This window comes from Clostridium sp. YIM B02569 (genome assembly GCF_022320765.1).
GTDB classification, from domain to species: Bacteria; Bacillota; Clostridia; order Clostridiales; family Clostridiaceae; genus Clostridium; species Clostridium beijerinckii.
This window is the reverse complement of sequence record NZ_JAKJJX010000003.1, coordinates 115,344-173,014: the sequence shown is the minus strand read 5'-3', so window position 1 is coordinate 173,014 and position 57,671 is coordinate 115,344. Positions and strand designations below refer to the sequence as shown.

The window sequence follows — 57,671 nt, the reverse complement described above, 5'->3', positions numbered from 1 at the left end:
GAAATGAGGAAAAAGATAAGGAAAGCAAATAATTATATGAAGGAAAATAACGAGCCCTATGCATTGGTAGTGAAAAAAGATACTTTTGATGAATATCAAATAAAGTATGATAAAACTTTGGAGTTAGAAATGACTAGGGAAGATGCTATAGAAATATTAATATCTAAAGCGAAAGAAAAATCAGTTGTAGTATCGACAACTGGAATGGCTTCTCGTGAGCTTTTTGAATTGAGAGAAAGATATAATGGAGATCATAGTAAGGATTTTTTAACAGTAGGATCTATGGGACATGCATCTCAAATAGCATTGGGGATTGCATTAAGCAGAAAAGACAGAGATGTCTATTGTATTGATGGGGATGGTGCTTTAATAATGCATCTTGGTGGTTTAGCTATAATAGGAAATCAAAATACAGATAATCTTAAGCATATTTTGATAAATAATGGAGCTCATGATTCAGTAGGAGGTCAAGAAACTGTAGGATTTAAAATAGATACTTTAGCAATTGCTAAAGCTTGTGGATATAAAAAATTCTATTCGTGTAGTTCAAGAGATGAATTAGTTAGGTTATCGGAAAAAATAAGCAATGAGAAAGGTTCTATATTTTTAGAGATAAAAGTAAAAAAAGGTTCAAGAAAAAATTTGGGGAGACCTACAACAACACCAATTGAAAATAAGGAAATGTTTATGAAATTTTTAGAGAATTAATATACAATGCAAGCGGGATACTTTGAATGAATTATATTATTTAGAATTTATGTATAAAAGAAAATAGACTGGCATGCTGATTTATTGTTTTTTGATAACACGGTATAGGAGGAAATTAATTTGGAAATCAGAAGAAATATATTATTAAACCCAGGACCAGCTACCACATCGGATACAGTAAAATTTGCTCAGATTGTACCAGATATTTGCCCGAGAGAAAAAGAATTTGGAAGCATTATGGAGTTTATATCAAGAGAACTTACTGAATTTGTAGGTTCAAGGGAAAAGTATACAACTATATTATTTGGAGGATCGGGAACTGCAGCAGTTGAGGCGATTTTAAGTTCGGTAGTTAATAATAAAACAATATTGATAATTAATAATGGGGCTTATGGCAAGAGAATGTGTGAAATTGCAGAAATATATAATTTGAATTATATAGAATTTAAAAGCTCTCAAATAGAAACAATAAACTTAAAAGAGTTGGAAGAAGTAATTAAAAAGAATAATGAAGAAAGCAAAATAAATAATTGTGGAGCTATAAGCCATTTAGCGGTAGTTCATCATGAGACTACAACGGGGATGTTAAATGACATAGAATTATTAGGTGAAATTTGTAAGAAATATAGTATTGAGATGATAGTAGATGCTATGAGTTCATTTGCAGGTATTCCTATAGATATGTATACGATGAATATAAAATATTTAGCATCGAGTTCAAATAAATGTATACAAGGTATGGCTGGAATAAGCTTTGTAGTAGCAGATAAGAAGGCTTTGAATAATACTCAAAATATAAAACCTAGAAACCTCTACCTTAATATATACAAACAATATTCATATTTTAAAGATAATTATCAAATGAGATTTACGCCGCCAGTTCAAATACTTTATGCATTAAAGCAGGCAATAATAGAGGCTAAGGGTGAGACAATAGAGAAGAGATATAAGAGATATAAAGAGTGTTGTGAAATTTTATGGGATGGACTAGATAAACTCAATTTAAATAGACTAATAGATAAAAACATATCATCAATGCTTTTGACTTCAGTAATTGAGCCACAGATAAAAAATTATAAATTCGATAGATTACATGATTACTTATATAGCAGGGGATTTACTATATATCCAGGAAAGATATCTTCAGAAAACACATTTAGAATAGCTAATATAGGTGATATATATCAAGATGATATGAGGAGATTTGTAAAAATATTAGAAGAGTATTTTACAGGTATTATATAATAATACCTGTATTAGCCTAATCTTCATAACTAAAAAATCTTTTAAATATTAGTGTTAATAGAAGAACTATAACCGATATTAAGGCAATAGTACCACCAGGTGCACTATTTATATAATAAGAAGATATAAGTCCTATCATAACATCCACAAAACCAAAAATAATAGCAAAAATTAGGGTCGTAGTGAACCCTTTTTTTAATTGCATAGCTGTTGCAACTGGAACCACTATGATTGATGAAACAACAAGGATACCCATAACTCTTATAGAAAGAGAAATTGTTGCACCAACAAGCAGCGTAAAAATATAATTAACGAGTTTAACGTTTATTCCAGATGTTTTTGCTCCATTTTCATCAAAAGTTACATATATCAATTTGTTGTATAGAAAAAGAAGACATATAAGGCATATTCCTCCAACAATGGCGATTAAGCAGATATCAGAATCTGTTACAGTTAAAATACTTCCAAATAAAAATGAATCTACTTTAGCTGAAGCTTTACCACTACTTATTAAAATAATAGCTATTCCTAAACTCAATGTCAAAACAATTGACATAACAAGTTCTGCATATTTTTTATAATACGTTCTTAGAAATTCTATTACAAGAGCGCAAATGCTAGTAAATGAAAATGCAGTTAAAAGTGGGTCAATCCCTAAAACAAGACCAATTGCTACGCCAGCAAAAGATGAATGAGATAATGTATCACCAATCATTGAATAACGTCTAAGAACAATAAAAAGTCCTATAAAAGGACACAGCATAGAAACAATAAAGCCAGCAATAAATGCATTTTGCATAAAACCTAATTGAAACATAAATTATTACCTTCCTAAATATAGTTTAACTACTTAAATTATGTTGTAAAATGAATCCTCAGATTCTAAATATCTTTTAAAATCTTCATTTGTATATAATTTCATAGAACAATTTTCTAATTTTAAAATGTGTGTTGAATACTTTAATGCAACCTTAGTGTTATGTTCAACAGAGATAATAGTTTTTCCTAAATCCTTATTTAAACTTTGGAGTAGAGGATAGATTTCATTTTGGCTCTTTTCATCTATTCCAGTTGATGGTTCATCTAATATTATTAAATCAGGATCGCCGATTAAGGCTCTGGCAATAAAAATTCTTTGCTGTTGTCCACCTGAAAGATTGCCTATTAATTTATTGCTGAATTCACTCATATTTACATTTTTTAGAGAACTTTGAATGGATTTTGAATTCTTAATTCCCACTGTCTTGGCATGGCAAGACAAAACTTCCTTAACTGTTATTGGAAATTCTGCATTAAAATTATCAAGTCTTTGCGAAACGTATGAAATTTTATTAGAATCTAAACTTATACAACCGCTATCAGGTTTTAGAAGACCTAATATAAGTTTTACTAGTGTACTCTTACAACTTCCGTTTTCACCAAGTATAGATAGATAAATTCCAGTAGGTATATTAAGATTAATATTTTTTAATAAATCTGTTCCTTTTGTATAGGAAAATGATAGATTTTTTATAGTAATCAAATAATCAACTCCTTAAAGCATTATTATATTATACACTCAAATGCAAATAATTTGCAATAGAATATATTTTTATATTATGATTAATATCCAATACAATAACTATTTTATACTACAATACTATAAAAATTTGTCATAGAAAGCTGCCTTTGATTATGAATATATATTCTCATCATATGATTTTATATACTATGATAGAAGGGACTTTTGCATTGAAATATGTCTTAAATTAGTATAGAATTAAATGGAAATCGTAGTAGAAAAACAAGAAATAGGAGGGACAAATGAAAAAAAAGCTTATATATATGTTATTCCCTATTATTACAGCTGTAGTAACCGTTATGTTACTTAATATTTTTTTAGATAAAGAAATAGGAGCTATGTTAAAAAGCAAGGATTTAACTGAAATAAATATAGAGTATGGGAGCAGCTATAAAGATAGAGGACTCGTATATAATGAATTTGTTACAAATAATAACTATCAATTATTAGAAGGGTCATCAGAGTTAGGGGCACCAGTCTCACAATTAGCTACAACCTTTTTCCCTGTAGAAGGAATGGATACAATCGTAACTAATGGTAGAGCATATTGCCAGGACTTGACTCAGATATCTAATTTAGGAAGCCAGAATACCCAGAGGAAACCAAATGTTGCATTTATAATTTCACTTCAGTGGTTTATGAGTGATCATGGTGTTGACGGGACAGACTTTCAAGCTAATTTTGCACCAGTGCAATTTTATAAATTTTTATCAAATAAGGAAATAAGTGAAGAACATAAAAAAACATATGCAGCTAGAGTGGATAAGCTTTTATCAGGAAGCTCACAATATATACCGGAAAAGCTTTATGCAAAACTTTATACAAACGATAATTTAATATCTAAAGTATCAAGTGTTATATTTAAGCCATATTTTGTTGCAAGGGAAAATATTGTTGAACTTAAAGACAAAGGTCTATTATATAGAAGGTTAAAGAAACTACCTGAAAAATCAGAAAAACAGCTAAAAACAGTTGATTGGAATGAAGAGCATAAGAAGGCCGAGGAAGAAGCAAAGAAACAAGTAACTAATAATGAGTTCTACGTATATGACACATATTATGACAAGAATTTAAAAAATAATTTACAATCTCAAAAAGATATAAATAAAAATGTTGATTTAATGAATTCAAAAGAATTTGATGACTATGAATTATATTTAGACACTTGTGTTGATCTTGGTATAAAGCCATATATAATTTTAGCACCAACTAATGGAAGATGGTATGATTACACTGGAATGACTAAGCAAAGTAGAGATGAGTTTTTCGATAAAGTGGAAGAAATGGCTAAAGAAAGAGGATTTGAAGTTTTGAACTTAAAAGATCAAGAATATACGCCTTATTTTATGTGTGATGTAATGCATCTAGGATGGAAAGGATGGCTTGAAATTGATGAGCAACTTTATAAACGAAATAAAGAAAAATAGAGCTTTAGGATTTGCATTAGTAAGTTCAATTGTAGTTATTTTAGCAATTCTAGTATTAACATTTGAACCATTTGCTGAAATACCATTTGTATATAATCAATTTTAAGGGAGATATAAATAATGAAGATTTTAGAAGGCATAAAAAAATACTCAAATAGTAATAGAATCGCACTAAAATGTGATGGAAATATTATGACATATGCAGAATTAGATACAATATCAGAATGCATAGCAGCTTTTTTATTAAGGGAATTTAAAGATGATAGAACGCCTATTATTATATATGGTAATAAGGAAAATTTAATGATGGCAGTTATGATGGCTGCTTTAAAGTCAGGAAGAGCTTATATACCAATAGATATTAGCTATCCAAAAGAGAGAGTGGAGGCAATTATCAGTGAGGTTCATCCAAAGGTTCTTATTGATTTTAGCAAAGAAAGCAATTTTGAAAGTATAAGGATCTTAAAAGATAAAGATATTGAAGAAATAGTAAAAGAATATAAAGATGTTAAAGTAGAAAAAGAAAATTGGGTAAAAGAAGATGAAAATGCATACATATTATTCACTTCTGGAAGCACTGGGAAGCCAAAAGGTGTTCAAATAAGCAGTAACAATTTAGATAATTTTGTTGAGTGGATTGCAGAATATTTAAATTTAGATGAAAAAGAAGAAGTATTTATGAATCAGGCTGCATACTCTTTTGATTTATCTGTAACATCAATTTACCCAGGATTATGTTATGGGAAAACATTACATGGTTTTTCAAAAGAAACACTTTCAAACTTAAAGAATATGTTTGATGACATGAGAAAATCTGATATTAATATATGGGTATCAACTCCTTCATTTGCAGGAATGTGTGTTGCAGAAAAAGATTTTAATTCTACAATGCTTCAGAATTTAAAAGCAATGATCTTTGTAGGGGAGGTATTACCAAAACCATTATGCGAGGAACTTATAAATAGATTCCCAGGAACAAGAGTGGTAAATGGATATGGTCCAACAGAGGCAACTGTAGCAGTTTCAGCTAATGATATGAGCAAAGAATTATTGTTGGAAGAAGGAAGCTTGCCTATTGGATATCCAATGAAAACATCAGTTGTAAAGATTGTTGATGATGAAGGCAACGTGTTAGGTGATGGAGAAAAAGGAGAAATAGTAATTGTAGGTCCTAGTGTAAGCAAAGGATACTTTAATAATAAACAAGTTACTGCAAAAGCGTTCTTCTATGATGATTATAATGGATCTAAATGTAGAGCATATAGAACAGGAGATTTAGGCTATTATGTAAATGGAAATTTATATTATTGTGGAAGAAAGGATTTCCAAATAAAGCTTAATGGTTTTAGAATAGAAATAGAAGATATAGAAAATAACTTAGTTAAAGTTAGTAATATAAAAAATGCAGCTGTTGTTCCAATAGAGAAAGATGGAAAAATTGCATATTTAACTGCGTTTATTGAGTTAAAAGAAGATAATGGCTTAAGTGGATTAAAAAATGGAATAATGATAAAGAAAGAGTTGGCAAATTTGATTCCTTCATACATGGTACCAAGAAATATAAAAATTGTTAAGCAATTTCCGACTAATGTAAATGGAAAGATTGATAGGAAAAAACTATTGGAGGAAGTATAATGAAGTTGACACAATACGGAGATTACTTTTACTTATATATCTTGCTACTAACATTTATTCCTGCCATAGTTTTAGGGCTAAATGGGATTAAATCAAAATATTATGGAATAATCGCTTCGGCTTTAATGATATATTTGATTATGGGAAAAAGTTTAGGATTAGCTTTATTTTCAATGTTTTTAGTTGGCGAAATTTTTGTTATATACTTATATTTGTTTGTTAGAAAAAAAACAGATAACAAATATTTATATTGGTTATTCTTATTTGCATCAATAATTCCGCTTATATTAACTAAAGTAGCAGGGGTTACACATTATGCTTCATACATTGGATTTATTGGCTTATCATATCTAAATTTTAAGGCAATACAAGTAGTAATAGAAATTTATGATGGTAGAATAACTCAAATAAATTTTATGACATTTATTCATTTCATAACATTTTTTCCGACCCTAAGTTCTGGACCTATAGACAGATGGAAAAGATTTGAGGATGATTTAAATAGAAAAGTTGAAAAGAATATATATTTAGAAGAATATTTAATTCCAGGTCTGAAAAAGATATTTATTGCAATTGCTTATAAATTTATACTAGCATATTTAATTGATACATATTGGTTGTTAAAAATACCTTCAGGTATTACAATATTAAATAGTGTAAATTATATGTATGCTTACACGATGTATTTATTCTTTGATTTTGCAGGATACAGCTTATTTGCGGTTGGATCAAGTTATATCTTTGGAATTAAAACACCAGATAACTTTAATAAACCTTTCTTGAGTAAGGATATGAAAGAATTTTGGACACGATGGCATATATCTTTATCAAGATGGTTTGGAGATTACATTTTCTCAAGATTTGTGCTAAATTCTATGAGAAAAAAGAGGTTTAAGAATAGGTTTATTGCTTCCCATGTGGCTCAAATTATCACTATGTTTATAATGGGATTATGGCATGGACTAACTGCATACTATATAATTTATGGATTATATCAAGGAATTGCATTAGTCTTAACTGATATTTATCAGAGGAAATCAAGTTTTTATAAGAAACATAAAAAAGAGAAATGGTTTAATTATGCTCAGGTTTTAATAACATTTCACATAGTATGTTTTGGTATGCTGATATTTTCAGGATATTTATTTAAATAGAAATAAGCAAGCTAAGTAACTAAAAAATAGTACTATAAGAAGGAGTATATTATTATGAAAGACAAAGTTTTAGAAATATTTACTGAAGTTACAGGAAATGATGAAATATCAGAAGATTTTGATTTAGATCTTTTTGAAGCTGGATTATTAGATTCTCTAGCAATAATTGAAGTTTTAATTCAAATAGAAGAAAAGCTAGGAATTAAATTACAGCCTACAGATTTAGAAAGAGAAGATATGTCAACTGTTAATAAGTTGACTGCGTTCTTAGAAACTAGATAAAATCTATAGTGTTCCGTAATGAGAATTCTTGCCGAAATTAGATACAAATTTGTTTCAGCGGACTAATGAAATTTTCGATGGATAGTTCTATTATAGATAACACAACTAAGACCTGAACTTAAGCATATAACTCGCCGAGGTGAATAACATACTTTTGTTCCAGTTTCTAGGTAATTCTGATGGGTGATTCTAAGGCTATAAAGTTGCACCCAAAGCGCTAGCCTCAAAGAACAAGCTTTGAACTAGCACATTTGGAACAACTTACAGCCAAAGAATCACATCCATCAAAATTACCAATGAAACATTCCACAAAAGTATATTACTCATTTTTGATTGGAAAATATTTAATAGTTTAAGTATAGTTTATGATTGTGTTATCTATATATAAAAAAGAATCAGACTTATGATATGAAATTCTAGATACTAGAAAAAGGGTTAATCTTTTGTGCAGTGTTGCATTGAGAATAAGGCTGTAGGATTTCTTCATTAGAAATTGTTCCACTTTTGCTTGTCATGTGCTTGCCACAGGAGCATGCAGAAATGGGTGCAACTTCTAATGTTAGAAATCCACAGCCCTATTCTCTAGCATACCGAAATAAAAGATTAACCCTTATTTCGGCTAGTTTATTGCATAAGTGTGAATTTATTCATTCGTCAAATATTTTTTCTAAGCACCAGCTTTTCTTATCATCCTTTTTAAAGCTTCCTTTAACTGAAATGGTTTTATGGGGAGCAGCCTTAGAAAGTCCAGATGCTTCAACAACAGCAGTTTCACCATCATTATATAGCAGTGACATTTTTTGAACTCTAAGGAGTTTGTTTTCTGATGAGAAGCCAGAAGTAAAGTTATGTTCTACAGAAAATCCGAGATCCTTGGAATTGTTTGATATATAAATATCACGAGTCATAAAGAATGAAGCTATAATTATTATTCCGAAAGAAATAGTTAAAGATAACATGAGTCTTCTTTTATTTTTTAGAGTAATATTTTTCTGGAGTCTTCGTCTTCTTCTTTTTTTATAAACAAAGTACTCTTCTTGAATCTGTGCGCTATTCAGCATACTGTATACCTCCTTTATTTTTGATGTACCTAAAGTATAGTTTGAAGAAATTAATAAATAAGATTAAATTCACAGTATATGAGTGAACATAAGAAAATATTACCATATAATTCCATATAATAAAAACAAAAGCGTATGACAAAGTTAAGGAAAAAATATTATTATCTGAGTGGATTCTGAATATAGTCTTATATTTGGAAAAAAGTTTACCAGGTTTTATTTTTATGGTTATAAAATGTCTTTTTTGATATAATTTTATATGAGAAATTAACTATATATGTTTTAAATTAAGTCTATACTTTATTGAACTATGGCTAAAAATAGTAATGTAGGAGATTTCATAAAACTTATATATGTTTTGATTTACTAATATAAAAATAATTATTATAAAAATAACAGGATGGTGGAACTATGGATTTTTCAAGTTTAGTATTAATAGAAAAAGATAAAGAAACAGGATTTATAAAGAAAGAACTAGGAAGTTTTGAAGTAAATGAAGGAGCATTGTTTGTAAAAAAACTTTATGTGTTGGACGATATTGTATATATGTATTTCGATACAAATAAAAATGTTGAAGAATGGGAATACTCAGCAATATATGATTTATTTAATAACGAAGCATTTTCTGAAAAAGGATTTGAAATTGAAGAGGATTTAGAAGAATACAATCCTACATATATAATAAAATTTAATTATGTAGATGACTATGATGTAATGAAAGGGAAGATACAAGAAGTGGTATCTATAATAGACAATGAGATGAATGCAGTATTTGAAGCTATTAAAGGAAAAGAATCTGAATATACTGAGTAGATAAAAGATATTTTATAGTCATTTGTGTACATTTCATAAGCATATTCTTAAGAATATATATGGTAATATTCTTGAGATAAATAAGGTTTAGAATTTTACTAAAATTTTTGTAAAGAAAGGTGTATTTATATGAGTGATTTAAAGAAAAGAGAAGAAATAGAAGATAAGTTTAAATGGAAGGTTGATAAGATTTATAAAAGCATAGAGGATTGGGAAAAGGACTTTGAAGATGTAAAAAATGAAGCGGTTAAATTAAAAGATTTTTCAGGAAAACTTGTGAATGGAGAAGCAATACTAGATTATTTAAAATTCAATGAAAAAGTATCTAGGAAGGCAGAAAACTTATTTATTTATGCTCATTTAAAGTGTGATGAAGATACTTCAAATACCACTTATCAAAGTTTAATGAGTAAAGTTGATATATATATGGCAGAGCTTGCAAGTTACACAGCATTCTTTGTACCGGAAATTTTAAGTTTAGATGATAGCTTTATTAAAAGTGAAATAAACAGATTAGATGAATTAAAACAATTTGAATTCTTAATCGAAGATATATTAAAAGAAAAGCCACACATATTATCTAAAGAGATGGAAGAATTGTTAGCAGCGGCATCAGATTGTTTGGATGCCCCTTCAGCAATACACAATATATTAACTAATGCAGATATGACATTTGGAAAAATAGAAGATGAAGATGGTAATGAAGTTGAATTAACAGAAGGAAACTATTCTTCATTCATAAGAGGTAAAAATAGAGAGGTAAGAAAAGCAGCATTTGAAAGATTATTTGGGGAATATGATAAGTTGAAAAATACTCTAGCAACGTCCCTAAGTGCATCAATAAAAACTTTCAATTTTAGCAGCAGAGTTAGAAAATATAATAATGCATTGGAAGCATCATTGAAACCTAATAATATTCCTTTAGAAGTTTACAAAAATGCAATTAAAGTAATAAATAATAATTTAGATTCACTTCATAGATATGTAAAAATTAAGAAAAAACTATTAGGATTAGATGAAATTCATATGTATGATTTATATGTTCCAGTCATTGAAATTCCGAAAGAAAAAATTGAGTTTAATGATGGAGTAAATATAGTATTGAAAGCGTTAAGTCCTTTAGGAACAGAGTATTTAGATATCTTTAAAAGTGGAGTTAATAATGGTTGGATAGATATATATGAAAACAAAGGAAAAAGAGGAGGAGCATATTCTTGGGGTGGATATGATACTATGCCTTATGTTTTATTAAATTATAATAATGAGCTAGGAGATGTTTCAACTTTAGCACATGAAATGGGGCATTCAATTCATTCATATTATTCAAGAAAAGAGCAGCCATATTACTATGCAAATTACACATTATTCTGCGCAGAAGTTGCATCCACAACAAATGAATCATTACTTATTCACTATCTAATTGAAAATGAAAAGGATGAAAAGAAAAAATTATATTTAATAAATCAAGAATTAGAACAAATAAGAACAACTGTATTTAGACAACTGATGTTTGCGGAATTTGAGTTATATACACATGAGACTCTAGAAAGAGGAATACCATTAACGGCGGAAGATTACAATAAAGCTTGGCATGATCTAAATGTTAAGTACTTTGGAAATGAAATTGTTATAGATAAAGAAGTAGATGTCGAATGGTCAAGAATTCCTCATTTTTATTCAGATTTTTATGTTTATCAATACGCTACAGGTTACGCAGCAGCATCAGCTTTTTCTAAGGCTATCTTAGATGGTAAAGAAAATGCAGTAGAAAAATATAAAGGTTTCTTAAAATCTGGTGGAAGCGATTATCCAATAAATATTTTAAGAAATGCAGGAGTAGATATGACAACAGATGCACCAATAGAAGCTACAATAAAGAGATTTAATGAGCTTTTAGATATGATAGATAATTAGGGTTTGCAAGGTAATTCAGAAATCCAAGATGTATTTCAATAAGGCATATGAAAGAAAATAACGAGTCCAAAATAAAATGCCATGATTATTTTTGCAATATATATATAGAATGTGAAATTCACAATTGTGACATAAAATAAAATTGTCTATAATTGTGAATTTACATTATAAAATAATAATTTATGAATTTTTATATAAGAATAGGTAAGGTATTATGAATAACTTTAAAGAAGAATTTTATAAAATTTTAGTAAATGCAGAGAATTTCTATATGAAACAATACTATAGCGATTTTCATAAAAGAGAAATATTTCTTGCAATTAAGGAGTTATCAAATGGAATATACTGCGTTTTTATAAGCGAGGATGAAAATGAAAATATAGACTTTTTAGAAGCTTTTGAATATATAAAAACCTTAGGGAAAGACTTTTCTCTAAATATGATAATTTTATCTAAAGGGGAATATACAAATATAAATAATACAGTTATGGTAAATAAACTTATCGTGGATAAAGAAAATTATACAGTTATTAAGTGCGATGAGTCGTGTCTGCCGTTAAAAAAAATACTTGAACTGTATATAAATAAAAGTAAAGTGAAAAATATTGATAATAAGAAAGAATTTTTTAGATATAAAATTCCAACTATGATTTTAATATTGATAAATGTAATAATATTTATAATAATGCAAATCGACATTTATAATATTAAACATTCATTAGGTTCATCTCAGTTGTTATCGGAGGAAATGATAAATGCAATAAATAATTCAGTACTAGTGACCTTTGGGGCTAAATATAATGCACTTATAAATAATGGAGAAGTATGGCGTTTGTTAACTTGTGCCTTTTTACATTCTAGCATTATACATATAGCATTTAATATGTATTCTTTATATATAGTAGGTCCACAAATTCAGCAGATTTATGGGGCTAAAAAGTATATAGTTATTTACATCACTTCTTGTATAACAGCATCAATATTAAGTTATCTAGCAAGTCCATATACTATATCAGTAGGAGCATCAGGTGGCATATTTGGTCTTTTGGGAGCTTTGTTAGCTTTTGCAATTATGGAAAGACATAGATTGCAGAAAAAATATATATCTAGCTTACTACAGGTAATACTTATAAATTTATTTATAGGATTAAGTGTGAAAAATATTGATAATTATGCACACATAGGTGGACTTATTGGAGGAGCATTGATTGGATATGTCTCTTACAAAATATTAAATAAGCAGTTGAAAAACTAGATAAATTTATATATTTTTATTGCTTGGGAAATATCAGGAATTGAGCTAGAAAAAACGAAATGTAAAGGATTTTATTAAGGCAATATTAATTTTATCTTAAGAAAATAGGGTTGATTTTTTATTTTTATTGAAATATTATTAAATAGGTATAGTATGATGATAGATATAAAATAATAAATGGGAATATATCTCATTAAATATTAGGAGTGAATGTAATGGGAAAATACATTTTTACCATAACAGCATTTTTTCAAATTTTTGTTTTTGCAATAACATGTTACTATTTAGCTTTAGGACTTATAGGGCTTTTCAGAAAGAAAGAGAATAAGAACTATGAACCTAAAAATAAATTTGCATTGTTAATAGCAGCACATAATGAAGAAGTCGTTATTGGTAGTCTCATAGAGAGTATGCTAAAACTAGATTATCCTAAGGAAATGTATGACGTTTTCGTTATTGCAGATAATTGTACAGATGATACAGCTAAGATATCTAAAGGTTACGGGGTAAATGTTTGTGAAAGATTTGCAAAAGATAAAAGAGGAAAAGGTTATGCGTTAGAGTGGATGTTTGCAAAGTTATTTGCAATGGAAAAACAGTATGATGCTATTGCTATCTTCGATGCAGATAATCTTGTACATAAAGATTTCTTAAAAGAGATTAATTCAAAGATGCAGGAAGGTTACAAAGTTGTTCAAGGATATATAGACAGTAAGAATCCAGATGATTCATGGATTGCTGCTGCTTATTCAATAGCTTTCTGGACTCAAAATAGAATGTTCCAGTTAGCTAGAGCTAATGTAGGATTTTCTAATCAAATTGGTGGAACAGGATTTGCCATTGAAACTAAGACATTGAAGAAGTTAGGCTGGGGTGCCACTTGTTTAACAGAGGATTTAGAATTCTCTTGTAAGCTTGTATTAAATGGAGAAAAAGTTGGTTGGGCTCATGATGCGATTATATATGATGAAAAACCATTAAAGCTTAAACAATCATGGACTCAAAGAAAAAGATGGATGCAAGGTTTTACAGATGTTGCTTCAAGATATTTCTTTAAGCTTGTTAAGAAGTCAATAATGGAAAGAAAGTTTTATATATTTGACTGCGCACTATACGTATTACAGCCTTTTGTAACGTTATTACTTGGTATTTCAGCAGTTTTAACTTTAATACAGGCAAATACTACAGGCGTAAATATATTTATTATAAATTATTTGTTTAGTGATGTTGGATTTAAGACGTTTGCGGTTATTCAATTTTTGATTACTCCGTTAATATTAACAATTGATAAAAAAATTACAAAACCATTCTTAGTTATGATGGTATTATATTCTAGTAATGTTTTCGTAGTTCCTTATCTAACAGCTAATATGGATAATTGGATCATTGCTTGGGTGAGTGGTTTAGCTTATAACTTAGCATTCTTGATATTGACAGGAATATTACTAGGAAAGAAAGAATTAATTTTATTCTTTAGATTCTGGTTATATGCGTTATATACAGTAACATGGATACCAATTACAATTCAAGGTATATTAAATAAGAATAATAAAGAGTGGAGTCATACTAAGCATGTTAGAAAGATAGAAATATGTGATGTGTAATACTCTAAACAAAAGTATAAATTAGAAATCAGGATGTCGTAAAATGGTTAAAAAGACCTTTTTGACATCCTATTTTTATTATGATAAGGTATATGTTTTATGAAAATGTCAAATAAATATATATAAGTAGTAAGTATTGTTAGAAATATATATTTTAATATAAATATTAATGAGATATAATAATGAAATATTGTTTGTCTCATGCAATGCAAGGAACAGAGATCTTAGAAGATTTAAGAAAATAAGAGATGTCTGCTTAAGTTTTTTTTGACATTAAAGCAGAAAGGCAGTATATTTTATAGAGCGAAATAATTACGAAAAAATAAGAACTGGTGTTCAGATGGAGGAGTTTTATGGAATTAAAAAATACTAATGCTTATGATGTAACAGATTTAACATCACTTGAAAAGCTAGAACCTGTAAGAATAAGACCAGGTATGTATATAGGATCTACAGGTAGTAAGGGGTTACATCACTGTATATGGGAAATAATAGATAACTCCATAGATGAAATAGCTAACGGATATGGTAACAAAGTAACCATAACGTTAAATGAAGATAAAAGTGTAACCGTATTGGATAACGGAAGAGGTATACCTACAGGAATTCATCCAATCAAAAAGAAATCTGGAGTTGAAATGGTATTTACTGAACTTCATACAGGAGGAAAGTTTGATAATAAAAATTATAAAACATCTGGAGGACTTCATGGAGTTGGAGCAGCAGTAGTAAATGCTTTGTCAGAATGGTTAGAGGTTGAAGTTTACCAAAACGGGAATATATACAGACAAAGATTTGAATATGCTTTTGATAAAGAATTAAAAAGAGAAATGCCAGGAACATCTGTTGGCAGCTTGAAGGTGATTGGAAAAACAGATAAGGTTGGAACAAAGATCACATTTAAGCCGGATAAAGAAATCTTCTCAACTACTGATTTTAAATTTGATATAATAGATAGCCGATTACAGGAACTGGCATTCCAAAATAAAGGGATAAGATTAGAATTAATAGATAAAAGAAAAGGACAAGAAATCACAAAAGAATATTACTCAGAAAATGGTCTTTTAGATTTTATAAATTATCTAAATGAAAGTAAAACACCAATTCATGAAGAGCCTATAATTTTTGACGGCGAAAGAACTGTTGGGGAACTTCAATTATATGGTGAAGTATGTATTCAATTTACAGATTCAACTACTGAATATATTGCAAGTTATGTAAATAACATTCCAACAACAGAAGCTGGGACTCATGAAACTGGATTTAAGACTGGAATGACAAGATCTTTTAAAGAATGGTCTAAAAAGTTAGGATTGGTTAAGGAAAAAGATAAGGAATTTGAAGGCGATGACTTAAGAGAAGGTATGACTGCTATTGTAAGAATTAAAATCACAAATCCTATCTTCGAAGGTCAGACTAAGACTAAACTTGGAAATAATGAAGCGTATACTATGATGAATGATTTAGTGTATACTAAATTTTCTGAATGGATAGAAGATAATAAAACTTTGGCAACAAGTATAATTAATAACGCATTAGAGGCAGCTAAAAGAAGAGACAAGATTAAGAAAATAAATGAAGCAGAAAAAAAGAAAATAGGAAAAGGTACAGCACCGCTTGCAGGAAAAGTTGCTGTGTGTACATTGAAAGATAAAACTGTGAATGAATTTATAGTTGTGGAAGGAGATTCGGCAGGAGGATCTGCAAAGCAAGCCAGAGATAGAAGATTTCAAACTATCATGCCTTCAAAAGGTAAGATAATGAATACTGAAAAACAAAAACTTGAAAATGTATTGGCTTCTGAGGAATTAAAAATATTTAACACTGCTGTTGGAACAGGTACTTTGGATAACTACAGAGAAGAAGATTTAAAATATGACAAGATAATAATAATGAGTGATGCTGATGTGGATGGATATCATATTAGGACATTATGGATGACTTATATTTATAGATATATGAGACCGCTTATTGCTAATGGACATTTATATTTAGCGCAGCCCCCATTGTATAAAGTGTATAGGGAAACTAAAGGAAAAACTATAGTTAAATATGCGTATAGTGATGACGAACTTGAAAATACAAAGAAACAGGTTGGAAAAGGTGCACTGATTCAAAGATATAAAGGACTAGGAGAAATGAATCCCGATCAATTATGGGATACAACACTAAATCCAGAAAGTAGAACTCTGCTTCAAGTAACTATAGAAGATGCGGCAAAAGCAGAAAAGATGGTTTCGTTACTTATGGGAGATATTGTTGAACCTAGAAAGAACTATATGTATAAATACGGAGAATTTTAATCAATTTACAGTTCACAAGGTACAATGCACAATCAATGAACATGTTCCTGCGGAACTTAAAATTAAAATTTAGAAATTTCACCATTAATTGTGGATTGTGAACTGTGTATTATGCATCAAAAAAGGAGAAGAGTATGGCAAAAAAGAATGAAAATATTATACCTAAAGATAATAATATAATTGGTATTCCTCTAGAAGAAGCAATGCCAGAGAATTATTTACCATATGCTATAGAAGTTGCTAAAGATAGAGCACTTCCTGATGTTAGAGATGGTCTTAAGCCTGTGCATAGAAGAATTTTATATGGTTCATATATGCTTAAGGCCTTTCCAGATAGACCTTATTATAAATCTGCAAGAATAGTTGGAGATATCTTAGGTAAGTATCACCCTCATGGTGATTCATCTGTATACGAATCTATGGTAATACTAGCTCAAGATTTCTCAACTAGGGCGCCGTTAATTGAAGGTCACGGGAACTGGGGATCTATCGATGGTGATGGGGCTGCAGCTATGAGGTATACAGAGGCTAGATTATCTCCTATTGCAATGGAAATGCTAAGAGATATTGAAAAGGATACGGTAGAAATGGTTCCAAACTATTCTGATAGTGAAATGGAACCTAAAGTATTACCAAGTAGATATCCTAATTTACTTGTAAATGGGGCGTTTGGTATAGCTGTAGGGCTTGCAACCAATATACCTCCACATAATTTGGGAGAGGTAACAGAAGGAGTTCTAGCGTATATTGATAATAATGAAATAACTACTTCTGAGCTCATGAAATATATAAAAGGACCAGATCTACCTACTGGAGGAATCTTAATAGGGGAAAAATCCATTTTATCAGCATATGAAACTGGTGAAGGAAAAGTAGCTTATAGAGCAAAGACTTCAATTGAAAAATTAGAAAATGGAAGAATCGGAATAATTATAACTGAATTCCCATACAGAAGAAATAAGTCTAGGATTCTCCAAACAATATCTGAAATGACTGGAGATAAGAGACATGCAAAAGCATTGGAATCTATAACAGATATTAGAGATGAGTCTGATAGAAGTGGAATAAGAGCTGTAATTGAATTAAAGAAAAATGCAGATGAAGATGTTGCAGATAAAGTGCTAAAGTATCTGTTCAAAAAAACTGATTTACAATGCAACATAAGTTTTAACATGGTAGCCCTTGCAAATGGAAAGCCAGAAACTATGAGTTTAAAGGCTATAATAAGATATTATGTAGATCACCAGAAAGAAATAATAACTAGAAGAACCCAAAAAGAACTTGATGTGGCAAAAAAGAGGCACCATATTGTTGAAGGATTTATTAAAGCTATAAGTGTTTTAGATGAAGTTATAGCAACCATTAGAAGTTCAAAGTCTAAAAAGGATGCATCGGAAAACTTGATAAGCAAATTTGGGTTTTCTGAGGCTCAAGCACAAGCTATATTGGAACTTATGTTATATAGGTTAACAGGTCTTGAAATAGAAATATTTGAAAAAGAATATGCGCAACTTGAGAAAATTATAAAAAAACTTGAGAAGATTTTATCTAGTGAAAAAGAGCTTTTGAAAGTTGTTAAAAGTGAATTAAAAGAAATAAGTGATAAGTACGGAAATGATAGAAGAACTGAAATTATACATGATGATAATGAAAGTAAAATTGATGTTGAAGAATTAATTATTGTAGAAGAAGTTATGATAACAATATCTAAAGATGGATTCGTAAAAAGAATACCATTAAAGAATTACAATAGATCTAGCTCCAATCCAGAAGATATTGAATATAGAGAAGGAGATTCTTTAAAATATTTAATAAATTCTAATACTAAGGATACACTTCTTGTATTTACGGATAAAGGTTTTATGTACCAAACGAAGGGTATTAATATTCCTGAAATGAAATGGAAAGAAAAAGGGGATAGATTAGATGATATTATTAAATCATTAAATCTTGATAATGAGAAGATAATTGCAGCTATATCCATAGATAATTTCAATCCTAGCAAAGCATTTAGATTTATAACAAAACATGGAGGAATTAAGTTAAGTTCTTTAGATAAATTCCAAACTGCATATGGTAAACTTCAAGCGTTAAAACTTAGAGATGGTGATGAGTTGATTGACGTATCCATGAGAGAATTGGAAGAAGAAGAGAAGTTCCTAAAAGTTAAGAGTAAACTAGGGTTAGAATTTACTCTTGAAATAAAAAATCTAGAGGAAACGGCTAGAAATATTTTACCTACTCAGCTATTTAATTTCTCAGAAGAAGATGAAATTAGTCAAGTAGAAGATACTAATGAAATTGAATATTTTGAATTAAGTGTTGGAGTTACTGATAAGAATAAGTTTAAATTCTATGAGAGGATAAAGGAAGACTCATTAAAAGTTAAAACAAATTCTTTAAAAGAATTGCTTATCTTTAGCAACAGAGGATATGTATATAAAATACCAGTATTTTTAATGAGAAATGTTTTGAATAAGGAAATAAATGTAGAAGCATTTATAGGTAAAATGGAAAAGGGAGAAAAGATAATAAGTCTGATTTCCATTGATTCTTATGATGAAGACTTAGGAGTATACACGTTTACGAAAAAAGGAATGGTTAAGAAAACATTGTTAAAAGAATTTGAAGGTGACTTTCTAAAGCAAGCATGCTATAAGTTTAAGTTTGAAGATGATGAAGTTGTATCTGTAGAAATGAATCAAATAAAGATTGGTCACTTGATTATGATAACTAAAAAAGGAATGGCAATAAGATTTCCGGTTGAAAATGTAAATATTATGGGTAAAATAGCTTCAGGGGTAACTGGAATAAGTCTAAGGGATGAAGATCAAGTCATTTTTGGAAAGTATCATAGTAATTACAAGAAAAGTGATGATAATACCGTAATGTTATCTTCGGATGATACAAAAATTACACTTGTTTCTAAAGGCAAGGAGAGATCAGTAATGGATATAAGTGATATTAAGTTACAAAATAGGGCTGGAAGAGGAACAAGTATAATGATGGTCTCACTTGATGATGAAATAAAAGATGTACACCTATAAAAAGGTGCGAAGCACAACCAAGAACTTATAACTATAAAAAAAGTGCGCACTCCTAAGAAGAGTGCGAAGAACAATGCAGAACTTACTAAACATAACAAGTTATGTTGTATATAAAATAAAAATTTCTGATTCTTACTTTTTAGCAAAGTGAATGTCTCACACAAAATATATCATTATGTGTGAATCGTTTATGGCAGGTGGTTGGAAGAAAGTAAAGAAAATTATAGATTGGAAAGTTCCAATTCTGACAATTAAGTTGTGGTAGTTAAACAATAAATGGGGTATAATGTAGGTATAAATTGAAGAGAAGCAGAATGAGGGTGTTCTAAAAAATAGTTTAGGATATCCTCATTGTTTAGATTTAAGGAGGAATTGATATGAAGAAAGTATGCGTTTTATTAGCAGAAGGTTTTGAGGAAATAGAGGCTTTAACTGTATCTGATATAATAAGAAGGGCGGATGTAACTTGTGATTTAGTATCAATTGCAGAAAAGCAAGTTAAGTCAAGTCATGGCGTGGTAGTTCAAGCAGATAAGCTTTTCGATGAGAATATGGAATATGATTTAGTGGTAATACCAGGAGGTATTCCAGGAGCTACTAACTTAAGAGATGATGAGAGAGTAATAAAATTTGTCAAAAAGCAAAACAAAGATGGAAAATTAATTGGAGCGATTTGTGCAGGACCAATAGTTCTTGGAAGAGCGGGAATCACAGAAGGAAGAAATATAACTTCTTATCCTGGATATGAAGATGAATTACCAAATTGTGAATATTTAGAAGATGCTGTAGTAGTTGATAAGAATATAGTAACCAGCAGAGGTCCAGCAACAGCAATGGCATTTGCATATAAGTTATTAGATATTCTTGGATATGGGAATAAAGTAGAAAGTATTTCATCTGGTATGTTATATAAGATGTTTATAGGGTAAAAGTTATCAAATTTACTGGGAAAGTTTTCACTTTATTTCAGTATAAGAGAAATGAAAAATATAGAAATCTAAAGTATATAACCTCTAGGATCAAAGGTCTTAGGGGTATTGTTGCGGCATGCTGTGAGGGGAGAAGAAATGGCAGAAAGATGGTTTATAAAAAATATAAAAGCTGATTATAAATACATATCTAAAAAATATGCACTTTCAGAATTGGTTAGTAGGCTTATAGTAAACAGGAATATTATAAGCGATGAAATGATAAGAAGTTATATTAATCCGGATTTTGATAAATTTCATGAGGCTAGAGAAATGAAAGATTTAGAAAAATCAGTTGATATACTGCGTGAGAAAATAAAAGCTCAGAATAAGATACGAATTGTTGGAGATTACGATGTTGATGGTGTAATAAGTATTTATATTTTATACTCAGCTTTAAAAAGGTGCAATGCAAATGTAGATTATGAAATTCCAGATAGAATAAAAGATGGATATGGAATTAATATGAATATTATAAAGCAGGCGAAAGAAGATGGGGTTGATACCATACTAACTTGCGATAATGGTATATCGGCTATAGACCAAATAAAATACGCAAAAGAATTAGGAATTACAGTAATAGTTACAGATCATCATGATATACCATTTGTTGAGAAAGAAAATAACGTCAGAGAATTTATAAGTTTAAGTGCTGATGCAGTAGTAAATCCAAAGCAAAGTGAATGCAATTATAAATTTAAACAATTGTGTGGAGCGGGTGTAGCATTTAAGCTTGTAGAAGTTCTTTATGAGACTTTTAATATAGATAAAAAAGAATGCTACAAATTCATAGAATTTTTGGCAATAGCGACAGTTTGCGATGTTGTAGATTTAGTTGATGAGAATAGGATATTTGTTAAAAAGGGATTAGAACTTATTAACAGTACAACTAACTTAGGACTACAAGAATTAATAAGAGAATGCGAATTAACAGAAAAAACTTTATCGGTATATCATCTTGGATTTATTATAGGGCCATGCATAAATGCTTCAGGAAGGCTAGATTCGGCTAAAAGAGGATTGAAATTATTGCTCTCAGATGATGAAGAGGAAGCAGTAAGGCTCGCAAAAGAATTAGTTAAATTAAATGAAGATAGAAAAGATATGACCATGAAGGGCGTCGAGGCTGCTGTTGAAATCATAGAGAAAAGTGGAATGATAAATGATAAAGTATTTGTTATCTATATTCCTGATATACATGAAAGTTTAGCAGGTATAATAGCAGGAAGAATAAAAGAAAAATATAATGTTCCAACTTTGGTTATAACAAAAGCAGAACATGGTGTGAAGGGTTCAGGAAGATCAATAGAAGAATACAATATGTTTGAAGAACTTATTAAGTGCAAGGATCTGCTTGAAAAGTTTGGCGGGCACCCTATGGCGGCAGGTTTTTCATTAAAAGAAGAAAATATAGATGAATTTAGGCGGAGATTAAATGAAAATACAATTTTAAAAGACGAGGATTTATTGAGAAAAGTTACTATAGACTCGGTTTTGCCGCTTGATGCTATAAACTATGATGTGATAAATGATTTAGAAAGATTAGAGCCTTTTGGTAAATCAAACTCTAAACCATTGTTTGCTGAGAAAAATATTAATTTATTAAGGGCAACAATACTTGGGAAGAATAGGAATGTGCTAAAATTAAAACTCAAGACTAGGATGAATAAAGCTCTGGATGCTATTTATTTTGGCGATATTGAAAAGTTTGAAGAAGAAGTTAGCAGTAAATATGGAAATGAAGAATTGCAAAAACTCTATAATGGAGAATATAATCATGTGAACCTTGATTTAGTGTTTTATCCAAATGTTAATGAATATAATGGTAATACTACTATACAAATAGTAATACAAAACTATAGGTAAAAGAATAGAGTTTTCGGTTAAGCATAAAAAGATGTTATGAATTTAAGATCATATATTTTGAGTTATTATAAGAAAGGATGATAGTTTTTGGCTAAGTATAAAATAATAATGACAGGGGGAGGAACTGCTGGTCACGTTACTCCGAATCTGGCTTTAGTTCCTAAATTAAAGCAAAAGGACTTTGAGATAAAATATATCGGAAGTTTTGACGGTATTGAAAAAGAAATAATAACTAAAAACAATATACCTTTTTTCGGAATTTCGTGCGGGAAATTACGAAGATATTTCGATGTGAAAAATTTTACTGATCCATTCAAAATTTTAAAGGGAATTGCTCAAGCACTAAAAATATTATCAAAAGAAAAACCAGATGTGATTTTTTCAAAGGGTGGTTTTGTAGCTGTTCCAGTTGTAATAGCAGCATCTATTAAAAAAATACCAGTGGTTGCACATGAATCAGATATGACTCCAGGACTTGCAAATAAACTTTCAGCACCATTTTGTGATAAACTATGTGTCACATTTAGAGAAAGTCTAAAGTTTATAAAGGATGATAAAGGAGTACTTACAGGAAGCCCAATCAGAGAAGAAATACTTAACGGAGATAAGATTAGAGGAAAAAAGATATGTGAATTTTCTGACAATAAGGAGATTCTCTTTATTATGGGGGGGAGTCTAGGTTCTAAGCTCATAAATGAAGAAATAAGAAAAAATCTAGATAAGCTTTTAAAAGATTTTAATATAATTCATATTTGCGGAAAAGGTAATGTGGATAATAATTTTTTAAATAAAAAAGGGTATAAGCAATTTGAATATGTAACCGAAGAATTGCCTGACCTTATGAAGGCTTGTGACTATATAATTTCAAGAGCAGGCGCTAATTCTATATTTGAATTTTTAGCATTAAAAAAACCAACACTATTAATACCACTTTCAAAAAAGGCAAGTAGAGGAGATCAAATATTAAATGCTAAGTCGTTTGAAAAAGAAGGGTATTCATTAATGCTGCAAGAAGAAGAAATTAAAAATAATGTATTATATGAAAAAGTTCTTGAGCTAAAAAAAAGAAAAGATGAATTAATTAATAATATGGAAAAGAGTCAAGCTAAAAGCGGTATTGAAGCAATAATAAATGTATTATTAAGAAGTGTTAAGGTAAAAAAATAAATTATTAAATTTGTAATTATTATTTAAATAAAGCACAAATTATACAATCAAATCTTGCAAAAAAAAATATGTGAGATATAATAAAAGAGTAAGTTCATTTTAGTGAAAACATAAGTTAATTATTTAACAAGAAGATGAGGTGCATTACAATGAAAAAAGTTTCAATCATTTATTGGAGTTGTGGAGGAAATATAGAAGCACTTGCGAACACTATGGCAGATGGTGCTAGGGAGCATGGAGCGGAAGTAAGTGTGAAGCACGTTGCAGATGCCACATTGGAAGATGTTTTAGAAGCTGATTCTATTGCTTTTGGAAGTCCAGCAGTAGATGCCACTAAAATCGAGCAGGAAGAAATGAAACCATTTTTAGATCAATTACAAAACTATAGAGATGTAAACATAAATAAAAATTGTATTTTATTTGCAACTTACGGGTGGATTGAAGATACTTTTATGAAATTATGGAAAGATGAAATGTCATCTTATGGTTTTAATGTAATTGGAGATTTAACAATTAAAGATTCACCAACTAAAACGCAGGCAAACATTATTAAACAATTAGGAAAAAAACTAGTTAATTAATATAAGGTTTGTCATATTGTTTCGTGCGTCTATTGTTAAAAATCTCTTAAGCTAAATATTAATATGTTTATTAGGTGGTCTTTAAGACTAACTTATTAATAAATTTAAATTACTAATTTATGTTTAAAATTAGAAAGAGGGGTCAACGCGATGAGAAAAATGAAAACTATGGACGGTAATACTGCAGCAGCTCATATATCTTATGCATTTACAGAAGTTTCTGCAATATTCCCAATTACACCATCATCACCAATGGCAGAACATGTAGATGAATGGGTAGCACAAGGAAGAAAGAACATATTTGGACAACCTGTAAAAGTTATGGAAATGCAATCAGAAGCTGGAGCAGCTGGTGCAGTTCATGGATCTTTACAAGCTGGAGCTTTAACAACAACTTATACAGCTTCACAAGGTTTATTATTAATGATACCAAACATGTACAAAATTTCTGGTGAAATGTTACCAGGAGTATTCCACGTATCAGCTAGAGCATTAGCTACTTCTGCTTTAAACATATTTGGAGATCACCAAGATGTTATGGCAGCAAGACAAACTGGTTTTGCAATGCTTGCAGAAGGATCAGTTCAAGAAGTTATGGACTTAGCAGCAGTAGCACATTTAACTGCTATTAAGACAAGAATTCCATTCTTAAACTTCTTTGATGGATTCAGAACTTCTCATGAAGTACAAAAAATTGAAGTTTTAGAATATGATGAATTAGCAAGTTTACTTGATTGGGATTCAGTTAAAGCTTTCAGAGAAAGAGCATTAAACCCAAATCATCCTGTAACTAGAGGAACTGCTCAAAATGCAGATATCTATTTCCAAGAAAGAGAATCTGTTAATAAATTCTATAATGAATTACCAGAAACAGTTGAAAATTACATGGCTGAAATCACTAAGTTAACTGGTAGAGAATATCATTGTTTTGATTACTATGGAGCACCAGATGCTGATAGAGTAATTATAGCTATGGGTTCTGCTACAGATGTTTGTGAAGAAACTATAGATTACTTAAATGCTAATGGACAAAAAGTTGGTGTTATTAAAGTAAGATTATTCAGACCATTCTCAAATGAAAGATTATTAGCTGCTATTCCAAAGACAGTTAAGAAAATTGCTGTTTTAGATAGAACTAAAGAACCAGGATCAACTGGAGAACCATTATACTTAGATGTAAGAAATGCATTCTATGGACAAGCTGATGCACCACTTATTGTTGGTGGAAGATTTGGTTTAGGTTCAAAAGATCCAAATCCAGGACATATTGCTGCAGTTTATGCTAACTTAGCACAAGATGCACCAAAGAATGGATTCACAATCGGAATCGTTGATGACGTTACAAATACTTCATTAGAAGTAACTGAAGATATAGATGCAACTCCAGAAGGAACTACATCTTGTAAGTTCTGGGGATTAGGATCAGATGGTACTGTTGGAGCAAACAAGAGTGCAATTAAGATCATTGGAGACAATACAGACATGTATGCTCAAGCATATTTCTTCTATGATTCAAAGAAATCAGGAGGAATTACTGTATCTCACTTAAGATTTGGTAAGAAAGCAATTAAGTCACCATACTTAATAAACAAAGCAGACTTTGTTTCATGTTCTAACCAATCATACATCCACAAATACAATGTACTTGAAGGATTAAAACCAGGTTCTACTTTCTTATTAAATACTATCTGGACTCCAGAAGATTTAGAAGAAAAATTACCTGCTTCATATAAGAGATTTTTAGCAAACAACAACATTAAGTTCTACACTATCAATGCTGTAGGTATTGCTCAAGAAATCGGTCTTGGTGGAAGAATCAACATGATAATGCAATCAGCTTTCTTCAAGTTAGCTAACATTATTCCAGTTGAAGATGCTATTAAGCACTTAAAAGATTCAGTTGTAACTTCTTATGGTAAGAAGGGTGAAAAAGTTGTTAACATGAACAACGCTGCTATCGATAAAGGTGTTGAATCAATTGTTGCAATAGATATTCCAGAAGCTTGGAAGACAGTTGCAGATGAAGCTCCAGTAGAAATTAAACATGCTACTAAGTTCGTTAAAGATATAGTTATTCCAATGAACAGACAAGAAGGAGATCAACTTCCAGTTTCAGCATTTGCAGGTATGGAAGATGGTACTTTTGAAAATGGTACTGCAGCTTTCGAAAAGAGAGGAATTGCAGTAAATGTTCCTGAATGGGATAAAGATAAATGTATTCAATGTAACCAATGTTCAATGGTATGTCCACATGCTTCTATAAGACCATTCTTATTAACTGATGCAGAAAAGAATGCTGCACCAAGTGCAAATAAGGCTGTAGCTGCTAAAGGATTAAAGACAGAAGAACCATTATTCTATACAATGGGTGTAACACCACTTGACTGTTCAGGTTGTGGAAACTGTGCTCAAGTATGTCCAGCACCAGGAAAAGCATTAGTTATGAAACCACAAGAATCTCAACATGATCAAATAGAAGCTTGGGATTACTTAACTCATGATATATCAGCTAAGAAGAACCCAATGAACAAGAAGACAGTTAAAGGTAGCCAATTTGAGCAACCATTACTTGAGTTCTCAGGAGCTTGTGCAGGTTGTGGAGAAACTCCATATGTTAAAGCTATAACTCAATTAGTTGGTGATAGAATGATGGTTGCTAATGCAACTGGATGTACATCAATATGGGGAGGATCAGCTCCTTCAACTCCATACACTAAGAATAAAAATGGACATGGTCCAGCTTGGGCTAACTCATTATTCGAAGATAATGCTGAATATGGATTAGGTATGTTCTTAGGAGTTAAGGCTATAAGAGAAAGAATTGCAGAAAAAGCTGAAGCTGCTATAGCTGCAAATGATCCAGCAAAAGCTGAATTACAAGAATGGTTAGATAACGTAAATGAAGGTGAAGGAACTAGAGAAAGAGCTGATAAATTAACAGCTGCTTTAGAAGCATCTAACACTGAATTAGCTAAAGAAATATTAGCTGAAAAAGACTACTTCGTTAAGAGATCACAATGGATCTTCGGAGGAGACGGATGGGCTTACGATATCGGATACGGTGGAGTTGACCATGTATTAGCTTCAGGAGAAGATGTAAATATATTAGTAGTAGATACAGAAGTTTACTCAAACACTGGCGGTCAATCATCTAAAGCTACTCCAACTGCTGCAATCGCTAAGTTTGCTGCAAGTGGTAAGAAGACTAAGAAGAAAGATCTTGGAATGATGGCTATGAGTTATGGTTATGTATATGTAGCTCAAATTAACATGGGTGCTGATAAGAACCAAGTTATGAAAGCTATTGCAGAAGCAGAAGCTTATAAAGGACCATCATTAATAATAGCTTATGCACCATGTATAAATCATGGATTAAGAATTGGTATGGGTAACAGCCAAGAAGAAGCTAAGAGAGCTACTGCATGTGGTTACTGGCAAATGTACAGATTCAACCCAGAATTAAAAGATGCTGGAAAGAATCCATTTACATTAGATTCAAAAGAACCAACTGCAGACTTCAAGGAATTCTTAATGGGAGAAGTTAGATACTCTTCATTAGCTAAGGCATTCCCAGAACAAGCTGATGCTTTATTTGAAAAGACTAAGAAAGATGCTATGGAAAGATTAGAAGGATACAAGAAATTAGCTAATCAACAATAGTAAAGTAATTAAAATATTGAAATAACTAAATTTGCGCGAAAAGAGGAGTCACTTCTTTGTAGAAATTATTCTATAGGAAGTGGCTTCTTTTTTACATACATTCGAAAAGGAAGATCCGTAAAAGATCCAAATCCAAAGTGATCTGAGATCTTATTTTTGGAAGAAACTTAATGTAGTAGCTGAAATAATAAAATTATATTTTATTGTAAGAACTGTTTAGTTTCTAATAAATGTGATTTAAATTGAATTTTCATAAATTGAATGTTCTAGAACATATATAATTGAAATATTTATTAAAATTACTTTACAATTTTTTTATTTAAGGGTTTTAATTTTGATGATTTAAGGGTAAAATTAATTAAGAACCAAAAGGAGGTTGAAACATGGAAAAAGATTTAGAAAAATGTGGATGTAATAGTGAAGAAGGAAGTTGTGGATGTGGTGGACATCACCATGATGAAGATCATGAATGTGGATGCGGATGCAATGATGAAGAAAACTTCGTTATAGATTTAGAAGATGAAAATGGAAATGTAGTTACATGCCCTATAATCGACGAATTTGAATATGAAGGAAAAGCATATTATTTAGCTCAAAATCCAGAAGAAGATTCAGTTTATCTTTTCAGACTTGATGAAGATGAACTTGTTGTTCCGGATGAAGAAGAATTTGATAGAGTATCAGCTTATTATCAAAATGAGTTAGTAGGCGAAGAATAAGAAGTTAAAGACTTTAGTAATTTATTACTAAGGTCTTTTGTTTAATATGTATTAGGGACATTCAAAAAAATAACAAGTGAATCTGCTAAGAAAAGTTCCTTGTTGCAGCATAGCTGATCTTTTCATAAGTGCCTATTTTCCATTATACTGCTTCAGTAGATTGTCCTAATAGGCTCGCTATGAGATCAATCTGCTTCATTGTCTAATGAAAAATAATCATTGCATTTTGACTTGTTATTTTCCTTCATGTCCCTTAAATATTCCATATTGTTTACAATTCAATATATTAATGATATATTTTTATTATGTGACAAAAGTATATATAAATGAATTAGAACATTTTTTATAATTCATTTTAAGGTCAAAATTGGAGGGAAAAAGCAATGCAATTATCTAAAAAAGCGGGGAATATCACACCATCAATTACATTAGCAATCACAGCTAAAGCTAATGAACTAAAAAGTCAAGGGGTTGATGTAGTAAGTTTTGGAGCAGGGGAACCAGACTTTAATACACCAGAAAACATAATTCAAGCAGCTATAAAAGCTATGAATGACGGGAAAACTAAGTATACTCCAGCAGGAGGTTTGTTAGAGTTAAAAACTACTATATGTAGTAAGTTTAAAGATGATAATAACTTAGAGTATAAGCCAAGTCAAATAATAATTTCTACAGGTGCAAAACAATGTCTTGCAAATGTATTTATGGCAACTTTGAATCCAGGAGATGAAGTATTAATTCCTGTACCATATTGGGTTAGTTATCCTGAATTAGTTAAATTAGCTGATGGGGTTCCAGTATTTGTTGAAACATTAAAAGAAAATAATTATAAATATACAGTTGCTGATCTAGAGAAAGCTTTAACTAGTAAAACTAAGGCGATTTTATTAAACAGCCCTAATAATCCTACAGGAACAATTTATCATGAAGGCGAATTGTTAGAAATTGCTGATTTTGCAAAAGAACATGATTTATTAATTATATCAGATGAAATTTATGAAAAGCTAATATATGATGGAGAAAAGCACATAAGTATAGCAGCATTAAATGAGGATGCTTATGAAAGAACCATAGTAATAAACGGCGTTTCTAAGACGTATGCAATGACTGGGTGGAGACTAGGGTATGCAGCTGCAAGTGAAAGTATAACTAAACTTATGACAAGCATTCAAAGTCACATGACATCCAATGTAAATACAATAGCTCAATATGCTGCAATAGAGGCATTAAATGGTCCGGTAGAAGATTTAAACAATATGATTAAAGAATTTGAGAATAGAAGAAATTTCATGATATATAAATTAGAAAAGTTAAATGAAATATCAATTATAAAGCCTAATGGTGCATTTTATATAATGGTTAATATATCTTCGTACTTGAATACTACATTTAAAGATCAAACTATTAACAACTCTGTAGATTTTGCAAAAGTATTACTAGAAGAAGAGAAAGTTGCAGTGATACCAGGTGCCGGTTTTGGGTTAGATGATTATATAAGATTATCATATGCGACATCTATGGATATAATAGAAACTGGAATAGATAGAATTTCAACATTTTTAAGCAAAATTAAATAATTTATATAGATAAACCAACTTAGACCTAAACTTATGCATATATCTTGCCGAAATGAGAATTATGCTGTTGTTCCAGTTTCTAAGGAAATTATGATGGATGATTCTAAGATTACAAGTTGTACCCAAGATGCTAGCTTCAAAGACGAGCTTTGAACTAGCATACTTGGAACAACTTTTAATCTAAGAATCAAAACCATCAAATTCCTAATGAAACATTTCACAAAAGCATAATTATTATTTCTAGTTTATATATATTTCATAGTATAAATCTAACTTAAGAATTCAACTTATTAGATGAAGATATTTACAAAGTTGCTAAGACTTAAAGCCATATCTTCACTAGAAATCATAAATATATTTGTAACCACAAAGGTCATAATATGGAGAAAGCATTTGAAAATGAGTTGCTAAGATTCTTAGTTGTAGGTTGTTACACTTTAGCTTGTGAAGTGAGAGTTCAAAATTTTATTTTGGGTTCTCGAACTTCCTGAGCGAATGTAATGAGTGGAGCTTCCCTATGAAAGTGAGAGCATGCTAAAATGGTGAAACCCGTAAATTAGAATCTTAAGCGATATTTTCATGGCTTTTCGGAACAAAATATTTATGATTTTGATAAGTTATCACATAAACCTAGTCTTAAAGTTGTTTATTTATACTAAATATGAAGGAAGAATATTATAGTTATAATTGATTTTTAATTTTTGTATATATGTTGCAAAGATAGTTCTTCATCATAATTCTAAGAATATTGTGAGAATTTTAGCTGTAATTGTGCATTGCGAAATGTGCATTGTGAATTGCAATATATACATTTACGATTTTCTTGTAATAATTAAAGTCATTATTACTTAAAATAAACGAGTGATAAAAAGGAATACTGAAATTGAGTTTAAAGAAAAGCATAAGAATTTTTAATCGAAATTAATTATTATAATATTTAGCTCTAAACACTTAATGATTTAAAGCAAAGTTAAATCATATGCTTGAGTGTTAAGAATTAAATATTAAAAAGGTAGGTATTTGTGTTTTGAAGAAACTTGCTATATTTGACATAGATTATACCATCACTAAAAAAGAGACTCTAATGGAATTATTTAAGTATGTAATCAAGAAAGATAAAAAAAAACTTAGATTCTTACCAAGAGCTATATACTGTGGAATTATGTATGCAATTGGAATATACGATGAGAGAAAAGTAAAAGAGACATTTTTAAGGTTTATAGATGGAATTAGAGAAGAGGAGTTAGCAGAACTTGTTAAAGAGTTTTATGATGAAAGGCTAAAAAATATTTTATATGATGATGCATTGAAAATGATGAAAAAACTTAAAAATGAGGGGTATGATATATACCTGATTTCAGCATCTCCTGAATTTTACGTTAATGAATTTTATAATATAAAAGAAGTTGATCGAGTAATAGGAACTAAATTTGGATTTGAAAATGGAACTTTCGTAAGAAAAATGGTAGGGAACAACTGCAAGGGAGAAGAGAAGGTTAGAAGATTGAAAGAAGTACTTAAAGATGAAAAAATTGAGGTGGATTTTAAGGAATCGTATATGTTTTCTGATTCCTTATCAGATAAACCATTATTGGATCTAGTAGGTAAGCCATATTTAATAAACTATAAAAAGAATCATGATATAGAGATACTAAGATGGAAATAAAATATAAATTAAGAAATCAGTCTTATTAATAAATAAGATTGATTTGATTACATAGTATAAGCTGTGTTAAAGAATTTACATTAGTATATGATTAAAGTTTAGGCTTATGCAATTAATAATATTAATTTAATATTACAGATTATATATAATATATACATTGCAAAAATGATTCTTTATCATGATTCTAAAAATATTGCAGGAATTTTAGCAATGATTCTGAATTGTGAAATGTGCATTGTGAATTGCAATATCTATATATAGTAGAAAGGGATGGCAAGGCATGGAAGATAAAATAATTTATGAAGTTTTAAGAGTAATAGATAGAAAGGCAATTTTTCTAGAAAGTCATTTAAAAAGAATGAAAAATTCTTTTAATTTAATAAATGAAGAATTTTTAGTAAGTTACGAAGAAATAAGTAAGGAAATTGAGGAGCTAATAGAAAGTGAAAATAGATCTGAAGGAAATATAAAAATAACATTTGGAGTAAATGAAAAAAAGCTTAGGGTATTTTTTATTGAACACTCATATCCATCTGATGAAATGTATATGAATGGGGTTAACACTATACTTTATTTTGGAGAAAGAGAAAATCCTAATGCGAAAATAATAAATGATACCTTTAGAGAAAAGGTTAATAAAGAGATAAAGGATAATAATGCGTATGAAGCTATTTTAGTGGATTCAAATGGGCATATAACAGAAGGCAGCAGATCAAATATTTTCATGGTTAAAGGAAATAAACTTCTTACATCACCTGTAAAAGCTGTACTACCGGGAGTAACTAGAGGAGAAATAATAGATATTGCAAATAAGGTTGGGGTTGAAGTCGAGGAAGTAGAATATAAATATTCTGATATAGATAAATTGGATGGAATGTTTATTTCGGGTACATCCCCTAAAATATTACCAATAAAAACAGTAAATAGCATAAATTTTAATGTGGATAATAACTTGATTAGAAAATTGATTAAAGAATATGATAATGAGATAGAAAAATATATAAAAAATCATTAAAATTAAGTTAATTTGTATTTTCATGTAAAATAATATAGATTAATATAAATAATGGATATAAAATTAAAATAGGCTGTGGTATACTTAGATAAAGGAGTATTTTAGGGGGAGATATTTATGGACTTGAAGTTTTCTGGATCATCCTTAAATGAATGTCTTGAAAAAGCATCTTCTGAATTAAATCTTTCGAAAGAAGCTTTAAAATATAGAATAATTAAGGAAGAAAAGAAGTTTTTTAGAAAGAAAGTAGAGATAGAAATAATAGAAGTTGACGAAAATAAGAGCAGCATTGAAGAAAAGGAAATAATTGAAGAATTACCAGAAACTAAAGAAGAATTTGGAGCTAAGATTGAGAATGGGAAAATAATAATAACAGAATCTAATAATAAAGATGAAATTATTACTATAAAAACTTGCCTGGGTGTAATTTTAATTATTAATGGGCAAAAATGTGATGGAATAACGCCTGTAACATCACGAGATAAAATTGAATATAAATTTGAAGAGAACGAGCCGACAAGAAACATAAATATATCAATTACAGATGATAAAATGGAGGCATATGTTGATATAAAATCAACCCCAGCTCATATATATGAATTAGTTAACCAAGAATATCAAAAAAATTTAACAATCAAAAAGAAGAATGTTGATGATAAATATCCACCAAAGTATACAGTAAAAGAATTAAAAGAGTTACTAAAGAGTAATGGAATTAAATATGAAATTATTGAAAAAGAATTAGAAACTATATGCAATGAACATAATATAGAAAAAAAGTTAGTTGCAAAAGGAGTGCCTGCTGTAGATGACATTCCAGATGAGATTCAAGTTCTATTTCACGATTCAGAAGAATTAATTCATTACAAAGACTCAGAAGAAAAAGTTGATTATAGAAATAGATTTCTAATTGCAAATGTTAAAGTTGGAGACGTTATAGGCGAAATAATACCTGGAAAATCGGGAAATGATGGACAAGATATATATGGTGTTCCTGTTAAAAGAAAGACTTTTAAAAAGACTGGAGTAAGGCTTGGAGAAGGATGTAAACTTGAAAACAATAGTATTATAGCAACGTCTGAGGGTAAGCCGGCTTATAAAGCAAATACATTTGTAGTAAATAAATTATACAAGGTAGATCAAGTAGATTTAAAAAGCGGAAATATAGATTTTGTTGGTAATGTTGAAGTGGTTGGTAATGTTTTGGAAGGAATGGAAGTTAAAACAGGGAATGAACTTCATGTTGGCAAAAATGTAGAATCTGCAATAATCAGGTCTTCAGGAGAAATTTTTATAGGCGGAAATATATTGAATTCAACAGTGACAGCTGGATGTGAAAATGTCGAGAAAAAGCAGTATTTAGAAAGTTTGAAGAGTCTGGCTCATATTATTGATGATTTAGTTGATTCAACAGTGCAAGTAAAAGAACATAACTTACTAGGTTCAAAAAAAGATGGAGAAATAATTAAAATATTAATAGAGAATAAGTTGAAATCATTACCTAAAATATGTAGAAATATTTTGAATTATAATATGTCTGAAGGAATTCAACATAGTGATGTTACAACATTTATAATAAATAAACTATTGGGCTTGGGCCCACTTAAAATAAATAATATTAATGAATTTGACATTTTTAAGGAATTGTTAGATGAAGAAATTTGCGAAATAGAGGATTTGATGGTAATTCCTACAAGTGTGCATTTGGCATATGCTCAAGGATCTACCATAGAAGCATCAGGAAGTGTTTTTATAACAGGTAAAGGACAGTATACCTGCAACATAATAGCATTGGAAAATATAGAGTTTACCAGTGAAAAAGCTGTTTGTAGAGGTGGCACACTTTCAGCTGGATCTGAAATAAAGTTAAAGACAGTGGGAAGTGCAGCTGGAGTTAGTACTGTTTTAAAAGTCTCTAAAAAAGGAAGAATTACAGCTGATATAGCTTATAACAATACTATTTTCTGCTTTGGAGAAAAACAAATTATGTTAGAAGTTTCTTCTAAAAATGTAGAGGCATATATAGATAAAACTGGAGAAATAACAATTGATAAATTTATACTATAGGAGGGTTCAAAGTAATGTCAAGTAATGAAGTGAAAATTTTAATATTTGGATTAAATGGAGAACATTACGCAACAGATATAAAAGAAGTTGAGAGGATTTTAGGATATGAAGAACCAACAATTCTTCCTGATTCGCCTACTTTTGTAAAGGGAGTAATAAATTATGAACAAAGTATACTTCCAATAATTAGCTTATCCAAAAAGTTTAATTTTGGAGAAGATGAAGAAAATGAAAATAGAAAAATAATAGTTGTAAAAAGAGATGAAAATAAATTCGGAATTATTGTAGAAAATGTTTACGAAGTGCGAGATGTTAGTAGCGATTTAATGGAAGAAGCACCTCCTATAACAGCAACAATAGATAAAAGATATATAGCAGGTTTGATAAAATTAAAAGATAATATTGTTATTTTATTAGACTTAGAAAAGATACTGTCTTCAGAGGATGAAGAAAAAATCTTTTAGGGGGTAAAGATGGTAAGTGCAGAAGTAAAAGTTGGAATAGCTGATCTAAATTTAGTACTCGACCCAGGAACAATAATGACAATAGGACTCGGATCATGTATAGGAATCGCCTTATATGATAGGACAGTTAAGGTGGCAGGATTAGCACATATAATGCTTCCTGATAGTACACAATTTAAAAGTAGTACAAACCCCATGAAATTTGCAGATTTAGCTATTCCACTATTAATTGATAAAATGGAAAAGCAAGGGTGTAAAAAGAGAAATCTCGTAGCTAAAATAGCTGGTGGAGCTTCAATGTTTAATTTTTCTGATAAGAGCATAATAAGCGATATTGGAAAAAGGAATAGTGATGCAGTGAAGAAGAGTTTAAAAGAAGAATCTATTCCTATAATTGCTGAGGAGACAGGTGGAAATAAAGGTAGAACTATGATCCTTTATGCAAGTGATGGAAAAGTAATACTTAAAGTTGTTGGGCTTGGAATTGTAGAATTGTAGAATAAAGAGAGAGGTGTGATTAGGTGGGTAAGATAAAGATTATTGTTGTTGATGATTCGGCTTTTATGAGGAAGGCGATATCAGATATGATAGAATCAGAAAGTAATTTTGAAGTTGTAGCTAAATTTAGAGATGGTAGAGAATTAGTTGAGAAGGTAGAGAAGTACAATCCGGACCTTATCACATTAGATGTACATATGAGGGATTTAGATGGACTTGCAACTCTTAAAGAATTAAAAAGACTTGGGAAAAGTTATCCTGTAATAATGCTTAGTAGTTCAACGACAGAAGGATCGGAACTAACTTTAGAATGTTTAGATAATGGAGCTATTAGCTTTATAACTAAGCCATCAGGAAGTATTTCGCTAGATATAGCAAAAGTTAAAAATAACTTAATAGAACAAATAAAAAGTATAACTAGCAATGTTAATTCTAGAAAGAAGTTAACAAGTTTAGAAACTAATAAAAATAACCCAATAATTAATAATGAGATTGGTTTAAATAATCCCAATATAATAAAAGAAAAAACTATACATAGAGTGAATAGCATACCTAAAAATAAAAAAATAGATGCAGTTGTAATAGGGGCATCTACTGGAGGGCCTAAGGCTCTTCAGGAAGTGTTAACTAAATTACCTGAAAATTTAGGGGTGCCAGTTTTTGTAGTTCAGCACATGCCAGAAGGCTTTACAAAAGTATTTTCTGAAAGACTAGATAAAGCTTGCAAGATGAAAGTGGTTGAAGGAGCAGAAGGTATGAGAATTAGTAATAATACAATATATATTGCTAAGGGTGGTCAACATATGACTGTAGGCTCAAATAATTTAATTCACTTAAATGAAGAACCGCCTATATGGGGAGTAAGACCAGCAGTTGACAAGTTATTTAATTCTGCTATAAAAGTGTACAGAGGAAATTTAATATCTGTAATTCTTACAGGAATGGGCAGAGATGGTGCTGATGGAACTGCAAATATAAAAGATAACGGTGGTATAACAATTTCAGAGGATAAATCTACATGTACAATTTATGGTATGCCAAAGGCTGCGTTTGAAACTGGAAAGGTAGATTTAGTGGCTCCGCTTAATGAAATAGCTGAAAATATAGTAAAAATAATTAAACAGTTATAGGAGGAAATATGGATTTTAATGAATTTCACAAATGGGTTCATAAAGAGTTGGGTATAAATTTATCAGCATATAAGCCAGAACAGCTAAATAGAAGAATAAACAGCTTGATGACAAGAGTTGGTATAAAAACATTAGATGAATATTCCAAGTCTATAAAAAGTAATCCAGAGCAAAGACAAAAGTTTTTAGATTTCATAACAATAAACGTAACAGAATTTTTTAGAAATCCAGAATTATTTACTGATTTAGAAAAACAAATTGCAAAGGAGTTACTACCAAATAATTCAAGTCTAAAAATTTGGAGTGCAGCTTGTTCAATAGGCTGTGAACCATATTCATTAGGAATAATATTGGATAAGTTAGCTCCAAATGGAAGACATAATATAATAGCTACAGATATAGATGACACTATACTTTCTAGAGCAAAGCTTGGAGAATATACTCAAAATGAAATGAAAGGTGTAAATAATACAGATTTAAGTAAATATTTTAAAGTAAGGGACGATAAATACTATGTAGAGTCTAAAATTAAGAATATGGTAACTTTTAAGAAACATGATTTGATTTTAGATCGATACGATACTGGCTTTGATTTAATTGTTTGTAGAAATGTAGTTATTTATTTTAATAATGATGTTAAACAGGAAATTTATAAAAAATTCAGTAACTCATTAAAAAAGGGTGGGCTTTTATTTGTAGGAGCTACAGAGAGCATTTATAATTATAGAGACTATGGATTTGAAAAAGCATCAACCTTTATTTATAAAAAGATATAGAGGAGGAGTAAGGATGGATACATCTCAATATATGTCAATGTTTTTAGAGGAGTCATTAGAAAATTTACAAACATTGAATGAATCACTATTAGATTTAGAACAAAATCCAGATGATACAGATAAGGTTAATGAAATATTTAGAGTTGCTCACACAATTAAGGGAATGGCAGCGACTATGGGGTTTACTGATTTAGCAGAACTTACCCATAAGATGGAAGATGTATTAGCTGAATTCAGAGAAGGAAAACTAAAAGTAACTCAGGATGTAGTGACAGTATTGTTTGATTGTCTTGATACATTAGAAAAGATGGTTGACAACGTTCAAGAAGGTTCTGAGGAAAAAATAGATATAGATGGAATAATGAAAGCTTTAGCTGATATAAAAGAAAATGGAAACAAGAGTGACGTACAAGAAGAAACACAAGCTAGTGAAATTAAGTCAGAAGATGAAAATAAAATGATATCAGGTGATGAATTTGATTTAGATTTAAATCAATATGACACGTCTGTTATTAGACAAGCTAGAGAAAAAGGATTTAACTCAATTGAATTAAAAGTAACATTAAGTGAAAACACTTTATTAAAATCAGCAAGAGCATTTCTAATAGTTAAAGATCTTGAAGATCACGGAGAAATATTAAAATCAGACCCATCAACTCAAGAAATTGAAAATGAAGAGTTTGATTTTGAATTGAAATTTATCTTAGTAACTAAAAATACTGTAGATGAAATATTAACTGTTGTAAATGGAATTTCAGAAGTTGCAAAAGTTGAAGCTTCTTTAATAGAATTAGAAAGCTCAGATATATCTCCAAAAGAAGCAGAAGTAAAAGAAGTGCCACAGTTACCAGTTATAGACAAAGCTCTAGAAGAAAAGCCAGCTGAAGCAAAAGTTGAGACAAAGCAACCAGTTGCTAAAAAGCCTACTCAAAAGAAAGAAGTTAAGAAAGCACATCAATCAGTAAGAGTTGACTTAGAGAGAATAGATAATTTAATGAATATGGTTTCTGAGCTTGTAATTTATAGAACTCGATTAGAACAAATTGTAAATGTTCATAAATCACAAGAGTTAAATGAAACATTGGAACAAGTAGGAAGAACAACATCTGATCTTCAAGATTTGGTTATGAAGATTAGAATGCTTCCACTAGATACAGTATTCAATAGATTCCCAAGAATGATAAGGGATATATCAGTAGAATTAAATAAGGAAATTAACTTTGTTATAGAAGGTGCTGATACTGAACTTGATAGAACTGTTATTGATGAAATAGGTGAACCATTAATACATTTATTAAGAAATGCAGCGGATCATGGTATAGAATCTGCTGAAAAGAGAATTGCACAAGGTAAGCCTCCAGTTGGAACTGTTAAGCTTGTTGCATACCAAGAAGGAACAAAAGCATTAATAAAGGTATCAGATGATGGTGCAGGAATAAATCTTGAAAGAGTAAAAGCTAAAGCAGAGCAAAAGGGAATAAACACAGAAGGATTATCAGATAGTGATATTAAGAACTTGATTTTTGCTCAAGGATTTAGTACTAATGAAGTTGTAACAGATATCTCAGGAAGAGGAGTTGGAATGGATGTTGTTAAAACAAAAATTGCAGCACTCGGTGGTACTGTAGACCTACTAAGTGAAGAAGGCAAAGGTTCAACTTTTGTAATTAAGCTTCCGCTTACATTACAAATAATACAAGCTTTACTTGTAAAGGTAGGAGAGGAAACATTAGCAATATCATTAGGATTTATTGATAGAGTAATTGACTATAAAGAGGAAAATATAAAGAAAAGTAATGGAAAAGAAGTTATTATTTATAGAGAAAATGTAATTCCATTAGTAAGATTAAATGAAACTTTAGATATAGAGGCTAGTAATACTGATAAGAAATTTGTTATAATAGTTAATGTAGGTGATAAAACTATAGGTTTATTAGTCGATTCATTACTTGGACAACAAGAAATAGTTATAAAACCACTCGGAAAAACATTAAAGAATTTAGATCAGTATATTGGTGCAACTATACTTGGTAATGGTTTAGTAACACTGATATTAGATGTAGGGGCATTATTATAAAGTGAAATTTTTAAGTAAGATTTTTAAATCTAATTAAAATTAGTTTGACTTATAATTCCATAAAAATGAGCAAAAGGCTAAAGGTTTGGAGTGGACAAGATATATTATTATTGTTATGTTATAAAAGCAATAATAATATATAAATGTGAGATGATTGGCCCTTTAGGGTGAAAAATTTTAAAGGAGGGTTATAAGTGGAGTATTCTAATTTAAGCACTTTGCAATTAGATGCACTTAAAGAAGTTTCTAACATAGGTGCGGGTAATGCAGCAACTGCTCTTTCTATGATGATGGGAAAAAAAGTAGATATGACAGTACCAGCAGTAAATGTAGTAAAACTAGAAGAAGTATTTCAAGAAAGTGGAGAATGTGCTGTGGCTGGAACAGTTGTAAGAGTGCTAGGCGATATTTCAGGAAATATGCTTTTAGTATTCGAACAGGAAACAGCTGAAAATGTAATAAAAAAATTAGTTGGAAGCAAGCAGTCTCCAGAAAGTGAAATGGGAAGTTCTGTATTATGCGAGATAGCAAATATAATATCAGCATCATATATGAATGCTATTGCACAGTTAACTAATCTTGTTATGGCACCATCAGTGCCTGCAACTTCATTTGATATGTTAGGTGCAATACTCACAACTACATTTATTGAGTCCAATCAATATGATGAATATATACTAGATATTGAAACTGTATTCTTAGACAGTGATACAGAAGAGAATATAGGAGGACATTTTTATTATATCCCTATGCCGGGTTCGTTAGAGAAAATATTGAAATCTATAGGAATAAATTAAATTTTGGAGGTAAAATTGTATGGCTAGAGTTTTAATTGTGGATGATGCAGCGTTTATGAGAATGATGATAAAGGATATCTTAGAAAAGAATGATTTTGAAATAGTAGGTGAAGCAAATAACGGAATAGTTGCAGTAGACCTTTATAAAAAAGAAAAACCAGACGTAGTAACAATGGATATAACTATGCCAGATATGGATGGAATTGAAGCAGTTAAACAAATAAAAGCATTCGATCCAGATGCTAAAGTAATCATGTGTTCAGCAATGGGACAACAATCAATGGTTATGGATGCAATAAGAGCTGGAGCAAAAGACTTTATAGTAAAACCATTCCAAGCGGATAGAGTTTTAGAAGCTATAAAGAAAGTTGTAGGTTAATATAAAAGCAATAATACAAGAAATGAATTATAACAGGCTATAAATAAATCTTTGCAGATTTTACAGAAATTTTAATTTAAGTGTCAATTATTAATGGTTGATTGTATATTATTGTAGAGGAGGAGTATGAATGCAAATAGTAGTATTCAAACTAGGAGAAGAACATTTTGCAGTAGAAACAGATAGAGTCCAAAGTATCAATGATACTATGGGGATTACAAAAGTTCCTAAGGCTCCGAGTTATATTAAAGGATTGATAAATTTACGTGGGAGCATTAAATCTCTTGTTGACATAAATTTGTTACTTGATGTAACTCCTGGGAAAGAACAAAATAATATAATTATTTTAACAGTAGAAGATGAAGAAATCGGAATATCAGTGGATGAGGTTGAAGAAGTTTTAGATATAGATGAGAAAAATATACAAAAAATAGAAAAGGATGCAGGTAAAGCACAGCCTTATATTAAAGGTATATTAAATTATGATGAAAAACTTCTTACAATAATAGATATTGACAAATTATTAAATTAGTTTATTGAAATGAGGGAAAAATATGGCAGATGTCTTATCGCAAAGTGAAATAGATGCCTTATTGTCTGCCTTATCTACAGGTGAAATAGAGTCAGAAGATGTTGGTAAAGATGAAGAAAAACATAAAGTCAAGCTTTATGATTTTAGGAGTCCTCAAAAATTTTCAAAAGAGCATATAAGGACACTTGAATTGATTCATGACAATTATGCGAGAATTATTTCCAACTACCTAACAGGTCAGACTAGGCAAAATGTTAAGGTTAAGATAGAATCTGTAGAGCAGATAACATATGAGGAATTTATTCACTCTGTGCAAAACCCTACTATTATTACAATATTTAAAATGGCTCCATTATCAGGGACAATAATATTCGAAACTAATCCTCAATTTTCTCTTCAAGTAATAGATGTTTTACTTGGGGGAAAAGGAAATAGGAAAGCTGAAACAAAAGAATTTACAGACATAGACAAGAATATAATGCGACAAGTGACTACCGGAATGATAAGTAATTTAAAGTTAGCATGGGATTCGGTATTAGAAGTTGAGCCAGAAGTAGAAGCAATTGAAACTAATCCGGCAATTAATCAAACACTAGCACCTAATGATCCTGTAGCATTAATAACATTTTCAGTAGAAATGAATAAGAGAAGCACATTTATTAATATGTGTCTTCCTTATTTAAGTGTAGAGAAAATATTAGATAAATTAGTAGTACAATATGCATTTAAGAATGATAATGAAGCTTCCATTGCTGAGTCGAGAGAAAAAATAGAAAAAGGAATCAATAAAGTTGATGTTGAAATTGTGGCGGAACTTGGAACTGCTAATATAACAGTAGATGATTTCTTGAAGCTAACAGTGGGTGATGTAATTAAACTTGATAATAAGAGTTCATCACCAATAAAAGTATATGTAGGTAATGAAGAATGTTATTATGCTAAGCCGGGTGTAGTAGGAAAAAATGCAGGTGTTATGATTTTAGATATAACGGATAAGGAAGTGAATGGGTATGGGCAATAACTTTTTATCACAAGAAGAAATAAATGCGTTATTAGCAGGTGAAGATTTAGCTTCTACTGGAGCTGAAAGTGCAGATACGTCAGCTGGCGATAATAAAATAGATACCGAAGCTATAACTGATATTGATAAGGATCTGCTTGGAGAGATCGGAAATATTTCCATGGGATCGGCTTCAACTGCCTTGTATCAGCTTATAAATCAACAAGTTAACATAACTACTCCAGTAGTTAGTGTGACTACGTTAAAGGAAATAAAAGAAGGCTTTGAAACACCGAATATTGTTCTAGATATTGAATATATTGCAGGGATAATAGGAAGAAACATTTTAATTATAAAAACATTAGATGGTTTAGTTATATCTAACCTTATGATGGGTGGAGATGGAAATATAACTGAAGCTCATGATTTATCTGAAATAGAGATCAGTGCTGTTTCAGAAGCTATGAACCAAATGATAGGTTCTGCAGCTACATCAATGGCTACTATGTTTGGAAGAAAAGTAGATATATCACCACCAAGTGCTAAAATTGTAGTTGATGGATCTATACCGATTTCTGATGCAATACCAGAAGATCAACCAATAGTTAGAGTATCATTTAGAATGACTATTGGAGATATTGTAGATAGTAATATAATGCAAATATTTCCAATAGAGACGGCTAAAAATATTGTTGCAATAATGACTGGAGAAGATAAGGAAAAAGAAGTGGCGGCATCAGAACCGGCAAAAGATAATAAAAAAGATACAATTGTAAATAAGGAAATATATGAACAGCCAGCAACTGTTCAACAGCAGCCACAACAACAATATCAACCAGAACCTCAATATCAGCAGCAATATCAACAACCACAATATGAGCAGCCAAGAATGCAGCAGCCGGTAGAAGTTCATGCAGCAACATTTGAACCATTAGTACCGCAAAATAGCGTTCCGCCAATAAAGAATATTGACTTAATATTAGATGTTCCTTTAGATATATCCGTAGTTCTAGGAAGAACAAAGAAAAGTATACAGGATATTTTAAATTTAGGAACAGGTTCCTTAATAGAGTTAGATAAACTTGCAGAAGAACCAGTTGAAATATTAGTTAATGGAAAACAAATAGCTTTAGGTGAAGTTGTTGTAGTTGATGAAAACTTTGGAATAAGAATAACTAATATAGTAAGTAGTGTTGAAAGAATAAAGAGATTAAAATAAAAACTCCCGAGAGGGAGTTTTTATTTTTTTAGGAAAAATTTTGTTAGAACCCTTTATATATTTCTTTTTTTGCATATATATTAATTAGAAGGATAAATACGCACCTATGAAAAGAAGCAGCTATGCTGCATACAGGAACATTTTTGTTAATTAACTTGTTATGGTATATAAATTATGAAGGGAAGCGGTAGATATGAGAGAAAGAAAATACGTTAAATTTAGAGTTGACATGTATGAGGACACAAAATTTAAAATAATAGATAAGATGCCTAATAGAGATCTTATTCACTATGTTTGGAACAGGATGATTGTTTTAGCCGGAAAGGTAAATCAAGAGGGAGAATTATATATGTCAAGAAATATTCCATACACAGTAGAGACTTTATCAATAGAATTTAATAGAGATATAAGTGAAGTAAAAGCTGCATTAGAGGTTTTAATGAATTTGGAAATGATTGAAATCGTAGATAATAATATATACAAGGTGAAAAATTTCGTAAAGCATCAAAATATCAAAGTCAAAGAAAAAAATGAAATTGTGAAAAAAGATAATGTGGTAAAAGTCCCCCAAAAGGCTGATATGAGTAAAAATGATAGTATAGAAGCAATTTCGAGAAATGTAATTCCTATAAAAGGAAAAGGAGAAGTCGATACTAAAGAAAATAAAGATAATGGAATAGCACTTTTAGAAGTGGGTAATTCAAAATCAAATAGTAAAAATGAACGTGATGATAATAGTAATGTGGTTGAAGCAAAGAAGGAGGAGAGTAATCAACATAATAATTCTCCTGTAATTTTAGAGGTTAAGAAAAATTCAAGCAAGAAGAAGAGAAGGGGAAGTAAAAAGAAAAATGAGAGCGATATAAAAGTTTATGATGGAGATATTTCCGATGATACTGCGAATAAAAGTAATAAGGATGATCTTTTGTGCTGGATTAGTGAAGGTGAAATTACCTTGGGGGAAAGAGAAACTAAGATAGCAGAGTGGTCTTTTGATTAATGAGAACATATATTATGAATATTTTCTTAAAATAGTTGCATAAAATATTTTTTATTGACTTTTCTATAAACTTATAAAAGAAAAGTACGATAAGTATATTAATGAAGTAGTAAGGCGCAATTAAAGAAATAACAATAGTTATTTTCTTTCAGGAGCCTAAGAAATGGAGAAATGTATTATGAGTATTGATAGAGTAAGTAGATCGACATATATAAATGCATATAACTCAAATAGCAGTAAAGCTGTCGAAAAGACAAAGAAAACTAATGATGTGGATAGAATTGAGATTTCAGAACTTGGAAAAAGTCTTAAAGGTTACTCATTAGATAATAATATACAAAATGCAAAAAAAATAGCAGATATTAAAAATAAAATAGATAGTGGAACATACAGCGTTGATGCAAGATTAACTGCAAAAAGTATGTTAGATGCAATGAAGGAGAGTAAGGCATAAGTATGATAAATGAACTTATTAAATTAATACAAAGCCAAGAGGAAGAGTTACAAAGACTTTTAGAATTGTTAGAAACTCAATATAAAATGATAATGAGTAAAGATGTATTTGGTTTAGAGGGATTAGTTGATAAGATTAATGAATCTGGTAAGAAAATTGCAAAACAAGAGATAGAGAGAAGAAATATACTTGGAGATAATGGGATAACAGAAGTTGTGAATAATTCAAATAATGAGGAATTAAGAGAAAACTATAATAATATAAAAAGAACATTGAATTCAGTTGTTTCTCAAAAAGAAACAAATGATATATTATTAAAACAACAAATAATATTTAATAACAAAATGCTAGAAATAATAAATCCAAGAAGGGAAATAAAGACATATAATTCATATGGAAATTTATCTAGATAAATCTTTATATGAACTTTTGTATATTTTAATAAATGTTGTCAATTCAACAATTACAAATTTTAAAATAGATTATTTCTATATTAATAAATTTATGATTGAAAAATAATAAGGAAGTTATAATATACTACATGGAAGTTGGGATTATTGAAAGGTAGGAAAAAAACATATGGCAGGATTATTTGATACGTTTACCATTGCTAAAAGAGGGCTAAATGTGCAACAAGGTGCGATAAATACAACATCTCACAATATAGCTAATGCAAATACAGTTGGATTTTCAAGGCAAAGAGCCGTTGCAGAAACTACAAGACCATTTGGAGGGATGTCAAGATTTGATACAACTGGAGCTGGACAAGTTGGAACTGGTGCTGAAATAACATCAATACAAAGAATTAGAGATTATTTTATAGATTATCAGGTAAGAAGTGAATCGGGAACATCTGGATATTACACACAAGCAAGTAATACCTTATCAAAGGCAGAAGATATTTTTGGAGAACCATCAGATACAGGAATTCAAGAACTAACAAATCAATTTTTTAATGCATTTCAAGAAGTATCTAAAAGTCCGGGTAAATCAGACGTTAAAACAGTAGCCATTAAAGATGCTTCTGCACTTGCAGATGCGTTAAATTATACTTATAATCAATTAAAAAAGACTCAAGATGATAGTCAATCACTTCTTCAAACTAATGTTACTGACGTAAATAGCTATCTCGATCAAATAAATGAATTGAATAAGCAGATAAGAGGTATTTCAGCAGTCGGACAAACACCAAATGATTTAATGGATAAAAGAGATAATCTTTTAGATCAATTAAGTTATAAATTTGGAATAAAAGTCGATAGAGATAACCTTGATACTATAAATCTTTCATCAACAGAGTATCCGGATGCATCTTTAGTTAATTCAGATCCAAATGATACAGATTATTCTAGGCTTTCATATGTTAAAAGTGCGGTAGCGACTACAGATGCATCTGGAAATTTTACCGGAGAGGTTACGGTAGAATATTATCCTTTAGGAAATGAAAATTTACCAACTAAGTCATTTAAGGTTACAACGGATCCGGCTAAGGCCAAAGATTTAGCGGATAATTTAATGCAAAATAGAATTTTAATTGCAGATAAAGACGGGAATGCAGAAGGATTAAGTAAAACTGAATTAAAGATAAATGCGGGTGATACAACTACACCTAAACCTACAGTTGGAACAACAACTTCAACTGTATCTGGAGTAACGACAATAACGAAGGTAACAGCATTAACAAATACAGATGGGTCAGTTGTATATACAACATTAGTAAAATCAATACCACCAGTAACGGATACGGAGTTAAAAGGTGGCATGTTTCAAACTTATAAATATGACAGTGAAAGTGGAGTAAATAATGTAGATAATAACCATGTAAGAGGAGAAATAGCTGCAAACCAATCAGTTCAGCAAACTATAAAAGGATACATGGATAGTTTAGATAGACTTGCTGCAGGTTTAGCTTATTCAGTTAATGCAATTCAAACTGGAAGTTTAGACTCTAGTGCTTCGTCTCAAGGATTGAACAATAATTTAATATTTATTACCAATGGAGCTAGCAGTAAAACAGATACTGGGATCACAGCAGCAACAATAAAAGTAAATGACGATTTAGTAAAAGATCCAACTTTGTTAAACTGTAATACAACTTCAGTCAGTGGTGAAGGCGATGGAAAGAGAGCAAGTGCAATAGCTAATCTTAACTCAATGAAGATGAACTTAAGTAACGTTAAATCTACAGAAGATTTAACTAAAATGACTAGAAAAGAATTTCTGGAGGAGATAGGGATAGATGATGCATCTGGAACAGGATTTTCGGATAGTACTTGCTTAAATTTAAATGCTGGAACAAATGGATCAACAGTGGATAGTTATTATAAAACTATAATAAATAATATTGCGACAACTACACAAGAGGCTGGTAGGCAGGTTGACAATCAGGAGGCGGTACTGTCAGATTTGGAAAATCAAAAAGCATCAGTTTCAGGAGTATCGTTGGATGAAGAAATGACAAATTTAATACAATTTCAACATGCTTATCAAGCAAATGCGAAGATGATATCAACAATAGATGAACTATTAGATGTAGTTATAAATGGATTAAAAAAATAGGAGGTGATTAGATGTCATTTAGAATAACAAATAGCATGTTAAGTAGCAATTATTTAAGAAATGTGAAAAGAAATATGAATAATATGCAGACATTACAAAATCAATTGTCTTCAGGAAAGGAAATAAGCAAAGCATCAGATAATCCTTATGTAGCATCAAGAAGTATGCAGTTAAATGGAGAAATATCGTATAATAAGCAATATGATGAGAATATTAAGGATACATCGAATTGGCTTGATACAACGGATACAGCATTATCTCAGATGGGAAATATCTTTGGAAGAATAGAGACATTACTTGTAAGTGCTGGAAATGGTACTTATAAAGAAGATGAAAGAACAGCAATTCAAGATGAAGTTAAAGAAAAAGTTAATGAATTATCACAAGTTTTAAATACCAGCTTCGATGGTTCGTATATATTTGGAGGAACTAAAATTACTTCAAAACCAACTACTGTTGTAAATGGAGTTTTGAAATATGCTGATAAGGCTGGAAATGGAATATCTAGAACTGCTACAGGGATGAACATAGATTTATCTGTTAATCCGATCGAAAGCAGTGTCACACCTACAACGAAGATTGATGGAATTGAAAAAAACGGAACTAATGTGATAATAACAGTAAATGATCATTCCACTAATCCGGCAACACCAGTGACACCATCACCTACAATTGATCTTACGACTTTGGGTACTGGAACCCCTCCTGCAACTATAGAGTCGCTATTTAATGATGCGTTAACTCCAACATTCAGTTCGGATGATGCTATGAAGGCACTTTCTTCATATAGTTCGTTAGATCAAATAAATTCAGACTTGCAAGTTGATATTTCAAGCGGAGTTAAAAGTGATTATAATAAAACGGCAGTTGATGTTTTAGAATTTACAGATAAAGATGGAAAATCTATAAATATTTCAGATCTTTTAAATAAAATAATAAATGATCTGGGGCCAAGCGGAAATATAAGTGATTTAACAACAGTTGACTTAAAAGATATACAATCTGTAACAGCTAATTTATTACAACAAAGATCAGAAGTTGGGTCTATGCAAAACAGAATGGATTCAGCACAAACAAATAATGAAAGCCAAAATTATAATATGACAGATATATTATCTAAAACAGAAGATATAGATTTTGCAGAAAAGACTATGGAATATTCAATTATGCAAACAGTATATACAGCTTCACTTCAAACTAGCGCGAAAATCTTGCCGATGAGCATATTAAATTATTTATAGTTAGGAGAAGATAAAATATGAGATTTCTTTCAAAAGTTCATGGTGAAATGGAATATGAAGAAAATAATATAATTACCTTTAATAAAGGAATTCCAGGGTTTAATGATTTGAGGAATTTTATTCTCTTAGATTTACAAGAATATGAGCCATTTAAACTTCTACAATCTTTAGAGAATGATGAAATTTCATTAATTGTAACTTCACCATACGAATTTTATAATGATTATGAAATTAAATTAAGTGAAGAAATAATTAAAAATCTTAAAATTGATTCTCCAAAACAAGTAAATATAATTACTACAGTAACATTGAATTCAGATGTAAAAAAAATAACTACTAATTTGCAAGGACCTATAGTTATAAATACTTCTAATAATCTTGGGGAACAAATAATATTAGATAATTCTAAATATAAAGTAAAAAGTCCCTTAATATGAGGAGGTAGGAAATGCTAATTATAACTAGAAAAAAAGGTGAATCTCTTATGATTGGAGATGATATAGAAGTTATTATAAGTAGAATAGATGATGGAAGTGTAAAAATTGGAATAAAGGCTCCAAAAGATGTATCAATACTTAGAAAAGAATTATATGAAGAAGTGGAAAAGGAAAATAAAGAGGCGACCAAAATTGACCTCAGTATGTTAAAGAATATAAAGAAGAGATAGGAATGGAATATTAAGGGTAAAAACAAGGAGGTATAATAAACATGGATGTTAATAACTTAGGACAAAACTCAATTAATATAAATGCGTATAAATCAAATTTATCAGATTATGCAGAAGCTAATACAGAAGTGGCAGTTCCACAAGTTCAACAAATTGAAACTAAGTCATCAGGAGAAAATGCTGCAAACAGTCAGGAGTATAGTAAGAAAGATTTGGATGATGCAATAAAAAAAATTAATAACTTTTTAAAAGGCGAACATACACATGCAGAATATTCTTATCATAAAGAAATGAAAACAACGATGATAAAAATAGTAGATGAGGATACAAAAGAAGTTATATTAGAGATTCCACCAAAAAAGATTTTAGATATGGTTGCCAGCATGATTAAACAAGTTGGTCTGTTAGATAGAAAGGCTTGATTTAAAATAAAGTCTAAGGAGGCTATTTTAATTGGAGTTTAAACTAAATAAGATTGACACAGATATTAGAAAAAAGATGCAAGAAGAAATAAAAGAAGAAAAAGTTCATTCGGGTAAAAACATAACTATAAAAAAAGATGTAAAAGATGAAAAGAATGAAGATGTAAACACAAAAGATTTTGATAAGAATGAACATGAAAAAAGATATATTACAATTGATGGTGTGAAACTTAGTAATAAAAATATAAACATAAAAGTAGAAAAAGTAGAAAAGATTAATGAAGAAAATTCAAAGGGAAGACTTTTAGATACAACAAAATAGGAGGAGTCATAATGTATTCTAATGGATATAATGTATATAAAAATAATACTGTAAATTATGCATCGAAAGAGCAATTACTTTTAATGTTAGTTGAAGGTGCTGTTAGGTTCTGTAAAATGGGTAGACAAGCTATAATAGATAAAGATGTTAAAAAAGCACATGATGCATTAATAAGAACTCAAGACATATTTTCAGAGCTTATGATAAGTTTAGACACAAGCCAAGGAGATTGGGCAGTTCAATTATTTAATGTATATGCGTTCATCAAAGAAAAGTTAGCTGAGGCGAATATGACTAAAAATGTAGAGATAATAGATGAAATTTTACCTCTTGTTGAAGATGTAAGTGAAACATGGCATGAGGCATACAAGAGAGCTAAGAAATAACAATACGGAATTGTGTTAAATGGTGAAAGTTTAAAACTTTTAGTATTTCTAAAAAAAATATGATTTTAATTAATCCTATAATGAATTTTCTTTGAGACTATTTTAAAGTTTAACTATCTTTAAAAAGGAGTGGGATAAAATGTCAACAATACAAAGAGTAACAGGAACGAATTCTGGGTTAGATGTAGATGCATTGGTTAAATCAGCAATGCAATCTTATCAAAGTCAAATAGATAAAGAAACTCAAAATGAAAAAGTTTTAGAATATCAACAACAACAATATAAACAAATAATGAGTGATGCATCAGATTTCTATGATAAATATTTTGACGTATTAAAAACAGGAAACTTAATGTCATCAAGTAGTTATCAGACTCAAACCTTTACATCTACTGATGGTTCAAAAGTAAGTGCAAGGGGTTTAGCAGGAGCAACTCTTGATAATTACTCAGTAAATGTAACTCAATTAGCATCTACTGCATCAGACACGTTACTTAGTAGTGAAACAGGGGTAAAATCAATAAAAATTGGTACATCAACGATAACTTTTAATGCAACTTCTGACGGAAGTGTAACAGTTGCGAATTACAATAAAGCAATAGCAGATGAAAAAGCTCGCTTAAATAGTATAGTGAATCCAAGTGATGCAGAAAAACAACAATTGTCAGATTTAAACAATAAGGTTGTGACAGCAAAATATAGTCAATTCAGTGGAAATGTAACATTTACAGCAAGTTCATTTGGTGGAGGTGGATTTACCATTGGTGGTCATGCTAAATCCGAAGATAAATATCTTGAAGCTACTGTAAAAAATAGTAAAGGTGAAGTATATACTATAAGTAGTGTTGATAAAAAAACAAGCAACAGTATAACTGTTGATAATGTAGTGTTTGATTTTAAAGGAGTTAGTACGTCTACATCTTCAGCACCATCAGGAACAGTATCAGCAGTAGCACAATTGGCAGCTGATCCAACATTTTCGCCATTAACAGAATTGACACCATTGGCAGAATCGGATGGAACAACAACAAAAACAACAGCAGCTGATGGAACTATAACAACAGTGACAACATCTGGAGGGAAAACAACAACAACAGTAACAGCAACAGATAAATCAACTAAAGTTACAACGACTCAAGGAAAAGTTACAACGGTAACAGATGCAAATGGAGTAATTACTACAACTGATACAAGTAATTTAGATACAACAAATAAGACGGGGTATACTTTATCAACAGTAAAAGTAGGTGGAACAACAACAACAACAAGGACTAATTATGATGGAACAGTACCCATAACTAAAAAAATAGAAACAGCGAATGGAACAACAACAACAACTACGACATTAAAAAGTGTCGATACAACTACAGTTAAACAAGATGTTTATGATGGAACTAAGACAACAACAACAGCAACAACAGAAAAACAAGGAACTAATGGTTCAACAATAACAGTAGAGAATTTGACTAACGGAGCACTAACAAATTCGACTACAACACAATTAACTGTTGGAACTGATGGAAAAACAACTAAAACAGTATCCACGTCTAATGGGAATCCATTGACAAATTTAACTCAATTAACAGACTTGGCACAATTGACAGACTTAAAATCACTCACTGCTCTACCTGATAATGGAACAACACAGACTGATGTTAGTGGAATAAAAACAACGACAACAGCAGATGGTACTAAAACTGTAACAGATACAAATACTGGGATAATAACAACAACAGCTGCGGATGGAACAAAAACCGTAATAGATCCAAATGCGAATACAATTACGACAACAAATACAGATGGGACTAAAAGTGTAAAAGACACAAATACTAATACAATAACAACTACAGCGACAGATGGAACAGAAACAATAACAAAAGCAGATGGAACAAAGACAACAACAAAAGGAGGAGTAACGACAGTAATAGCAACAGATGGAACAAAGACAACATCTGATGGAACCACAACAACAGTAACATCAACAGACGGAACAAAAACAACATCTGATGGAACCACAACAACTGTAATATCACCAGATGGAACAATAAATACAACAAAGGCAGGAATAAGCACAGTAACTACTGCAGTGTCATATGGCACTCCGACAACACTAACTGGAGCAACAGATGCTAGTGCGTTAAAAGACAAAATTGTAAGTTTTGTTAATGACTATAATAAATTATTGTCAGAGATTAACACAAAGATTTATGAAACAAGGGATAAAAATTATATGCCTTTAACAGATGAACAAAAAAAGGCTATGACTGATGATCAAATTACAGCTTGGGAAAAAAAGGCGCAAACAGGATTGCTTAGAAAAGACAACGATCTTGAAAGAATAGCAAGTGAAATGAAAAGTGCAATGTCAACTGTAATATCTGGCAGCGGTTTAAGTTTAGAAAAGATAGGAATAGCACCAGTTAAAGATTACACTGATAAAAATGGGATGCTTACCATAGATGAAGATAAATTGACAACAGCATTAGAAGAAAATGGTGGAGATGTAAAAGACTTATTCACGCGATTAGCATCAGGTACAGATAAAGGTGGAGCATTAACTCAGCTTAAGTCATCTTTATATAGTGAATTTAAAGCAAGTAGCTCTTCATTATCTAAAAAAGCTGGACTAGCTGGAGGTAGTACTGAATTTGATAATACTATAACTAAAAATATAAATGATAAAAAGAAATTAATAACCCAGTTAAATAGCCAATTTACAGATAAGGAAAATGCATTATATAATAAATATTCGGCACTAGAAACAGCAATGGAACAGTTGAATGCACAAAAATCATCATTAGCTAGTATGCTTGGTCAAGGCTAAGTTATAGATAAGTTGAATCTTAATTAAATAAGAATAAAGAGGATATAAATCATGAATTTATATGAGTATTTAGAAGAATATAAAATTTTAACTTTAGAAATGATGGATAAAATTAGGGAAGATGGAAGTTTAGATGTTTTAGTTAATAAAAGAGAAGAAATATTAAAAGCAATTAATGAACTTGATTTTGATAAAGAAGATATTAAAAGAATAGGCAATTCATTAAATTTATTAGAATTGGAAGAAGAGTTAGAGTTTTTAATTAAAAAGGAAAAGGTTGAAGTAAAGAAGAAAATAGAAAGTCTAAAGAAGACCAGACAAGCTAATGCAAATTATAACAAGATTGAATATAGAGCTAGAGTGTTTAATAAAACAATTTAAAAATAATATTTAAAATATTATAAAGTCTTGAATTAAAATGACGAATATAAAAATATAGGATTTAAATAATATTACTTACAGGAGTCAAAAGAATAATAAAAAAGTTGAAAAAACTTAAATAAAGGCTAAAGTAATATATATTAAAGCCGAACATATAAATATAAAGCTTGCAAGCTATTAACTCTTAAGAGTTGATATAAATAAAAAAATGGACAGGGAAGTCCAATATTTAAAAATCAAGGAGGAATATATTATGGTAATCAATCACAATATGATGGCAGCAAATGCCAACAGAAACATGAACATCAATTCAGGTGCAGCAAGTAAATCTATGGAAAAACTTTCTTCAGGTTTAAGAATTAACAGAGCTGGAGATGACGCTGCAGGTCTTGCAATATCAGAAAAAATGAGAAGCCAAATCAGAGGTTTAGACCAAGCTTCTGCAAATGCACAAGATGGTATCTCAATGATACAAACAGCTGAAGGTGCGTTAAATGAAACTCACTCAATTCTTCAAAGAATGAGAGAATTAGCAGACCAAGCAGCTAATGGAACTAACACTGATGCTGATAGATCATCAATTCAGGATGAAGTTAACCAATTAACTTCAGAAGTAAACAGAATCGGTAATACTACTGAATTCAATACTCAAAAAGTATTAAATGGTGGTATGGATTCTCAAGATGGAGCTAAAATTACTAAATCTACAAGTGCTAAATTTGCAGTATCATCTAATATGGGTGCTATGACTGGAACATCTAAATTAACAGTAGATGGAGTAACTTTTAACTTTACTGGTGTTACAGTTGCTGGAAAAGCAGATATAGATAAATTAGGAGCAGTTACTGCTGGTGGTAAAAAATTATCAGACTTAGTTGATATAGGAATGAACGCAGCAGGTACTTCAATAGTATTTACAGATAAATCATCAGGAACTGCAAGTACTCTTAAAGGTGTGGGTGCAGGTGCATTCAATGGTATAGATAAAAAAGGAGACCCAACTACTATTGAAAGATCAGGGCTTCAAGGAACTGTAGCACTTACAGCTGCTGCTGGTATAACTATAAATGCAAATTCAACATTTAAAATTAAAGTTGGTACTGATAGTGATGTTACTGTAACACTAAATCCAGGTGTTAGTAATAAAGTTTATGATGTTGGTAATACAGATGAAAATGTAGCTAGTGCAGCACGTCAAGATTTAATAAAAGATATAAATGCTTCATTGCAAGATGCAGGTTTAGGTGGTTCGGTTACTGCTTCACTTGGAAAAGATAATAAACTTCAATTTATATCAGAATCAGGATTAGATTTAGATGTTACTGATGGTACTGGTACTCCTTTAGCAACTGCTTTTGGTGCAGATACTATAGGGGCTAGCAATGTACAACAAGTTGTTGGAGCAGGGGCTCAAGGAACTGGATTTAATACAGTGTTACAAGTGGGTGCTAATAAAGGTCAATCAATAGCAGTTCATATTGAAGATATGAGATCTGCTGCTATTGGAATTACTGGTAATGCTGGTCAAGATGGATTTACTAGTACTAATGTTGTAACTAATGGGACAACAGATGTTAAGCAAGAAGCTGCATTAAATGTTATGGATAAGGCAGATGCTACTAGTGCACTTTCAGTTCTTGATAAGGCTATAGCTAAAGTATCAGCTCAAAGAGGTAATTTAGGAGCAATACAAAACAGATTAGAACACACAATAAATAATCTTGGAACTTCTTCTGAAAACTTAACTTCAGCAGAATCAAGAATTAGAGACGTTGATATGGCTAAAGAAATGTCAACATACTCAAAGAACAATATTCTTTCTCAAGCTGCTCAAGCTATGCTTGCTCAAGCTAATCAACAACCACAACAAGTTCTTCAATTATTAAGATAGTTGTGAAATTATAAGAGTAGGGGAAACTCTACTCTTTTTATATATTTTTTATTGAGAAATAATATATTATTTTTGAATAAAAAACATATAATTTAGTTTGAAGTTTTAGATTAGGAGAGAATAAGTATGAAGTTGAGCATATGCATGATGGTTAAAAATGAAGAAAAGTTTCTAGATAAATGTTTAACACATTTAAAGGGATTTATGAAGAATATTGATTCGGAATTAATTATTGTAGATACTGGTTCAGAAGACCGTACTTTAGATATAGCCAAAAAATATACAGATAGAGTTTATTTTCATAAATGGAATAATAATTTTTCGGAGATGAGAAATATAACCATAAGTTATGCAACGGGAGAATGGATATTTATAATTGATGCTGATGAAATGCTTATAGAATATGATGATATTATTAAGTTTTTATATAATAAATATGCTGAAAAATATAATACTGTATTTATAAATATAAAAAATTTAACAGATTCGAATGATAATACATCGTATTCTATTCTTTCTTCCCCAAGAATATTTAGAAATAATGGCGAATTTAAATATGAAGGTGCTGTTCATAATATACCTAAATTAAAGAAACCTTGTGCATATCTCAATGGAGCGATAGAGCATTACGGATATATATTTGAGGATGTGAATTTTACTGAAAATAAATTTAAAAGAACGTCTGCAATTTTAAAGAATGAATTAGAAAAGAATCCAGATAATATATATTACTTATATCAATTATCTGTAAGTTACAGTATGCATGAAGATAAACAGGAAGCACTTAATTCTATACTTAAGGCTTTCCAATTTGTAGAAAAGAAAATAGCTAAAAATGATTTAAAGGAATACCTATATGTATATACTCAATTAGCGTTATGCTATTTAAAATTAGATGATTTGAGAAAAGTAGAATATGTATGTGCTAAGGCTATAGAGGCACAAATTTATCATATAGATATTTATTATTTATTAGGTAAAAGTAGATTGATATTAGGTAAAAGTAAGGAAGCGATTGAAGCATATGAACAGTACTTGGTAATTTTGAACAACTATGAAAACAAGGATAATATCAGTAATCAAGCCTATTATCATGGTAAAAGAGATTATGTATTTTTTGATTTGTTTGTATTGTATTGTAAAATAGAGAAGTTTGATAAGGCATTAGAATGTTATAGTAAAATTGAAAATATATTTATACTAACGAGTGAGGAATCAGTAGAGGAAAATATAAATTTATATATGAATAAAAATGATTATGATGGATTAAAAAGTTTTTATGAAAATATAGTAATGAAATATGAAATAAGAGGTACTTTTATTTTATATTTAGAAAAATATGAAAATAGCAATGAAA

Annotated in this window: 51 protein-coding genes (2 of these 51 cut by a window edge); 47 read left to right on the top strand and 4 right to left on the bottom strand. The window is 30.1% G+C overall.

Annotated features, from left to right (window positions below):
* Together aepY and L3B96_RS03695 are read left to right on the top strand one after the other, a co-directional pair.
* Window positions 1-708, top strand: partial view of a phosphonopyruvate decarboxylase gene (gene aepY, locus L3B96_RS03700; protein ID WP_238858876.1) — the 3' portion only. The gene continues 426 nt to the left of window position 1, outside the view; 708 of the gene's 1,134 nt are visible here — the last part of the coding sequence; its start codon lies off the left edge, out of view; its stop codon occupies window positions 706-708.
* 120 nt (window positions 709-828) lie between these two features.
* The gene (locus tag L3B96_RS03695) at window positions 829-1,953 is read left to right on the top strand and encodes a 2-aminoethylphosphonate aminotransferase (RefSeq protein WP_238858875.1); all 1,125 of its coding nucleotides are present in this window, start codon (window positions 829-831) and stop codon (window positions 1,951-1,953) included.
* A 16-nt stretch (window positions 1,954-1,969) separates the two neighbouring features.
* On the opposite strand, the gene L3B96_RS03690 is transcribed toward L3B96_RS03695, so the two are convergent.
* Together L3B96_RS03690 and L3B96_RS03685 are read right to left on the bottom strand one after the other, a co-directional pair.
* Window positions 1,970-2,770 carry a metal ABC transporter permease gene (locus L3B96_RS03690; RefSeq protein ID WP_012060492.1) on the bottom strand — a complete coding sequence of 267 codons (801 nt, stop codon included), beginning with the start codon at window positions 2,768-2,770 and terminating at the stop codon, window positions 1,970-1,972.
* 33 nt (window positions 2,771-2,803) lie between these two features.
* Window positions 2,804-3,475 carry a metal ABC transporter ATP-binding protein gene (locus L3B96_RS03685; protein WP_012060491.1) on the bottom strand — a complete coding sequence of 224 codons (672 nt, stop codon included), beginning with the start codon at window positions 3,473-3,475 and terminating at the stop codon, window positions 2,804-2,806.
* A 281-nt stretch (window positions 3,476-3,756) separates the two neighbouring features.
* Between L3B96_RS03685 and dltD the strand changes: the two genes are divergently transcribed.
* From dltD to dltC, 5 genes are read left to right on the top strand one after another with little or no spacing between them, the layout of a single operon-like run.
* On the top strand, window positions 3,757-4,941 hold the full coding sequence (gene dltD / locus L3B96_RS03680) for a D-alanyl-lipoteichoic acid biosynthesis protein DltD (protein WP_238858874.1): 1,185 nt from the start codon (window positions 3,757-3,759) through the stop codon (window positions 4,939-4,941).
* Window positions 4,907-5,047, top strand: a complete 141-nt coding sequence (locus L3B96_RS03675; protein ID WP_017212532.1) for a hypothetical protein — start codon at window positions 4,907-4,909, stop codon at window positions 5,045-5,047. Before dltD ends, L3B96_RS03675 begins: the two co-directional genes overlap by 35 nt.
* A 14-nt stretch (window positions 5,048-5,061) precedes the next feature.
* Window positions 5,062-6,576: a D-alanine--poly(phosphoribitol) ligase subunit DltA gene (dltA, locus tag L3B96_RS03670; protein ID WP_238858873.1), complete on the top strand. Its 1,515-nt coding sequence runs from the start codon at window positions 5,062-5,064 to the stop codon at window positions 6,574-6,576.
* Window positions 6,576-7,730: a D-alanyl-lipoteichoic acid biosynthesis protein DltB gene (gene dltB / locus L3B96_RS03665; RefSeq protein WP_017212530.1), complete on the top strand. Its 1,155-nt coding sequence runs from the start codon at window positions 6,576-6,578 to the stop codon at window positions 7,728-7,730. Before dltA ends, dltB begins: the two co-directional genes overlap by 1 nt.
* Before the next feature lie 54 nt (window positions 7,731-7,784).
* Window positions 7,785-8,012, top strand: a complete 228-nt coding sequence (gene dltC / locus L3B96_RS03660; RefSeq protein WP_238858872.1) for a D-alanine--poly(phosphoribitol) ligase subunit DltC — start codon at window positions 7,785-7,787, stop codon at window positions 8,010-8,012.
* A gap of 647 nt (window positions 8,013-8,659) precedes the next feature.
* On the opposite strand, the gene L3B96_RS03655 is transcribed toward dltC, so the two are convergent.
* The gene (locus L3B96_RS03655; RefSeq protein ID WP_017212528.1) at window positions 8,660-9,073 is read right to left on the bottom strand and encodes a hypothetical protein; all 414 of its coding nucleotides are present in this window, start codon (window positions 9,071-9,073) and stop codon (window positions 8,660-8,662) included.
* Between the two features lie 411 nt (window positions 9,074-9,484).
* Here L3B96_RS03655 and L3B96_RS03650 point away from each other — a divergent pair, with 411 nt between their 5' ends.
* From L3B96_RS03650 to L3B96_RS03590, 13 genes are all read left to right on the top strand, one after another.
* Window positions 9,485-9,886, top strand: coding sequence for a DUF6762 family protein (locus tag L3B96_RS03650; protein ID WP_012060485.1), 402 nt, complete (start codon window positions 9,485-9,487; stop codon window positions 9,884-9,886).
* A gap of 129 nt (window positions 9,887-10,015) precedes the next feature.
* Window positions 10,016-11,800 carry an oligoendopeptidase F gene (pepF, locus tag L3B96_RS03645; RefSeq protein WP_238858871.1) on the top strand — a complete coding sequence of 595 codons (1,785 nt, stop codon included), beginning with the start codon at window positions 10,016-10,018 and terminating at the stop codon, window positions 11,798-11,800.
* A gap of 214 nt (window positions 11,801-12,014) precedes the next feature.
* Complete coding sequence (locus L3B96_RS03640) at window positions 12,015-13,055, top strand: rhomboid family intramembrane serine protease (protein ID WP_238858870.1); 1,041 nt, start codon at window positions 12,015-12,017, stop codon at window positions 13,053-13,055.
* Between the two features lie 215 nt (window positions 13,056-13,270).
* Window positions 13,271-14,659 carry a glycosyltransferase family 2 protein gene (locus L3B96_RS03635; RefSeq protein ID WP_238858869.1) on the top strand — a complete coding sequence of 463 codons (1,389 nt, stop codon included), beginning with the start codon at window positions 13,271-13,273 and terminating at the stop codon, window positions 14,657-14,659.
* A gap of 353 nt (window positions 14,660-15,012) precedes the next feature.
* Window positions 15,013-16,962, top strand: coding sequence for a DNA topoisomerase IV subunit B (locus L3B96_RS03630; protein ID WP_012060481.1), 1,950 nt, complete (start codon window positions 15,013-15,015; stop codon window positions 16,960-16,962).
* A gap of 134 nt (window positions 16,963-17,096) precedes the next feature.
* On the top strand, window positions 17,097-20,009 hold the full coding sequence (locus L3B96_RS03625; protein WP_238858868.1) for a DNA topoisomerase IV subunit A: 2,913 nt from the start codon (window positions 17,097-17,099) through the stop codon (window positions 20,007-20,009).
* A gap of 377 nt (window positions 20,010-20,386) precedes the next feature.
* Entirely contained in the window at window positions 20,387-20,938 is a 552-nt protein-coding gene (locus tag L3B96_RS03620; RefSeq protein WP_077309218.1) for a DJ-1 family glyoxalase III, read from the top strand.
* Between the two features lie 138 nt (window positions 20,939-21,076).
* Complete coding sequence (gene recJ, locus L3B96_RS03615) at window positions 21,077-22,843, top strand: single-stranded-DNA-specific exonuclease RecJ (RefSeq protein WP_238858867.1); 1,767 nt, start codon at window positions 21,077-21,079, stop codon at window positions 22,841-22,843.
* 87 nt (window positions 22,844-22,930) lie between these two features.
* On the top strand, window positions 22,931-24,010 hold the full coding sequence (locus L3B96_RS03610) for an undecaprenyldiphospho-muramoylpentapeptide beta-N-acetylglucosaminyltransferase (protein ID WP_238858866.1): 1,080 nt from the start codon (window positions 22,931-22,933) through the stop codon (window positions 24,008-24,010).
* A 149-nt stretch (window positions 24,011-24,159) separates the two neighbouring features.
* Complete coding sequence (locus L3B96_RS03605) at window positions 24,160-24,591, top strand: flavodoxin domain-containing protein (RefSeq protein WP_041899797.1); 432 nt, start codon at window positions 24,160-24,162, stop codon at window positions 24,589-24,591.
* Window positions 24,592-24,741: 150 nt separating this feature from the next.
* Entirely contained in the window at window positions 24,742-28,251 is a 3,510-nt protein-coding gene (gene nifJ, locus L3B96_RS03600) for a pyruvate:ferredoxin (flavodoxin) oxidoreductase (protein ID WP_041899795.1), read from the top strand.
* A 383-nt stretch (window positions 28,252-28,634) separates the two neighbouring features.
* Window positions 28,635-28,970 (top strand): DUF1292 domain-containing protein, encoded by a 336-nt coding sequence (locus L3B96_RS03595; protein WP_012060474.1) that lies wholly within the window; start codon window positions 28,635-28,637, stop codon window positions 28,968-28,970.
* Window positions 28,971-29,353: 383 nt separating this feature from the next.
* On the top strand, window positions 29,354-30,547 hold the full coding sequence (locus L3B96_RS03590) for a pyridoxal phosphate-dependent aminotransferase (RefSeq protein WP_238858865.1): 1,194 nt from the start codon (window positions 29,354-29,356) through the stop codon (window positions 30,545-30,547).
* A gap of 59 nt (window positions 30,548-30,606) precedes the next feature.
* Here L3B96_RS03590 and L3B96_RS27160 read toward each other — a convergent pair whose 3' ends face one another.
* Entirely contained in the window at window positions 30,607-30,738 is a 132-nt protein-coding gene (locus tag L3B96_RS27160; RefSeq protein WP_275297083.1) for a hypothetical protein, read from the bottom strand.
* 836 nt (window positions 30,739-31,574) lie between these two features.
* Here L3B96_RS27160 and L3B96_RS03585 point away from each other — a divergent pair.
* The 27 genes from L3B96_RS03585 to L3B96_RS03455 form a co-directional block, all read left to right on the top strand.
* The gene (locus L3B96_RS03585; protein WP_238858864.1) at window positions 31,575-32,213 is read left to right on the top strand and encodes an HAD-IB family hydrolase; all 639 of its coding nucleotides are present in this window, start codon (window positions 31,575-31,577) and stop codon (window positions 32,211-32,213) included.
* Window positions 32,214-32,493: 280 nt separating this feature from the next.
* Window positions 32,494-33,228: an aminotransferase class IV gene (locus L3B96_RS03580; protein WP_238858863.1), complete on the top strand. Its 735-nt coding sequence runs from the start codon at window positions 32,494-32,496 to the stop codon at window positions 33,226-33,228.
* A gap of 117 nt (window positions 33,229-33,345) precedes the next feature.
* Window positions 33,346-35,295: a FapA family protein gene (locus L3B96_RS03575; protein WP_238858862.1), complete on the top strand. Its 1,950-nt coding sequence runs from the start codon at window positions 33,346-33,348 to the stop codon at window positions 35,293-35,295.
* A gap of 14 nt (window positions 35,296-35,309) precedes the next feature.
* Window positions 35,310-35,759 carry a chemotaxis protein CheW gene (locus tag L3B96_RS03570; protein ID WP_238858861.1) on the top strand — a complete coding sequence of 150 codons (450 nt, stop codon included), beginning with the start codon at window positions 35,310-35,312 and terminating at the stop codon, window positions 35,757-35,759.
* Window positions 35,760-35,768: 9 nt separating this feature from the next.
* On the top strand, window positions 35,769-36,257 hold the full coding sequence (locus L3B96_RS03565; RefSeq protein WP_041899787.1) for a chemotaxis protein CheD: 489 nt from the start codon (window positions 35,769-35,771) through the stop codon (window positions 36,255-36,257).
* A 23-nt stretch (window positions 36,258-36,280) separates the two neighbouring features.
* The gene (locus tag L3B96_RS03560) at window positions 36,281-37,387 is read left to right on the top strand and encodes a chemotaxis response regulator protein-glutamate methylesterase (RefSeq protein ID WP_238858860.1); all 1,107 of its coding nucleotides are present in this window, start codon (window positions 36,281-36,283) and stop codon (window positions 37,385-37,387) included.
* 8 nt (window positions 37,388-37,395) lie between these two features.
* Window positions 37,396-38,163 carry a protein-glutamate O-methyltransferase CheR gene (locus L3B96_RS03555; RefSeq protein WP_023973520.1) on the top strand — a complete coding sequence of 256 codons (768 nt, stop codon included), beginning with the start codon at window positions 37,396-37,398 and terminating at the stop codon, window positions 38,161-38,163.
* Between the two features lie 13 nt (window positions 38,164-38,176).
* Window positions 38,177-40,240 (top strand): chemotaxis protein CheA, encoded by a 2,064-nt coding sequence (locus L3B96_RS03550; protein WP_238858859.1) that lies wholly within the window; start codon window positions 38,177-38,179, stop codon window positions 40,238-40,240.
* A 194-nt stretch (window positions 40,241-40,434) separates the two neighbouring features.
* Window positions 40,435-41,037, top strand: coding sequence for a chemotaxis protein CheC (locus tag L3B96_RS03545; RefSeq protein WP_012060463.1), 603 nt, complete (start codon window positions 40,435-40,437; stop codon window positions 41,035-41,037).
* Window positions 41,038-41,056: 19 nt separating this feature from the next.
* A complete protein-coding gene (locus L3B96_RS03540; RefSeq protein ID WP_017211295.1) occupies window positions 41,057-41,416 on the top strand; it encodes a response regulator in 360 nt (119 codons plus the stop codon).
* A 130-nt stretch (window positions 41,417-41,546) separates the two neighbouring features.
* Window positions 41,547-41,948, top strand: coding sequence for a chemotaxis protein CheW (locus tag L3B96_RS03535; protein WP_017211296.1), 402 nt, complete (start codon window positions 41,547-41,549; stop codon window positions 41,946-41,948).
* A gap of 22 nt (window positions 41,949-41,970) precedes the next feature.
* Window positions 41,971-42,969, top strand: coding sequence for a flagellar motor switch protein FliM (gene fliM, locus L3B96_RS03530; protein WP_236896224.1), 999 nt, complete (start codon window positions 41,971-41,973; stop codon window positions 42,967-42,969).
* Complete coding sequence (fliY, locus tag L3B96_RS03525) at window positions 42,953-44,167, top strand: flagellar motor switch phosphatase FliY (RefSeq protein WP_238858858.1); 1,215 nt, start codon at window positions 42,953-42,955, stop codon at window positions 44,165-44,167. Before fliM ends, fliY begins: the two co-directional genes overlap by 17 nt.
* Before the next feature lie 193 nt (window positions 44,168-44,360).
* Window positions 44,361-45,167, top strand: a complete 807-nt coding sequence (locus L3B96_RS03520) for a phage replisome organizer N-terminal domain-containing protein (RefSeq protein WP_238858857.1) — start codon at window positions 44,361-44,363, stop codon at window positions 45,165-45,167.
* A gap of 178 nt (window positions 45,168-45,345) precedes the next feature.
* Window positions 45,346-45,621 (top strand): flagellar biosynthesis anti-sigma factor FlgM, encoded by a 276-nt coding sequence (locus L3B96_RS03515; protein ID WP_238858941.1) that lies wholly within the window; start codon window positions 45,346-45,348, stop codon window positions 45,619-45,621.
* A gap of 2 nt (window positions 45,622-45,623) precedes the next feature.
* Window positions 45,624-46,034, top strand: a complete 411-nt coding sequence (gene flgN, locus L3B96_RS03510) for a flagellar export chaperone FlgN (RefSeq protein WP_238858856.1) — start codon at window positions 45,624-45,626, stop codon at window positions 46,032-46,034.
* Between the two features lie 166 nt (window positions 46,035-46,200).
* Window positions 46,201-48,180, top strand: coding sequence for a flagellar hook-associated protein FlgK (gene flgK, locus L3B96_RS03505; protein WP_039770193.1), 1,980 nt, complete (start codon window positions 46,201-46,203; stop codon window positions 48,178-48,180).
* An 11-nt stretch (window positions 48,181-48,191) separates the two neighbouring features.
* The gene (flgL, locus tag L3B96_RS03500) at window positions 48,192-49,421 is read left to right on the top strand and encodes a flagellar hook-associated protein FlgL (protein ID WP_039770194.1); all 1,230 of its coding nucleotides are present in this window, start codon (window positions 48,192-48,194) and stop codon (window positions 49,419-49,421) included.
* Window positions 49,422-49,438: 17 nt separating this feature from the next.
* Entirely contained in the window at window positions 49,439-49,858 is a 420-nt protein-coding gene (gene fliW / locus L3B96_RS03495) for a flagellar assembly protein FliW (RefSeq protein WP_039770195.1), read from the top strand.
* Window positions 49,859-49,869: 11 nt separating this feature from the next.
* Window positions 49,870-50,088 carry a carbon storage regulator CsrA gene (gene csrA, locus L3B96_RS03490; protein WP_039770196.1) on the top strand — a complete coding sequence of 73 codons (219 nt, stop codon included), beginning with the start codon at window positions 49,870-49,872 and terminating at the stop codon, window positions 50,086-50,088.
* Between the two features lie 41 nt (window positions 50,089-50,129).
* Window positions 50,130-50,510: a flagellar protein FlaG gene (locus L3B96_RS03485; RefSeq protein WP_039770197.1), complete on the top strand. Its 381-nt coding sequence runs from the start codon at window positions 50,130-50,132 to the stop codon at window positions 50,508-50,510.
* 31 nt (window positions 50,511-50,541) lie between these two features.
* The gene (locus L3B96_RS03480; RefSeq protein ID WP_039770198.1) at window positions 50,542-50,832 is read left to right on the top strand and encodes a hypothetical protein; all 291 of its coding nucleotides are present in this window, start codon (window positions 50,542-50,544) and stop codon (window positions 50,830-50,832) included.
* An 11-nt stretch (window positions 50,833-50,843) separates the two neighbouring features.
* Window positions 50,844-51,218: a flagellar export chaperone FliS gene (gene fliS / locus L3B96_RS03475; protein WP_039770199.1), complete on the top strand. Its 375-nt coding sequence runs from the start codon at window positions 50,844-50,846 to the stop codon at window positions 51,216-51,218.
* Between the two features lie 139 nt (window positions 51,219-51,357).
* Window positions 51,358-54,042 carry a flagellar filament capping protein FliD gene (gene fliD, locus L3B96_RS03470; protein WP_238858855.1) on the top strand — a complete coding sequence of 895 codons (2,685 nt, stop codon included), beginning with the start codon at window positions 51,358-51,360 and terminating at the stop codon, window positions 54,040-54,042.
* A gap of 51 nt (window positions 54,043-54,093) precedes the next feature.
* The gene (locus tag L3B96_RS03465) at window positions 54,094-54,423 is read left to right on the top strand and encodes a hypothetical protein (RefSeq protein WP_238858854.1); all 330 of its coding nucleotides are present in this window, start codon (window positions 54,094-54,096) and stop codon (window positions 54,421-54,423) included.
* A 253-nt stretch (window positions 54,424-54,676) separates the two neighbouring features.
* Window positions 54,677-56,314, top strand: coding sequence for a flagellin (locus L3B96_RS03460; protein ID WP_238858853.1), 1,638 nt, complete (start codon window positions 54,677-54,679; stop codon window positions 56,312-56,314).
* A 126-nt stretch (window positions 56,315-56,440) separates the two neighbouring features.
* A protein-coding gene (locus tag L3B96_RS03455) for a glycosyltransferase family 2 protein (RefSeq protein WP_238858852.1) crosses the window boundary here: on the top strand, window positions 56,441-57,671 show its 5' portion. 830 nt of this gene lie beyond the right edge of the window; the window shows 1,231 of its 2,061 coding nt (coding positions 1-1,231); its start codon is at window positions 56,441-56,443; its stop codon lies beyond the right edge, outside the window.

What these genes read in the sequence shown, in the direction of transcription:
- L3B96_RS03520 (WP_238858857.1), top strand. Translation starts at nt 44,361, where the DNA reads ATGAGAGAAAGAAAATACGTTAAATTTAGAGTTGACATGTATGAGGAC.
- L3B96_RS03550 (WP_238858859.1), top strand. Translation starts at nt 38,177, where the DNA reads ATGGATACATCTCAATATATGTCAATGTTTTTAGAGGAGTCATTAGAA.
- flgL (WP_039770194.1), top strand. Translation starts at nt 48,192, where the DNA reads ATGTCATTTAGAATAACAAATAGCATGTTAAGTAGCAATTATTTAAGA.
- L3B96_RS03650 (WP_012060485.1), top strand. Translation starts at nt 9,485, where the DNA reads ATGGATTTTTCAAGTTTAGTATTAATAGAAAAAGATAAAGAAACAGGA.
- fliD (WP_238858855.1), top strand. Translation starts at nt 51,358, where the DNA reads ATGTCAACAATACAAAGAGTAACAGGAACGAATTCTGGGTTAGATGTA.
- L3B96_RS03640 (WP_238858870.1), top strand. Translation starts at nt 12,015, where the DNA reads ATGAATAACTTTAAAGAAGAATTTTATAAAATTTTAGTAAATGCAGAG.
- L3B96_RS03570 (WP_238858861.1), top strand. Translation starts at nt 35,310, where the DNA reads ATGTCAAGTAATGAAGTGAAAATTTTAATATTTGGATTAAATGGAGAA.
- flgN (WP_238858856.1), top strand. Translation starts at nt 45,624, where the DNA reads ATGATAAATGAACTTATTAAATTAATACAAAGCCAAGAGGAAGAGTTA.
- recJ (WP_238858867.1), top strand. Translation starts at nt 21,077, where the DNA reads ATGGCAGAAAGATGGTTTATAAAAAATATAAAAGCTGATTATAAATAC.
- L3B96_RS03605 (WP_041899797.1), top strand. Translation starts at nt 24,160, where the DNA reads ATGAAAAAAGTTTCAATCATTTATTGGAGTTGTGGAGGAAATATAGAA.
- L3B96_RS03515 (WP_238858941.1), top strand. Translation starts at nt 45,346, where the DNA reads ATGAGTATTGATAGAGTAAGTAGATCGACATATATAAATGCATATAAC.
- L3B96_RS03565 (WP_041899787.1), top strand. Translation starts at nt 35,769, where the DNA reads ATGGTAAGTGCAGAAGTAAAAGTTGGAATAGCTGATCTAAATTTAGTA.
- fliS (WP_039770199.1), top strand. Translation starts at nt 50,844, where the DNA reads ATGTATTCTAATGGATATAATGTATATAAAAATAATACTGTAAATTAT.
- L3B96_RS03655 (WP_017212528.1), bottom strand. Translation starts at nt 9,073, where the DNA reads ATGCTGAATAGCGCACAGATTCAAGAAGAGTACTTTGTTTATAAAAAA.
- L3B96_RS03485 (WP_039770197.1), top strand. Translation starts at nt 50,130, where the DNA reads ATGGATGTTAATAACTTAGGACAAAACTCAATTAATATAAATGCGTAT.
- L3B96_RS03595 (WP_012060474.1), top strand. Translation starts at nt 28,635, where the DNA reads ATGGAAAAAGATTTAGAAAAATGTGGATGTAATAGTGAAGAAGGAAGT.
- L3B96_RS03625 (WP_238858868.1), top strand. Translation starts at nt 17,097, where the DNA reads ATGGCAAAAAAGAATGAAAATATTATACCTAAAGATAATAATATAATT.
- fliM (WP_236896224.1), top strand. Translation starts at nt 41,971, where the DNA reads ATGGCAGATGTCTTATCGCAAAGTGAAATAGATGCCTTATTGTCTGCC.
- L3B96_RS03620 (WP_077309218.1), top strand. Translation starts at nt 20,387, where the DNA reads ATGAAGAAAGTATGCGTTTTATTAGCAGAAGGTTTTGAGGAAATAGAG.
- flgK (WP_039770193.1), top strand. Translation starts at nt 46,201, where the DNA reads ATGGCAGGATTATTTGATACGTTTACCATTGCTAAAAGAGGGCTAAAT.
- csrA (WP_039770196.1), top strand. Translation starts at nt 49,870, where the DNA reads ATGCTAATTATAACTAGAAAAAAAGGTGAATCTCTTATGATTGGAGAT.
- L3B96_RS03540 (WP_017211295.1), top strand. Translation starts at nt 41,057, where the DNA reads ATGGCTAGAGTTTTAATTGTGGATGATGCAGCGTTTATGAGAATGATG.
- L3B96_RS03675 (WP_017212532.1), top strand. Translation starts at nt 4,907, where the DNA reads ATGAGCAACTTTATAAACGAAATAAAGAAAAATAGAGCTTTAGGATTT.
- L3B96_RS03460 (WP_238858853.1), top strand. Translation starts at nt 54,677, where the DNA reads ATGGTAATCAATCACAATATGATGGCAGCAAATGCCAACAGAAACATG.
- L3B96_RS03630 (WP_012060481.1), top strand. Translation starts at nt 15,013, where the DNA reads ATGGAATTAAAAAATACTAATGCTTATGATGTAACAGATTTAACATCA.
- dltC (WP_238858872.1), top strand. Translation starts at nt 7,785, where the DNA reads ATGAAAGACAAAGTTTTAGAAATATTTACTGAAGTTACAGGAAATGAT.
- L3B96_RS03575 (WP_238858862.1), top strand. Translation starts at nt 33,346, where the DNA reads ATGGACTTGAAGTTTTCTGGATCATCCTTAAATGAATGTCTTGAAAAA.
- L3B96_RS03580 (WP_238858863.1), top strand. Translation starts at nt 32,494, where the DNA reads ATGGAAGATAAAATAATTTATGAAGTTTTAAGAGTAATAGATAGAAAG.
- L3B96_RS03590 (WP_238858865.1), top strand. Translation starts at nt 29,354, where the DNA reads ATGCAATTATCTAAAAAAGCGGGGAATATCACACCATCAATTACATTA.
- dltB (WP_017212530.1), top strand. Translation starts at nt 6,576, where the DNA reads ATGAAGTTGACACAATACGGAGATTACTTTTACTTATATATCTTGCTA.
- L3B96_RS03465 (WP_238858854.1), top strand. Translation starts at nt 54,094, where the DNA reads ATGAATTTATATGAGTATTTAGAAGAATATAAAATTTTAACTTTAGAA.
- fliY (WP_238858858.1), top strand. Translation starts at nt 42,953, where the DNA reads ATGGGTATGGGCAATAACTTTTTATCACAAGAAGAAATAAATGCGTTA.
- dltD (WP_238858874.1), top strand. Translation starts at nt 3,757, where the DNA reads ATGAAAAAAAAGCTTATATATATGTTATTCCCTATTATTACAGCTGTA.
- pepF (WP_238858871.1), top strand. Translation starts at nt 10,016, where the DNA reads ATGAGTGATTTAAAGAAAAGAGAAGAAATAGAAGATAAGTTTAAATGG.
- L3B96_RS03635 (WP_238858869.1), top strand. Translation starts at nt 13,271, where the DNA reads ATGGGAAAATACATTTTTACCATAACAGCATTTTTTCAAATTTTTGTT.
- nifJ (WP_041899795.1), top strand. Translation starts at nt 24,742, where the DNA reads ATGAGAAAAATGAAAACTATGGACGGTAATACTGCAGCAGCTCATATA.
- L3B96_RS03690 (WP_012060492.1), bottom strand. Translation starts at nt 2,770, where the DNA reads ATGTTTCAATTAGGTTTTATGCAAAATGCATTTATTGCTGGCTTTATT.
- L3B96_RS03535 (WP_017211296.1), top strand. Translation starts at nt 41,547, where the DNA reads ATGCAAATAGTAGTATTCAAACTAGGAGAAGAACATTTTGCAGTAGAA.
- dltA (WP_238858873.1), top strand. Translation starts at nt 5,062, where the DNA reads ATGAAGATTTTAGAAGGCATAAAAAAATACTCAAATAGTAATAGAATC.
- fliW (WP_039770195.1), top strand. Translation starts at nt 49,439, where the DNA reads ATGAGATTTCTTTCAAAAGTTCATGGTGAAATGGAATATGAAGAAAAT.
- L3B96_RS03555 (WP_023973520.1), top strand. Translation starts at nt 37,396, where the DNA reads ATGGATTTTAATGAATTTCACAAATGGGTTCATAAAGAGTTGGGTATA.